Annotated in this window: 61 protein-coding genes, 1 tRNA gene, 1 pseudogene and 2 riboswitches (2 of these 65 only partly in view); of the genes and pseudogenes, 31 read left to right on the forward strand and 32 right to left on the reverse strand. The window is 38.0% G+C overall.

The window, feature by feature from the left end; genetic code table 11:
• The 3 genes in view from AC6HVZ_RS04135 to AC6HVZ_RS04145 are tightly spaced (each overlapping or abutting the next) and all read right to left on the reverse strand, a layout consistent with a single transcriptional unit that may run on beyond the window.
• Positions 1-378, reverse strand: the beginning of a protein-coding gene (locus tag AC6HVZ_RS04135; RefSeq protein ID WP_497556875.1) for an NAD(P)/FAD-dependent oxidoreductase. It extends 828 nt beyond the left edge of the window; the window shows 378 of its 1,206 coding nt (coding positions 1-378); it begins with the start codon at positions 376-378; its stop codon lies beyond the left edge, outside the window.
• A complete protein-coding gene (locus AC6HVZ_RS04140; RefSeq protein WP_497556876.1) occupies positions 371-709 on the reverse strand; it encodes a (2Fe-2S)-binding protein in 339 nt (112 codons plus the stop codon). Before AC6HVZ_RS04140 ends, AC6HVZ_RS04135 begins: the two co-directional genes overlap by 8 nt.
• Positions 706-981 (reverse strand): (2Fe-2S)-binding protein, encoded by a 276-nt coding sequence (locus tag AC6HVZ_RS04145; protein ID WP_497557030.1) that lies wholly within the window; start codon positions 979-981, stop codon positions 706-708. The genes AC6HVZ_RS04140 and AC6HVZ_RS04145 overlap by 4 nt, the downstream gene beginning before the upstream one ends.
• Positions 982-1,679: 698 nt before the next feature.
• Between AC6HVZ_RS04145 and AC6HVZ_RS04150 the strand changes: the two genes are divergently transcribed.
• The 4 genes from AC6HVZ_RS04150 to AC6HVZ_RS04165 all read left to right on the forward strand — a co-directional run bounded on the left by AC6HVZ_RS04150 (position 1,680) and on the right by AC6HVZ_RS04165 (position 2,678).
• Positions 1,680-1,877, forward strand: coding sequence for a hypothetical protein (locus AC6HVZ_RS04150; RefSeq protein ID WP_497556877.1), 198 nt, complete (start codon positions 1,680-1,682; stop codon positions 1,875-1,877).
• A 76-nt stretch (positions 1,878-1,953) separates the two neighbouring features.
• Positions 1,954-2,178 (forward strand): hypothetical protein, encoded by a 225-nt coding sequence (locus tag AC6HVZ_RS04155; RefSeq protein WP_497556878.1) that lies wholly within the window; start codon positions 1,954-1,956, stop codon positions 2,176-2,178.
• Between the two features lie 76 nt (positions 2,179-2,254).
• The gene (locus AC6HVZ_RS04160) at positions 2,255-2,422 is read left to right on the forward strand and encodes a hypothetical protein (protein WP_497556879.1); all 168 of its coding nucleotides are present in this window, start codon (positions 2,255-2,257) and stop codon (positions 2,420-2,422) included.
• A gap of 28 nt (positions 2,423-2,450) precedes the next feature.
• The gene (locus tag AC6HVZ_RS04165) at positions 2,451-2,678 is read left to right on the forward strand and encodes a hypothetical protein (protein WP_497556880.1); all 228 of its coding nucleotides are present in this window, start codon (positions 2,451-2,453) and stop codon (positions 2,676-2,678) included.
• A gap of 64 nt (positions 2,679-2,742) precedes the next feature.
• On the opposite strand, the gene AC6HVZ_RS04170 is transcribed toward AC6HVZ_RS04165, so the two are convergent.
• Complete coding sequence (locus AC6HVZ_RS04170) at positions 2,743-4,458, reverse strand: sigma-54 interaction domain-containing protein (RefSeq protein ID WP_497556881.1); 1,716 nt, start codon at positions 4,456-4,458, stop codon at positions 2,743-2,745.
• Positions 4,459-4,619: 161 nt separating this feature from the next.
• Between AC6HVZ_RS04170 and AC6HVZ_RS04175 the strand changes: the two genes are divergently transcribed.
• The 7 genes from AC6HVZ_RS04175 (at position 4,620) to rpoN (ending at position 13,188) form a co-directional block, all read left to right on the forward strand.
• A complete protein-coding gene (locus tag AC6HVZ_RS04175) occupies positions 4,620-5,801 on the forward strand; it encodes an NAD(P)/FAD-dependent oxidoreductase (protein WP_497556882.1) in 1,182 nt (393 codons plus the stop codon).
• Entirely contained in the window at positions 5,802-6,836 is a 1,035-nt protein-coding gene (locus AC6HVZ_RS04180; protein WP_497556883.1) for a proline racemase family protein, read from the forward strand. It abuts the gene before it with no gap.
• Positions 6,837-7,757, forward strand: a complete 921-nt coding sequence (locus AC6HVZ_RS04185; RefSeq protein WP_497556884.1) for a proline racemase family protein — start codon at positions 6,837-6,839, stop codon at positions 7,755-7,757.
• A gap of 89 nt (positions 7,758-7,846) precedes the next feature.
• Entirely contained in the window at positions 7,847-9,268 is a 1,422-nt protein-coding gene (gene nhaC, locus AC6HVZ_RS04190) for a Na+/H+ antiporter NhaC (RefSeq protein WP_497556885.1), read from the forward strand.
• A gap of 33 nt (positions 9,269-9,301) precedes the next feature.
• The gene (dapA, locus tag AC6HVZ_RS04195; RefSeq protein WP_497556886.1) at positions 9,302-10,195 is read left to right on the forward strand and encodes a 4-hydroxy-tetrahydrodipicolinate synthase; all 894 of its coding nucleotides are present in this window, start codon (positions 9,302-9,304) and stop codon (positions 10,193-10,195) included.
• Between the two features lie 15 nt (positions 10,196-10,210).
• Positions 10,211-11,698: an aldehyde dehydrogenase family protein gene (locus AC6HVZ_RS04200; RefSeq protein ID WP_497556887.1), complete on the forward strand. Its 1,488-nt coding sequence runs from the start codon at positions 10,211-10,213 to the stop codon at positions 11,696-11,698.
• Between the two features lie 200 nt (positions 11,699-11,898).
• The gene (gene rpoN / locus AC6HVZ_RS04205; protein ID WP_497556888.1) at positions 11,899-13,188 is read left to right on the forward strand and encodes an RNA polymerase factor sigma-54; all 1,290 of its coding nucleotides are present in this window, start codon (positions 11,899-11,901) and stop codon (positions 13,186-13,188) included.
• Between the two features lie 338 nt (positions 13,189-13,526).
• Here the strand turns inward: rpoN and eutH are convergent, their stop codons facing one another.
• On the reverse strand, positions 13,527-14,606 hold the full coding sequence (gene eutH, locus AC6HVZ_RS04210) for an ethanolamine utilization protein EutH (protein ID WP_497556889.1): 1,080 nt from the start codon (positions 14,604-14,606) through the stop codon (positions 13,527-13,529).
• Between the two features lie 163 nt (positions 14,607-14,769).
• On the opposite strand from eutH, the gene AC6HVZ_RS04215 reads away from it, so the two are divergent.
• The 5 genes from AC6HVZ_RS04215 to AC6HVZ_RS04235 all read left to right on the forward strand — a co-directional run bounded on the left by AC6HVZ_RS04215 (position 14,770) and on the right by AC6HVZ_RS04235 (position 17,546).
• Complete coding sequence (locus AC6HVZ_RS04215) at positions 14,770-15,063, forward strand: DUF3219 family protein (protein WP_497556890.1); 294 nt, start codon at positions 14,770-14,772, stop codon at positions 15,061-15,063.
• 360 nt (positions 15,064-15,423) lie between these two features.
• On the forward strand, positions 15,424-15,561 hold the full coding sequence (locus tag AC6HVZ_RS04220; protein WP_497556891.1) for a hypothetical protein: 138 nt from the start codon (positions 15,424-15,426) through the stop codon (positions 15,559-15,561).
• Positions 15,558-16,004 carry a hypothetical protein gene (locus tag AC6HVZ_RS04225; protein WP_497556892.1) on the forward strand — a complete coding sequence of 149 codons (447 nt, stop codon included), beginning with the start codon at positions 15,558-15,560 and terminating at the stop codon, positions 16,002-16,004. Before AC6HVZ_RS04220 ends, AC6HVZ_RS04225 begins: the two co-directional genes overlap by 4 nt.
• On the forward strand, positions 16,001-16,258 hold the full coding sequence (locus AC6HVZ_RS04230; RefSeq protein WP_497556893.1) for a hypothetical protein: 258 nt from the start codon (positions 16,001-16,003) through the stop codon (positions 16,256-16,258). Before AC6HVZ_RS04225 ends, AC6HVZ_RS04230 begins: the two co-directional genes overlap by 4 nt.
• 91 nt (positions 16,259-16,349) lie before the next feature.
• Complete coding sequence (locus AC6HVZ_RS04235; RefSeq protein WP_497556894.1) at positions 16,350-17,546, forward strand: class I SAM-dependent rRNA methyltransferase; 1,197 nt, start codon at positions 16,350-16,352, stop codon at positions 17,544-17,546.
• A gap of 61 nt (positions 17,547-17,607) precedes the next feature.
• On the opposite strand, the gene AC6HVZ_RS04240 is transcribed toward AC6HVZ_RS04235, so the two are convergent.
• The 4 genes from AC6HVZ_RS04240 to AC6HVZ_RS04255 form a co-directional block, all read right to left on the reverse strand.
• Positions 17,608-17,979: a hypothetical protein gene (locus AC6HVZ_RS04240; protein WP_497556895.1), complete on the reverse strand. Its 372-nt coding sequence runs from the start codon at positions 17,977-17,979 to the stop codon at positions 17,608-17,610.
• Positions 17,980-18,076: 97 nt separating this feature from the next.
• Positions 18,077-18,991 carry a homoserine kinase gene (gene thrB / locus AC6HVZ_RS04245; RefSeq protein ID WP_497556896.1) on the reverse strand — a complete coding sequence of 305 codons (915 nt, stop codon included), beginning with the start codon at positions 18,989-18,991 and terminating at the stop codon, positions 18,077-18,079.
• Entirely contained in the window at positions 18,988-20,049 is a 1,062-nt protein-coding gene (gene thrC / locus AC6HVZ_RS04250) for a threonine synthase (protein ID WP_497556897.1), read from the reverse strand. Before thrC ends, thrB begins: the two co-directional genes overlap by 4 nt.
• Positions 20,018-21,346 carry a homoserine dehydrogenase gene (locus tag AC6HVZ_RS04255; protein ID WP_497556898.1) on the reverse strand — a complete coding sequence of 443 codons (1,329 nt, stop codon included), beginning with the start codon at positions 21,344-21,346 and terminating at the stop codon, positions 20,018-20,020. Before AC6HVZ_RS04255 ends, thrC begins: the two co-directional genes overlap by 32 nt.
• A gap of 215 nt (positions 21,347-21,561) precedes the next feature.
• On the opposite strand from AC6HVZ_RS04255, the gene AC6HVZ_RS04260 reads away from it, so the two are divergent.
• On the forward strand, positions 21,562-21,711 hold the full coding sequence (locus AC6HVZ_RS04260) for a hypothetical protein (protein WP_497556899.1): 150 nt from the start codon (positions 21,562-21,564) through the stop codon (positions 21,709-21,711).
• A 276-nt stretch (positions 21,712-21,987) separates the two neighbouring features.
• Here the strand turns inward: AC6HVZ_RS04260 and AC6HVZ_RS04265 are convergent, their stop codons facing one another.
• The gene (locus AC6HVZ_RS04265) at positions 21,988-23,214 is read right to left on the reverse strand and encodes a zinc-dependent alcohol dehydrogenase (RefSeq protein ID WP_497556900.1); all 1,227 of its coding nucleotides are present in this window, start codon (positions 23,212-23,214) and stop codon (positions 21,988-21,990) included.
• A complete protein-coding gene (locus AC6HVZ_RS04270) occupies positions 23,211-24,326 on the reverse strand; it encodes an MBL fold metallo-hydrolase (RefSeq protein WP_497556901.1) in 1,116 nt (371 codons plus the stop codon). The genes AC6HVZ_RS04265 and AC6HVZ_RS04270 overlap by 4 nt, the downstream gene beginning before the upstream one ends.
• A 151-nt stretch (positions 24,327-24,477) precedes the next feature.
• On the opposite strand from AC6HVZ_RS04270, the gene AC6HVZ_RS04275 reads away from it, so the two are divergent.
• The 3 genes from AC6HVZ_RS04275 (at position 24,478) to AC6HVZ_RS04285 (ending at position 26,562) form a co-directional block, all read left to right on the forward strand.
• On the forward strand, positions 24,478-25,401 hold the full coding sequence (locus AC6HVZ_RS04275) for a LysR family transcriptional regulator (RefSeq protein WP_497556902.1): 924 nt from the start codon (positions 24,478-24,480) through the stop codon (positions 25,399-25,401).
• A gap of 312 nt (positions 25,402-25,713) precedes the next feature.
• Positions 25,714-26,178 (forward strand): UPF0158 family protein, encoded by a 465-nt coding sequence (locus AC6HVZ_RS04280; protein WP_497556903.1) that lies wholly within the window; start codon positions 25,714-25,716, stop codon positions 26,176-26,178.
• A 15-nt stretch (positions 26,179-26,193) separates the two neighbouring features.
• Positions 26,194-26,562 carry a hypothetical protein gene (locus tag AC6HVZ_RS04285; RefSeq protein WP_497556904.1) on the forward strand — a complete coding sequence of 123 codons (369 nt, stop codon included), beginning with the start codon at positions 26,194-26,196 and terminating at the stop codon, positions 26,560-26,562.
• A gap of 347 nt (positions 26,563-26,909) precedes the next feature.
• On the opposite strand, the gene AC6HVZ_RS04290 is transcribed toward AC6HVZ_RS04285, so the two are convergent.
• Positions 26,910-28,064 (reverse strand): MFS transporter, encoded by a 1,155-nt coding sequence (locus AC6HVZ_RS04290; RefSeq protein ID WP_497556905.1) that lies wholly within the window; start codon positions 28,062-28,064, stop codon positions 26,910-26,912.
• A 356-nt stretch (positions 28,065-28,420) separates the two neighbouring features.
• On the opposite strand from AC6HVZ_RS04290, the gene AC6HVZ_RS04295 reads away from it, so the two are divergent.
• Both AC6HVZ_RS04295 and AC6HVZ_RS04300 read left to right on the forward strand, forming a co-directional pair.
• Complete coding sequence (locus AC6HVZ_RS04295) at positions 28,421-29,242, forward strand: squalene/phytoene synthase family protein (protein WP_497556906.1); 822 nt, start codon at positions 28,421-28,423, stop codon at positions 29,240-29,242.
• A gap of 339 nt (positions 29,243-29,581) precedes the next feature.
• Positions 29,582-31,129 carry a BCCT family transporter gene (locus tag AC6HVZ_RS04300; protein ID WP_497556907.1) on the forward strand — a complete coding sequence of 516 codons (1,548 nt, stop codon included), beginning with the start codon at positions 29,582-29,584 and terminating at the stop codon, positions 31,127-31,129.
• A 288-nt stretch (positions 31,130-31,417) separates the two neighbouring features.
• Here the strand turns inward: AC6HVZ_RS04300 and AC6HVZ_RS04305 are convergent, their stop codons facing one another.
• Together AC6HVZ_RS04305 and AC6HVZ_RS04310 are read right to left on the reverse strand one after the other, a co-directional pair.
• Positions 31,418-31,621, reverse strand: coding sequence for a hypothetical protein (locus AC6HVZ_RS04305; protein ID WP_497556908.1), 204 nt, complete (start codon positions 31,619-31,621; stop codon positions 31,418-31,420).
• 84 nt (positions 31,622-31,705) lie between these two features.
• Positions 31,706-32,176, reverse strand: coding sequence for a hypothetical protein (locus AC6HVZ_RS04310; RefSeq protein WP_497556909.1), 471 nt, complete (start codon positions 32,174-32,176; stop codon positions 31,706-31,708).
• 440 nt (positions 32,177-32,616) lie between these two features.
• Between AC6HVZ_RS04310 and AC6HVZ_RS04315 the strand changes: the two genes are divergently transcribed.
• Together AC6HVZ_RS04315 and AC6HVZ_RS04320 are read left to right on the forward strand one after the other, a co-directional pair.
• Complete coding sequence (locus tag AC6HVZ_RS04315; protein ID WP_497556910.1) at positions 32,617-34,101, forward strand: MDR family MFS transporter; 1,485 nt, start codon at positions 32,617-32,619, stop codon at positions 34,099-34,101.
• Positions 34,102-34,670: 569 nt separating this feature from the next.
• A complete protein-coding gene (locus tag AC6HVZ_RS04320; RefSeq protein ID WP_497556911.1) occupies positions 34,671-35,408 on the forward strand; it encodes a MerR family transcriptional regulator in 738 nt (245 codons plus the stop codon).
• Between the two features lie 114 nt (positions 35,409-35,522).
• On the opposite strand, the gene thiE is transcribed toward AC6HVZ_RS04320, so the two are convergent.
• The 5 genes from thiE to thiW all read right to left on the reverse strand — a co-directional run bounded on the left by thiE (position 35,523) and on the right by thiW (position 39,070).
• Positions 35,523-36,146, reverse strand: coding sequence for a thiamine phosphate synthase (thiE, locus tag AC6HVZ_RS04325; protein WP_497556912.1), 624 nt, complete (start codon positions 36,144-36,146; stop codon positions 35,523-35,525).
• Positions 36,143-36,919 carry a hydroxyethylthiazole kinase gene (thiM, locus tag AC6HVZ_RS04330; RefSeq protein ID WP_497556913.1) on the reverse strand — a complete coding sequence of 259 codons (777 nt, stop codon included), beginning with the start codon at positions 36,917-36,919 and terminating at the stop codon, positions 36,143-36,145. Before thiM ends, thiE begins: the two co-directional genes overlap by 4 nt.
• Entirely contained in the window at positions 36,916-37,722 is an 807-nt protein-coding gene (gene thiD, locus AC6HVZ_RS04335) for a bifunctional hydroxymethylpyrimidine kinase/phosphomethylpyrimidine kinase (protein ID WP_497556914.1), read from the reverse strand. Before thiD ends, thiM begins: the two co-directional genes overlap by 4 nt.
• Positions 37,719-38,405 carry a thiaminase II gene (gene tenA, locus AC6HVZ_RS04340; protein ID WP_497556915.1) on the reverse strand — a complete coding sequence of 229 codons (687 nt, stop codon included), beginning with the start codon at positions 38,403-38,405 and terminating at the stop codon, positions 37,719-37,721. Before tenA ends, thiD begins: the two co-directional genes overlap by 4 nt.
• A 72-nt stretch (positions 38,406-38,477) precedes the next feature.
• A riboswitch (TPP riboswitch) is annotated at positions 38,478-38,582 on the reverse strand.
• A 2-nt stretch (positions 38,583-38,584) separates the two neighbouring features.
• Positions 38,585-39,070 (reverse strand): energy coupling factor transporter S component ThiW, encoded by a 486-nt coding sequence (gene thiW / locus AC6HVZ_RS04345; RefSeq protein WP_497556916.1) that lies wholly within the window; start codon positions 39,068-39,070, stop codon positions 38,585-38,587.
• A gap of 89 nt (positions 39,071-39,159) precedes the next feature.
• Positions 39,160-39,275: riboswitch (TPP riboswitch) on the reverse strand.
• 513 nt (positions 39,276-39,788) lie between these two features.
• On the opposite strand from thiW, the gene AC6HVZ_RS04350 reads away from it, so the two are divergent.
• Genes AC6HVZ_RS04350 through AC6HVZ_RS04360 form a run of 3 tightly spaced genes read left to right on the forward strand, consistent with a single transcriptional unit; the run spans position 39,789 to position 41,517 of the window.
• A complete protein-coding gene (locus AC6HVZ_RS04350; RefSeq protein ID WP_497556917.1) occupies positions 39,789-40,364 on the forward strand; it encodes a hypothetical protein in 576 nt (191 codons plus the stop codon).
• A 25-nt stretch (positions 40,365-40,389) separates the two neighbouring features.
• Positions 40,390-41,319 (forward strand): phosphotransferase family protein, encoded by a 930-nt coding sequence (locus AC6HVZ_RS04355; RefSeq protein WP_497556918.1) that lies wholly within the window; start codon positions 40,390-40,392, stop codon positions 41,317-41,319.
• Between the two features lie 45 nt (positions 41,320-41,364).
• Complete coding sequence (locus AC6HVZ_RS04360) at positions 41,365-41,517, forward strand: hypothetical protein (protein WP_497556919.1); 153 nt, start codon at positions 41,365-41,367, stop codon at positions 41,515-41,517.
• A gap of 347 nt (positions 41,518-41,864) precedes the next feature.
• On the opposite strand, the gene AC6HVZ_RS04365 is transcribed toward AC6HVZ_RS04360, so the two are convergent.
• From AC6HVZ_RS04365 to AC6HVZ_RS04385, 5 genes and pseudogenes are all read right to left on the reverse strand, one after another.
• Positions 41,865-41,937, reverse strand: a tRNA-Ala gene (locus AC6HVZ_RS04365).
• Between the two features lie 322 nt (positions 41,938-42,259).
• Positions 42,260-43,564, reverse strand: a complete 1,305-nt coding sequence (locus AC6HVZ_RS04370) for a M20 family metallo-hydrolase (protein ID WP_497556920.1) — start codon at positions 43,562-43,564, stop codon at positions 42,260-42,262.
• Between the two features lie 40 nt (positions 43,565-43,604).
• Positions 43,605-44,792: a hypothetical protein gene (locus tag AC6HVZ_RS04375; protein WP_497556921.1), complete on the reverse strand. Its 1,188-nt coding sequence runs from the start codon at positions 44,790-44,792 to the stop codon at positions 43,605-43,607.
• A gap of 59 nt (positions 44,793-44,851) precedes the next feature.
• Positions 44,852-45,031, reverse strand: a pseudogene (locus AC6HVZ_RS04380) (hypothetical protein); the annotation flags it as partial.
• Between the two features lie 182 nt (positions 45,032-45,213).
• Positions 45,214-46,983, reverse strand: a complete 1,770-nt coding sequence (locus tag AC6HVZ_RS04385) for a helix-turn-helix domain-containing protein (RefSeq protein ID WP_497556922.1) — start codon at positions 46,981-46,983, stop codon at positions 45,214-45,216.
• A 255-nt stretch (positions 46,984-47,238) separates the two neighbouring features.
• Here AC6HVZ_RS04385 and AC6HVZ_RS04390 point away from each other — a divergent pair, with 255 nt between their 5' ends.
• Positions 47,239-47,472 (forward strand): lamin tail domain-containing protein, encoded by a 234-nt coding sequence (locus tag AC6HVZ_RS04390; protein ID WP_497556923.1) that lies wholly within the window; start codon positions 47,239-47,241, stop codon positions 47,470-47,472.
• 239 nt (positions 47,473-47,711) lie between these two features.
• On the opposite strand, the gene AC6HVZ_RS04395 is transcribed toward AC6HVZ_RS04390, so the two are convergent.
• Positions 47,712-48,800, reverse strand: coding sequence for a TDT family transporter (locus AC6HVZ_RS04395; protein WP_497556924.1), 1,089 nt, complete (start codon positions 48,798-48,800; stop codon positions 47,712-47,714).
• 467 nt (positions 48,801-49,267) lie between these two features.
• On the opposite strand from AC6HVZ_RS04395, the gene AC6HVZ_RS04400 reads away from it, so the two are divergent.
• Both AC6HVZ_RS04400 and panF read left to right on the forward strand, forming a co-directional pair.
• Positions 49,268-49,537 carry a YhdT family protein gene (locus tag AC6HVZ_RS04400; protein ID WP_497556925.1) on the forward strand — a complete coding sequence of 90 codons (270 nt, stop codon included), beginning with the start codon at positions 49,268-49,270 and terminating at the stop codon, positions 49,535-49,537.
• Entirely contained in the window at positions 49,534-50,961 is a 1,428-nt protein-coding gene (panF, locus tag AC6HVZ_RS04405; protein ID WP_497556926.1) for a sodium/pantothenate symporter, read from the forward strand. The genes AC6HVZ_RS04400 and panF overlap by 4 nt, the downstream gene beginning before the upstream one ends.
• A gap of 140 nt (positions 50,962-51,101) precedes the next feature.
• Here the strand turns inward: panF and AC6HVZ_RS04410 are convergent, their stop codons facing one another.
• A complete protein-coding gene (locus tag AC6HVZ_RS04410) occupies positions 51,102-53,093 on the reverse strand; it encodes an acetoacetate--CoA ligase (RefSeq protein ID WP_497556927.1) in 1,992 nt (663 codons plus the stop codon).
• A gap of 131 nt (positions 53,094-53,224) precedes the next feature.
• Here AC6HVZ_RS04410 and AC6HVZ_RS04415 point away from each other — a divergent pair, with 131 nt between their 5' ends.
• Positions 53,225-53,380, forward strand: a complete 156-nt coding sequence (locus tag AC6HVZ_RS04415) for a hypothetical protein (RefSeq protein WP_497556928.1) — start codon at positions 53,225-53,227, stop codon at positions 53,378-53,380.
• Between the two features lie 45 nt (positions 53,381-53,425).
• On the opposite strand, the gene AC6HVZ_RS04420 is transcribed toward AC6HVZ_RS04415, so the two are convergent.
• From AC6HVZ_RS04420 to AC6HVZ_RS04445, 6 genes are all read right to left on the reverse strand, one after another.
• The gene (locus AC6HVZ_RS04420; protein WP_497556929.1) at positions 53,426-53,953 is read right to left on the reverse strand and encodes a type 1 glutamine amidotransferase domain-containing protein; all 528 of its coding nucleotides are present in this window, start codon (positions 53,951-53,953) and stop codon (positions 53,426-53,428) included.
• 300 nt (positions 53,954-54,253) lie between these two features.
• On the reverse strand, positions 54,254-54,664 hold the full coding sequence (locus tag AC6HVZ_RS04425) for a DUF3021 domain-containing protein (RefSeq protein WP_497556930.1): 411 nt from the start codon (positions 54,662-54,664) through the stop codon (positions 54,254-54,256).
• A 1-nt stretch (position 54,665) separates the two neighbouring features.
• Complete coding sequence (locus AC6HVZ_RS04430; protein ID WP_497556931.1) at positions 54,666-55,115, reverse strand: LytTR family DNA-binding domain-containing protein; 450 nt, start codon at positions 55,113-55,115, stop codon at positions 54,666-54,668.
• A 35-nt stretch (positions 55,116-55,150) separates the two neighbouring features.
• Positions 55,151-55,897, reverse strand: a complete 747-nt coding sequence (locus AC6HVZ_RS04435; protein ID WP_497556932.1) for an ABC transporter permease — start codon at positions 55,895-55,897, stop codon at positions 55,151-55,153.
• Positions 55,898-55,917: 20 nt separating this feature from the next.
• Positions 55,918-56,805: an ABC transporter ATP-binding protein gene (locus AC6HVZ_RS04440; RefSeq protein WP_497556933.1), complete on the reverse strand. Its 888-nt coding sequence runs from the start codon at positions 56,803-56,805 to the stop codon at positions 55,918-55,920.
• Positions 56,806-56,984: 179 nt separating this feature from the next.
• Positions 56,985-57,229: the 3' portion of a DNA alkylation repair protein gene (locus tag AC6HVZ_RS04445; protein WP_497556934.1), read on the reverse strand. It continues 4 nt past the right edge of the window; the window shows 245 of its 249 coding nt (coding positions 5-249); its start codon lies off the right edge, out of view; its stop codon occupies positions 56,985-56,987.

Genomic DNA, 57,229 nt, shown 5'->3' on the forward strand with positions numbered 1-57,229 from the left:
TGACATTACTCCTGGTAACGTCCAGCCAGGTACAGGTACAGGGGATTCTGCAGCTCCTGTTGCTAATAGTAGCTTTGCTGCTGTGAATGTTTTCTTTTCGGTGTAGACAAGCCATGATGCGTCTTCTTTTTCTATATTATTTACAGACGTGTTAAGGTAAAAATTTACACCGAGATTAGCTGCTTGGTCATATAATCTGGCTGACTCTTTAATCCCGTTCCACCAAGACCCATCTGGCTGTTCATAAAGCTGCCCCAATAGTCTGCCACCTGCGATCATATATTCATCAATGACAACAACATCCATTCCCTGTTCTGCACAAGTAACTGCAGCGGTTAAACCAGCAGGGCCTGCTCCAATGATAATGACATTATTCATGCTCAGGCTTCCAATCTTTTACAGAGGTAAGTAATTGGCCACCGCTTTCAATATCCATTCCTTCTTTTAATGGGGTAAGGCATGCCCGCTTTCCTTGTTTACCGTCAATGGTTACCCTGCATTCATAACAATGTCCGATATTGCAGTAGATCCCTCTGGGTGAACCGCTTTCTTCATGGTGGCGCAGTGTTCGGATTCCATTAGTTAAAAGTGCCGCAGCCAATGACTCATTTTCTAAGCCTGTGTATTCCTTGTTATTAAAGGTAAACTTAACTTGCCTTTTTTCTTCCAGCTTACCAAGTATAGGGTGATCAAGGATCCGTTCGTTCATTTGCCTTCCCCCCCTAAATCGGCAAAACTGATTGGACGTATTGGTGCTTGATATTTTAAGGAGACATGCGAATGGTTTGCTTCATCCGTTGCAGTCCCAGCTATTTTATCAACCATACTTCTGCATGACCTGCCACCACAATACCCCATGCCAGCTCGTGTGCGGAGTTTCAGTTCTCTTGCTGAACAGTTATAGTTTGTTGCTGTATCGACCAATTCTTTATACGTTATTTCTTCACATCTGCATACAATCATTTCATTTTCTGTCATTATATTCACCCCGGCTTTCATGTATATACCTTCTTACATGCAAGAATCAAGCCAAAAACATATGCATTTAATCGCCTAATATAATAAGTGTAGTAACAAGCCACAATATATTAGAAATAGGAGCTGGTAGAAATGGAAGATATTTTAAAGGAAATAATGAAAAAACTAGATTGAATGGAAACTAAGATAGATATGGAATTTAAGAAAGTAAAGAAAGAACAAGCAAAAACATATGACTTACTTTTAACAGTAAGTGAAAGAGTTGCTTAACCACTTGACAGCATAGAGCAACTTTCAAAACGTGTTTGGGATACAGAAAAGGAGATTTCAAAATTACAAAGAAGAACTGGATTGAAATAATAGGTACTGATTAAATTTCAGTACCTATTATTTACAGTTAAGAAATCATAAAATACTTTTTTACTGCATAAGTGAGGGCTTTGTCTTTCACTTAGTGACTTGGTGAAAACCAGGTTTTTTCGACTTTGCGAAATATTTAATCAAACGTTTGATTAATTTTATATGAGGGTTAGCGCAAGTATCCGAAATATAGCTTGTTTTAATATGATGAATGTCTCCCCAACGTATAGGTATTCTATGATTCCTATGAACAGCCTGTAGAGTGCCAACATTTACTGCTGGTGGAAGGTTATATTAATGAATAATGAGTTTTTGGGTTTTGTGGATCAGATAATAGAAAATTGGCCAGAATAACAGCGCAAAAATACCCGGGTGATCTGGATATATGGTATTTTTATGGAAGTTGTTGTATTGTTAATAAATTAGCCGAAGCGAGCGAGAATATCGCCCGGAGGTTTGGGAATATCGCCCGGAGAACGAGAATATCGCCGGGAGAATGGAAATATCGCCGGGATAATGAAAATATCGCCGGAGAATGAATAAATCGCCGGAAGATCGAGAATATCACCCGGAGACCGAGAATATCGTCCGGAGAATGAAAATATCGTCCGGAGAATGAAAATATCGCCCGGAGAGCGAGGATATCACCCGGAGACCGAGAATATCGCCCGGAGAATGAAAATATCGCCGGAAGATCGGGAATATCGCCCGGAGAGCGAGAATATCGTCCGGAGAATGAAAATATCGCCCGGAGAGCGAGGATATCATCCGGAGACCGAGAATATCGCCTGGAGAGCGCGAGATATCGCCCGGAGAACGGGAATATCGCCCGGAGAATGAAGATATCGCCGGGAGACCGAGAATATCGCCGGGAGACCGAGAATATCGCCCGGAGACCGAGAATATCGTCCGGAGAATGAAAATATCGCCTGGAGAGCGCGAGATATCGCCCGGAGAACGGGAATATCGCCCGGAGAATGGAAATATCGCCGGGAGACCAAGAATATCGCCCGGAGATCAAGATAACAAACACCACGTACCTCATTCAGTCTTTGCTTTTACTTTTTCCATAAGCATGCGATAATGAGGGAAAATCGAGTTAGGATGAAATCATGAATACAGTAATTGAATTAAAAGTGAAACCAAATTATATAAAACAATATAATAAAAATGGATACCCTCTAATCAGCAAAGATGCCATATTGAACCCTGGTGCACTTACCAAGGAGGGGAGTATTATCCACCTGCTTGATAATAATGATCAATTTCTCGCAAAAGGTTACTATGGTAAACAGCAGAATAAAGGATTAGGCTGGGTAATAGCGCAAAACAAGGGATAAAAGGTTGATTATACTTTTCTCATAAACCTTTACAACAATACTAAAATTAATTCTGAGTTTGTCTCTAAATATCCAATCTCAATTTATTTATCCGATTATACAGTGTTGCTCTTGTTATCTGCAGGTTTTTAGCACATGCTAACTTATTGCCATTTTCTTTTTTAAGTTCTTTCAAAATAATTTGCTTCTCCACTTCCTGAAGTCTCTCACTTAATGAACCATCTTCATTCGTACTAAAATAAGGTATATTTGCGTTAGATACCGGTACTAATCCGTCTGTTCCAAATGGCAAATGCTCCGGTTTTATTTCTCCATCTTCTGAAAAAACGACTAACCGCTCCACGACATTTTTTAATTCCCGAATGTTCCCCGGCCAATGGTGCTGGAGTAATGCTTGCATCACCATTTGTGATATTCCATGAATCGGGCGATTATACTTAATGGAAACTTCATATAGAAAATAATGCGTTAGTTCGATAATATCCTCAGGACGTTTGCGAAGTGGAGGTATTTCTAGGCTTACGACATTTAGTCGATAGTAAAGATCCTCTCTGAATTTTCCTTCTTTTACTAGTTCACTTAAATCACGATTAGTAGCTGATACCACTCTGAAATCTACTTCCTTCTCCTTGGTTCCACCAACGGAATAAAATTTCTTATCCTGCAGTAATCTTAAGATTTTAACCTGCATGTCTAGCGGCATTTCGCCAATCTCATCCAAGAACAAAGTGCCTCCTTTAGCTAATTCAACTTTTCCTTTTTTTCCTTTTTGGTCTGCGCCAGAGAACGCCCCTTTTTCATAACCGAAAATCTCACTTTCGAAAAGTGCTGAAGGGATAGCACCACAATTAATTGCTATAAACGGGGCATCTTGTCCTTCACGAATGCTGTGCACCGCTTTGGCAAATAGTTCTTTTCCCACACCACTCTCCCCGTGGATTAATATATTCGTATTTGTTGTTGCGGCCTTTTTTGTCATTTCGATGGTTTGTTTTAATGTAGAGCTGTTTCCTTTTATTGTTGTAAACGGGTCTTCTGTAGGCATTAATTTATTTACTTCTTTTTCTAAATGGAAAAGCTTTTTGGATGTGTTGGACAATTCATTATGAAGTCGAATCTGACTGGTTATATCTCTTTCAGATACAACCGCACCAATGATTTGATCATGCAAATAGACAGGATTTGAATGAATCATGACTACAAGATCTTCTCTAGCATGATGTTGTCTATTCGTAGTAGATTCACCAGTTTTCAAGGTTTTAAGAAGTTCCAATCGATCTGGTTCAAAGAAATCTGTAATTTTTCTGCCGATAATCTCTTCCTGCTTGACGGAGAAGATTCTCTTAGCCCCCTCTGTCCAAATTAATACGTTTTGATCTGAATCAATTACTGTACATGAGGTATCAATGGTTTCGATGATAGTCTCTAAATAAGCCTCTACTTTTTCATAGGAGCTCAATAGTTGTTTTGAAAACTCTAATGCATTGACATAACCAATATTTTTCCCATCCTCTTGAACGATTAAATGATCGTATGTTTCTAAAAGTTCCATCACTTCCGGTAAAAATAATTCTGCTGAGACTTCCTTGCATGGTTGGAAAATGATTTCGTCAGTTTGCTCGAAGAATTGTGCCAGTTTTATCTCGTTGTTTCCTCTTAGAAAAATCTTTTTAGAATGGTTGGATAGTAAAAATTCTTGTTTTTCCTCCCAGCTGCATTCATCGATAATTACAATCTGTTTATTTATGACATTCTTAACTTCCGATAGAAATAATGCCATCTTATTTTTCCTCCTTTGTGTAAAAAAATATTTACAACATTATAAATATCTTTACACATTTTTCAATATAAAACAATGACTTTTTAGAATTATTCCCTTATTCTGTTTTGGCATGTAAATTGCATTAATAAGGATAAGCGGCAAAAGAGAGGGGGAGGAATGTGAAAAATACAATTCATCGAGATGCGGTTGTAATTGGTGGAGGTATTATTGGTGCAGCAATTGCTTATTATAGTTCGAAGGCAGGACTTGATATTACGGTACTTGAAAAGAAGGAGCTGGCAAGTGGAACCTCTTCCAGATGTGACGGGAATATTTTGGCAATTGATAAAGACCCTGGATTTGATAGCCAGATGTCACTGAAAAGTCAGCAACTTGTCCATGAATTAAGCAACGAACTTGAAATTCCATTTGAATATCGTAATCCGGGAAGTATTCTGGTTTGCGAAAATGATGCGGAAATGGAAGCCGCACAAAAATGGGTTAATCAGCAGCAGGAAGCGGGACTTGATTTTAAAATGCTGGACCGTGAAGATCTAAGGAATGAATCCAACTATTTTGCAGATGACTTATTTGGAGGGCTGGAGTGCAAGACGGACTCTACTGTGAACCCTTATATGCTAACATATTCCATGTTTTATAGTGCTGAAAAATTAGGTGCAAAAATACATACAAATACAGAAGTGAAAAATCTGTATAAAAATGAAACTGGTCAATTTGTCATTGAAACAAACCATCAGATATTTACTGCCAATAAAGTTGTGAATGCCTGCGGAGTCTGGTCTCCCTTTATTGGAGAGATGGTTGATGTGGAGATTCCAATCGCCCCTAGAAAGGGACAGTTGATTGTTGCTTCAAGACAACAGCCGGTCGGTCTAAGAAAAGTAATGGAATTCGGTTATCTTATCTCAAAGTTTGGTGGGGAGCGTGTGGTTGATCCCATAACCGAAAAATATGGCGTGGCCCTGGTATTTGAACCAACGGAAAGCCAGAACTTTCTAATTGGCAGCAGCCGTGAGTTTAATGGATTTGATACGAAGGTTAATTATGAGGTGATAAGGTATATTGCAAAACGAGCTGTACGCTTTTATCCGAAAATAGCTGATATGACAGTGATCCGAACATACGCCGGCCTGCGTCCATGGACAAAAGACCATTTGCCAGTCATTTCTCAAGTAGATGAGGTACCCGGGTTTTATGTAGCAGCTGGACATGAAGGCGATGGCATAAGCTTAGCCGCTGTGACAGGTAAAGTGATGGAAGAAATGCTGTCAGAGAAAGAAACATGTATTCCAATTGAACCGCTGCGTTACGATCGATTCAAAGAAAGGGTGATTAGCTAAATGAATTTTCAACGATTATTTTCTACCATTGACACACATACTGGAGGGAATCCGACAAGAACAGTCATAAGTGGTCTCCCTAAACTAGAGGGAAATACTATGTCGGAAAAAATGCTCTATATGCAGAAGCATTATGATTGGATCCGTAATTTTTTAATGAATGAGCCAAGGGGACATGACGTTATGTCTGGTGCATTACTTATGGAACCATGTCATCCTCTGGCTGATGTCGGTGTGATTTTTATTGAAACAGGTGGTTACTTGCCAATGTGTGGGCATGACACAATAGGCTGCTGTACCGCACTTGTTGAAGCAGGGTTAATCGAAGTTTCCGAGCCTTATACAGATGTGAATCTGGATACACCGGCAGGATTAGTAGAGGTAAAAATTAAAGTGGAGAATGGAAAAGCGGAAGAAGTAACATTTGCGAATGTCCCCTCTTTTTTGTTGAAATCAATTGAAATTAATGTCGACCAGATCGGAACAGTCGAATGCGATATTGCGTACGGTGGAAATTTCTATGGAATTATTGATGCACGAAAACTTGGTTTGGATTTGAGTACAGAAAATGCTTCCACTATTATCGATCAGGCAATAACCATTCGCAATGCGATTAATGATAGTGAATCGATTGCACATCCGGAGTATCCATTTATTCAAGGCTTAACCCATATTGAGTTTTTCACAGATCCTGTTCACTCGGATGCTGATGTGAAAAATACGGTAGTCGTCCCCCCTGGTGGAATTGACCGTTCACCATGTGGTACGGGTACCTCTGCAAAGCTGGCAACAATGTACAGCAGAAATGAAATTGGGGAAGATGAGTTATTTGTACATGAGAGTATTGTAGGTTCGCTTTTTAAAGCAAGAATCCTTGAAACATCAAAAATAAAAGCCTATGACGCAGTTATACCAGAGGTTACTGGTTCAGCATGGGTGATGGGGATGCACCGCTTTTTCTATAATGAAAAGGATCCACTTCGAGAAGGTTATTTGCTTATTCCACCGATGACCCAAGCGAAAGAAGGCGTTTAAATGAATTTCGGAAAGATGTTCACCACCATTGATACACATGTGGCCGGGGAGGGATTTAGGATTGTCATCCAATCATCCATTCACTTATATGAAGATGACTTTAAAGCAAATCATCATTTGTTACAGGAATCATTTCAGGATGAAAAAGAATTTTTGTTAAATGAACCAAGAGGCTATCGTGGTATGAACGGCTGTATTGTTATTCCTTCTAAATTAGCAGATTTTGGTTTATTATTTTTTAACCATGATAAGGATGTTGTATTCAAGTACGGTGGTTTAGTCGCATCTGTAACCGCTTTACTTGAAACCGGGAACTTAAATGCAAGGGAAAATAATATTTACAAAATAGAAACAATTTATGGAGTTTACGAAGTCAAAGCTACTTTTCAAAATCAGGAAGTAACGGATGTTTATTTAGAATGCAGTGATTGCAAGGTTATTGAAAATCGAGAAGAATATCGTTTGCTACAAGTGGATGAATCGAGAAATTACTTGATCTTTTTATTGCCGGATTCCATCCCGACCATTGAACTTGAACATTTGTCTTCCATTAATAAATGGGGGAAAAAGACAGTAGAAAAATTTTCTAAGGATAATGTTGTTTTTGATGGAATTATAATAACTGAAATACTGGATTTAACAGCAGGTAAACTCAGGTCTGTAACATTTGAAAAAGATGGAAGTATCGTACGCTCCCCTGGGTTTGATAGTACGTTTGCTATTTTAACTGCATTACGTCTTAAATCAAATGAACATATAAGTCTTATGAATCACAGTATTTTTGGTAGTTCAATAACTGCCCGATTCTTGCCAGGAAGCAACAATCGCCTTTCTGTTAAAATAGAAGGATTTACCACAGGAATCCATCAGTTTATTTATGATCAGTCAGATCCATTAAAAAATGGATTTTTATTAAAATAATTTAAGGGGGTTTTATATGGTTCTGGTTTTGGATTTACGCCATGGAAGGTTCTTCTCACTTGAAATACGATTAAAAAGGAGCGTGAATGATGAGTACAAATAAGCGATTACCAACTTTACCAGAAGTGATATTTGTTCTAGTTTCATTTATTGTAATCATGTTCTTGTTCGTTGCACAATTTGGTTTTCCAATTCAACTAGCGTTATTAACAACTTGGTTTATGATCATACTGGTTGGATTAAAAATTGGTCATAGCTATAAGGATATGCAAAATGGGATTATTAAAGGAATAAATGATGGAATGGAAGCCGTTCTTATCTTAATAGCTGTAGGTGCGCTAATTGGAACATGGATTGCAGGCGGTATTGTTCCAAGTATCATTTATTATGGTTTATCAATCATTAATCCAAGTATCTTTTTATTGGCTGCATTTATTATTTGTGCGATAACATCATTAGCTACAGGTACTTCTTTTGGATCAGCAGGTACTGCAGGTATAGCAATGATGGGAATTGGTGCAAGTTTTGGGTTACCAATTGCTTTAGTTGCAGGTGCGGTGATTTCCGGTTGTTATGTTGGAGATAAACTTTCTCCATTATCTGATACAACAGTAATGACGGCTTCGCTTTCAAAAGTAAATTTAATTGAACACATTAAAGGTATGTTATATGTAAGTGCTCCGGCATTTTTGATAGCGGGAGTTCTGTTTCTGGTTACAGGTTTCTTCTTCATTGATAGTAGTGGGAGCTTAGATCAAGCAAAATCAACAATGGCAGCATTGAGTGAGTATTTTAATATTGGCTGGCATATGTTAATTCCTGCAGCAATTGTAATTATTTTACTTGCAATGAAGATGCCTTCCATTCCAGTAATATTATTCGGAGCATTATTGGGCTCTATTTGGTCTTTTTCGTTTCAGAATATCTCACTGTTTGATTCAATAAATATTTTATATGCTGGTGGATCCATCGAGTCGGGTGTTGCCTTTATTGATGAACTGTTGAATCGTGGCGGGATTGTCTTCATGCTGGATGTAATCGTTTTAATCTTATTTGCTCTAGGTGTTGGAGGTTTAATGGAACAAACAGGTATATTAAGAGTGATTTGTAACAAAATGCTAGCATGGGCAGATAATGCGGGAAAGACTACATTATCTACTATCATCGCAGCATTCTTTGGTAACTTTTTTGGGGGAGCAGCATATGTTTCCATCATTACAGGAAGTAAAATTACAGAAGAGAATTATGATCGCTTAAATATTGATCGCCGTGTACTCTCCAGAAATACCGAAGCAGGTGGAACGGTAACGACTCCAATGGTTCCATGGTCTGATGGTGGTGTGTTTATGGCTGCAACACTCGGTGTTTCTACATTGGCATATTTACCATTTCTATGGTTTAACTTTTTAGTTATTGCAATTACTTTACTCTATGGATTTACAAATAAATTCATCTGGTACACAACATATCAACAAAAGAATGAAAAGAAACTTAATAAACAAGCAAACTAGCAAACTAATAAAAATTTAAAGGAGGATGTTAAAGTGAAACAATTAGAAGGATCATTTCCAGTACTTATTACACCAATGAATGAGGATGCGGAAGTGAATTATGATGGGTTAAAACAAAATATCGAATACTTTATTGATGAAAAAGTTGCAGGCATTGTAGTGAATGGCAGTACAGGCGAATTTGTCAGTCTTACGAAAGAGGAACGTCTGCAGGTTACAGAAGTTGCAGTAAAACAAGTGAACGGACGAATACCTCTTGTAGTAGGTACTGCGGCAGAAACGACAAAAGAAGCCATTTTCTATACGCAACAGGCAGAGGAGTCGGGTGCAGATGCAGCCCTGCTTATTAACTCTTATTACGCTCATCCGAGAGATGAGGAAATCTATGAACATTTTAAAACGGTTGCAGAATCCGTAAATTTACCAATTATGATTTATAATAATCCATTTACATCAGGCGTGGATATTGGTACAGAAACGCTACTAAAGGTCGCCAAAGATGTTGGCAACATTACACACATAAAAGAGTCAAGTGGAGATATTACAAAACTTCGTGATATTACAAGACAGGGAAAAGATTCGATCAAGACATTTTGCGGATCAGATGATTTGGCTCTTGAGTCATTTTTAGTAGGTGCTACCGGTTGGGTTTCCGTAGCGGGTAATATTGCTCCAAGGCTGGTAACAGATCTTTATGAGAATGTGAAAGAAAATAATTTAGAAAAAGCATGGGAGTTATACGATGAAATTTTGCCACTTTGTAATTTTTTAGAAGGATCTGGTAAGTTTGTACAGATTGTAAAACGTGCAATGGATTTGCAAGGTCTGGCAGGAGGCCCTTCACGTAAGCCAAGGCTTCCGCTTACAGATGAAGAGGAAGAAAAATTAAAGGGAATTTTGAATAGCTTGCCAGTTACTAAACATTAAGAGGAGGAGATTCGAATGATTACTTCACAAATTGAACTAAAACCAAAGGTGAAAGCTTTTTTAGAAGGGGAGAAAGAGCTATATATTAATGGAGAGTTTGTTCCAGCGGTTAGTGGTAAAAAATTCGATGTTTATAATCCTGCTACAGAAGAGCTGATTGCCAGTGTAAGTGAGGCACAACCTGAAGATATTGATGTAGCAGTGAATGCAGCAAGGAAAGCTTTTGATGAGGGTGAATGGACGAGGATGGAGACAGCCGAACGATCACGTCTTATTTATAAATTTGCTGACCTTTTGGAGGAAAATAGAGAAGAGCTTGCACAGCTTGAAACGCTTGATAATGGTAAGCCCTATGCAGTTGCATTAGAAGATGATGCGGATGGAACGATCCAGCATTTTAGATACTATGCTGGTTGGGCTACAAAAGTATTGGGAAATACAACACCGGTTTCTAACGATTATTTAACGTATACTGTACATGAACCTGTTGGCGTTGTTGGGCAAATAATCCCATGGAATTTCCCACTTGCGATGGCCTCATGGAAACTTGGGTCAGCTCTAGCTGTGGGTTGTACGGTTGTAATCAAACCAGCCAGTGAGACACCACTATCCCTTCTTTATACAGCAAAGCTGTTTAAAGAAGCAGGATTTCCAGATGGGGTCGTAAATATTGTGCCTGGAGCTGGACGGATAGCGGGAGATGCCATTATCACACATAAGAAGGTTGATAAAGTAGCCTTTACAGGATCCACAGCAGTCGGAAAAGAAGTTATGCGAAAAGCAGCAGACCAGATTAAAGGGGTAACACTGGAACTTGGTGGGAAGTCACCAAGTATTATACTTGAAGATGCAAACCTTGAAGAAGCAATTGAAGGTGCCTTTAACGGAACAATGTACAACCATGGACAGAATTGCAGTGCTTGTACCCGTGTTTATGTTCACCGCAAACATTATGAAACGGTCTTAGAAGGATTTACTGAACGTGCAAATGCATTAAAGGTAGGACCAGGAATGGATCCGGAAACAGATATGGGCCCACTTGTTTCAGCAAAACAGCAAAAAACAGTTCTTGGCTACATTGAACAAGGAAAAAAGGAAGGCGCAAGACTCATTGCTGGGGGAGAAAAGGTATCTGATAAAGGCTATTTCGTTCAGCCGACAATCTTTGCGGATGTAGAGGATGACATGGTAATTGCCCGTGAGGAAATCTTCGGGCCGGTGATGTCTGTATTTGTCTTTGACACTGTAGAAGAAGTTATTAAGCGTGCAAACGATAGTGATTACGGACTCGCCGCTAGTGTATGGACAGAAAACATTAAAACAGGTTATTATATTGCTGGAAAACTACAGGCAGGGACTGTTTGGGTTAATGATTTCGGTCTTGAATGGGAGACCATGCCATTTGGTGGCTATAAACAATCTGGAATCGGTCGTGAAATGGGTGGAGAGTATGGCTTAGCGAACTATACAGAAGTGAAAAGTGTATTTGTAAATATCAAATAATGCCGGATGGCTGTCCTGAAGAGGATAGCCATCTTTTACATGATAGGGAATTAATTGCAAGGCTGGATAAATCAGAAAAGTTTTGTTTTCTAAAAAAAGTTTTCTTAAAATTACATTTACTATCGAACTTTTTCCCAAAATGTATTATAATTACATGTAAACGCATACATTTATTAAATGCATACATGGGGGGGATTGTAATGGAGCTCGTACTTCAACAAAACCAAAAACTCAACTTAGTAATGACCGTTGAACTAAGACAAGCAATAGCTTTATTACAGTATTCAACAATTGATTTATATCATTACATCGTTGAACAAGAAGTGGATAATCCTTTAATCGAGTTGGTTGAAAGAGAAGATAAGTTTTCCAGTAACAGTATAAAAAAATCAGTAAACGACGCAAAAAATCCAATTGATTATATTGCTAGTAAAGAGAGCGGCGAACGTGAGAGACTGATGGAACAAGTAAGTTGGATGGATATAGAAGAAAAAGAGCGATCTATTCTCAAGTATCTGGTTCTAAATTTGGATGAAAATGGCTATCTGCAATTGAAAGAAGAGGAAATTTTGTCCCAGATTGATGCAGATGAGGGTTTGCTAAAACGGGCTATTAATCTATTACAACAGGTAGAACCAATTGGGATTGGTGCAAGGAATCTTTCTGAGTGTTTATTATTACAACTACGAAATTATTTTCCACAGGAGAAAATAACAGAAAGAATTATCGTAGATCACCTGGAAAAATTGGCAAATAAAAAATGGCAAGAAATTGCAAAAATTCTAGATATAAGTTTATTAGATGTGAAGGAAGCATATGATTTAATTCGTTCTCTAAATCCAAGACCATGTAAGCTAAATTCAGAGACAACTGAGTATTTGAATCCGGATGTTATTGTAGAAAAAAATGAGGATAGTTTTGATGTATATTTAAATGATGGCTATTTACCGGAAATTCGTTTTAATAACCAATATACGAACATGCTGAACACAAAAAATGATTATATCCAGGATAAATATAAAAGCTATAAAATGCTTATTAACAGTATAGAGCAGCGTAAGAATACAATTTTAAAGGTTACGCAAGCTATTATAAACAGACAACGTGATTTTTTTACCCTTGGCTTTTCTGGTTTAAAACCGTTAACATTAAAAGAAATTGCCGACGAAATTGAAATGCACGAATCAACAGTAAGCAGGGCAACAACGAATAAAGTTATTCAAACACCAAAGGGAAACTATGATTTTCGTATGTTTTTCACTTCAAAATTAAAAAGCGCAGATGGTAATAGCGAATCACAAGCAAAAGTGAAGCTTTTACTGGAAGAAATAATAAAGAAAGAAAATAAATACAAGCCGCATTCAGACCAGAAAATAGCGGAATATTTTAAAACAAAAGAAGGAATTACCATTTCACGTCGGACGGTTGCCAAGTATAGGGATCAACTAAACATATTATCTTCAAGTAAAAGAAGGGAAATTGAGGTATGATCTTTGGACTTGAGTTGATTAATGAGTAGGTCTAGTCATCCTTTGGTATCAATTAATGTGTGATCGATACCATAGATTTTATAGTTTTATCGCTGAAACAGAATTAATTAATCAAAGGTTGGTTTAATAGAAATGTGGAATAAAGTGGGGCGATAATATGATAGGGGAATTTATACGAGTACCACTGTGTCCTCACCAGCAAGTACTGCTGGTGAGAGGTTGTGTACTTTAATGCTTTTCGTTTTTATTTGCTTCGTACTAAGGTATTATCGTTTTTAACCTCCAGTTAGTTTTCACATTTAAACTATCAAGACTTAGTAGTGACTAAGTCGCTAGAATTATTTTACAGAGTTTTGCATTGTAATTATTGCTAAGATGACTGCACTAATTCCTCCAGCAAGTTTCCCTACAATTAAGGCAAAAACTACTTCTTTATTAATTCCTGCCACAAATCCTAAATGGCTCCCAAATACAAAAGCACCACTTACCGCAAAAGCAACGTTGATAACTTTTCCCCTTGGATCCATATACTTTAGTAGTGTCAGCATCGGAATATTATGTGCAAGTGAGGCAACGAGACCGGCTGTAGAAGTTTCACTAATTCCTAATAGATATCCCACTCTATTTAAAGGTTTATTAAATGCTTTTGAAATAAATAAAGCCAATGGAAATGCGCCGGCAAGAAATATAGCGATCTTTCCAACGATTTGAATACCTTCACTTATCGGTGTTAGATTAGGGATCACTATGAAGCCAGTTATTGTTTCAATAATGATAGCAGTTAGACCAATAATTGCTATTATCTCAATAATTTTTCCGAAAATCGAAAAGCCAATAATCATTTTCTCTGGTTTTTTCCATAATCCGATTGCGATAAGGGTGGAGAACAGGATCGTTGGCAATAGATTTCTAAGTATCATTAATAAATCCAAATTAGCGACCAGCCCACCTATGATACAGCCGATGGGTATTGTGATAATTCCGAGAAGAACCCCTTTGGCAAAATATTCATGGTCTTTTTTTTCGATGATTCCCAGTGCTACAGGAATTGTAAAGACGATAGTTGGCCCCATCATGGTTCCTAAAAATACCCATGAGAATAATTCTGCATCTGGACTTTGTGACATTTCCAGTGCCATAGAATATCCCCCCATATCGATTGCCAGTATTGTATTCGCGAAAGCTGACGGGTCTGCACCTATTATTCCATAAACGGGAGCGATCATTGGGGTTATAATTTCAGCGATAACAGGAGCCAAAGAGATTATTCCTACCATTGCTAATGTCAGTGGTCCCATTGCCATAAATCCCTCTGAGAATCGCTCGCCAAAACCTAATTTATTTCCGAAACATTTATCGATTGCCCCCAAACAAAGGAAACCGACTACGATGAAAACAATTATTTCATTGATCCCCATTACTTTTCTCCATTCTATTAAGCTATGTAAATCCATCTTATTATATCAAGGTACAGCAACAATATGGAAGAAAATGAATAGAAAAACAAATGGTTAGCAGGTTTAGGCTACATACTGCTAAGATAATGATGTAGGTAATAATCTAAAAGAAGGTGCTGTTAATATGGATCAGAAAATTTTTATAAATGACAAGGTTTTCAATGTGATAAATTATGATGAAGAAATAGTTGTTGTAGATGGAAAAGAACTAATTAAAATAAGCTTTGATTTTAAGGTAAAAAGTGAAGATTATCATGAAGTTACCACCTTACTCTACTTGAATGATTTTATGATTAAGATTCCTGAGACGGAACTCGAATTTCCAGCAATAATTTATAATTATTCAACATCGGTTACGAATTTATATAAGGAGAATGAGGTAGGGGATTTTAGGCTGGAGCTGATCGAAAAGTTGTAGTTTACTTTTACTTTTGATTTAACCTGTGGCTAGTACTTTTGGTATCATAGGTTTTCTTAAGAAGTCAGATTGGAAGAAATTGTTTTTTTCGCTGGTTTCTTCCAATCTGACTTCTAGAAAGACGCTTTAGCGTTTTTCTTTGCTTTGCGAAATATTTAATCACACGTTTGATTAATTTTATATGAGGGTTAGCGCAAGTATCCGAAATATAGCTTGTTTTAATATGATGAATGTCTCCCCAACGTATAGGTATTCTATGATTCCTATGAACAGCCTGTAGAGTGCCAACATTTACTGCTGGTGGAAGGTTATATTAATGAATAATGAGTTTTTGGGTTTTGTGGATCAGATAATAGAAAATTGGCCAGAATAACAGCGCAAAAATACCCGGGTGATCTGGATATATGGTATTTTTATGGAAGTTGTTGTATTGTTAATAAATTAGCCGAAGCGAGCGAGATTATCGCCCGGAAAGCGAGAATATCGCCCGGAGAATGAATAAATCGCCTGGAGAGCGAGAATATCGCCCGGAGAATGAATATATCGCCCGGAGAAGCGGAAATATCGCCCGGAGAATGAATAAATCGCCAGGAGAGCGAGAATATCGCCCGGAGAACAGGAATATCGCCCGGAGAATGAAAATATCGCCCGGAGAGCGAGAATATCGCCCGGAGAAGCGGAAATATCGCCCGGAGAGCGAAAATATCGCCGGGAGAACGGGAATATCACCCGGAGAACGGGAATATCGCCCGGAGAATGAAAATATCGCCCGGAGAGCGAGAATATCGCCAGGAGAGCGAGAATATCGCCCGGAGAATGAAAATATCGCCGGGAGAACGGGAATATCACCCGGAGAACGAGAATATCGCCCGGAGAAGCGGAAATATCGCCCGGAGAGCGAGAATATCGCCCGGAGAACGGGAATATCGCCCGGAGAATGAATATATCACCCGGAGAACGGGAATATCGCCCGGAGAATGAATATATCGCCAGGAGAGCGAGAATATCGCCCGGAGAATGGAAATATCGCCCGGAGAATGAAAATATCGCCCGGAGAAGCGGAAATATCGCCCGGAGAGCGAGAATATCGCCCGGAGAACGTGAATATCACCCGGAGAAAGAATATATCGCCCGGAGATCAAAAATATCACCCGGAGAAAGAATATATCGCCCGGAGATCAAAAATATCACCTAAGATAACAAACACCACGTACTTCATTCAGTCTTTGCTTTTACTTTTTCCATAAGCATGCGATAATGAGGGAAAATTGAGTTAGGATGAAATCATGAATACAGTAATTGAATTAAAAGTGAAACCAAATTATATAAAGCAATATAAAAATGGATACCCTCTGATCAGCAAAGATGCCCTATTGAACCCTGATGCACTTACCAAGGAGGGGAGTATTATCCACTTGCTCGATAATAACGATCAATTTCTTGCAAAAGGTTACTATGGTAAACAGAATAAAGGATTAGGCTGGGTAATAGCGCAAAACAAAGGAGAAAAGGTTGATTATACTTTTTTTAAAAACATGATCTTAAAAGCTATGAATAAAAGGCAAGCTTATTATGCTGATGAAAATACAAATGCATTTCGTATCTTTAATGGGGAAGGTGACGGAATTGGTGGCTTTACTATTGATTATTTTGATGGATTTTATTTAATTAATTGGTACAGTGAAGGAATTTATACCTTTAAGGAAAAGGTTATTCGTGTACTGGATGAGCTTGGGGATTATCAGGCAATTTATGAGAAGAAGCGTTTTGATACAAAGGGTAAATATATTGCTGATGACGATTTTGTAAAAGGTGTGCGCGGAGAATTTCCGATTATCGTGAAGGAAAGTGGAATGAACTTTGCTGTCTATTTAAATGATGGAGCAATGGTTGGTGTTTTTCTCGATCAGCGTGATGTTCGAAAAGCAATTCGTGATCGGTATGCAAAGGATAAAAATGTGCTAAATACATTTTCTTATACGGGTGCTTTCTCCGTAGCAGCCGCTCTAGGAGGAGCTCTGAAAACAACAAGTGTAGATTTGGCAAAACGTAGTAAAAGTAAGTCAATTGAGCAGTTCAGTGTAAATGGAATTGATTTTGATAAGCAGGATATTATCGTTATGGATGTCTTTGATTATTTCAAATATGCGAAACGAAAGAACTTGAAGTTTGATCTGGTTATCCTAGATCCACCAAGTTTTGCTCGGTCAAAAAAACGCACATTCAGTACAGCAAAGGATTATCCATCACTTATCATGGATACAATCGAAATTACGGAGAGAAATGGTGTTATTGTAGCTTCCACGAACAATGCAACATTTGGAATGAAGAAGTTTAAAGCATTTGTTGATAAGGCATTTACTGAAATGAATGTAAAATATAAAATTCTAGAGGAATTCTTTCTGCCAGCGGACTTTCAGGTGAATCGTAATTTTCCCAAGGGTAATTACTTGAAAGTACTGGTTGTGAAGAAACTAGGGTGAAAAATTCGAGTCTGTTTTGATCCTTTAAAGCAGATTTTTTTATAAACTAGAAGCATATAATTCATATTAGCCCTAAGTGTTTTCCTGTGATTAAATATTTTGCTTCTTCCTGAATATCTGCCCATTCTTTTTGAGATATACTACTCTTAGGGGCATATTTCCATCTAACGAGAGTATATTTATCACGCATTAACGGGCTGTAATACCCCCGCCTCCAAGCGTGAGAAATCCCAAACTTGAAGGTGGGGGAGGGCCTTGTGTCATACCCTTGTGGTATAAACAGCCCGTAAATTTCCTGATTCTGTTCAAGGGCCTTTAGGTCATACCATGAGGTACTAACATTCAGTGGGGAGGAAGGGAACCCCTCACTGAATGAAGTTTCACTTTCCGGAAGCAGTATATGTATTTCTTTCAGACTGCTTGTTTCTCTCAACTGTTTCAGCTATTTATAAAAACCTCTTTACTTTTCATTTACTTTGTCATAGGGAAAAGATTTTCTCAGTTCCGTCGCAATATAAGAGAACTGCAGACTATTCTGCAGCTCTCTTAACTGTTTTTATAACTTGAACACCGTCATGATCAATTTCTAATAGCTTAACCTGATAATCCGTAAACAATGTTTCCATATGTTCCGCAGTAGCTTGTCCCTCTCCTTTAGGGAAGAAGGAAATCATTGTCGGCCCTGCTCCGCTAATAACTGTTCCATATGCACCAGCTAGTTTCGCTTCTTTTTTAATGACCTGGTAATTTGGAATAAGATTTGCCCTGTATGGTTCGTGAAATACATCCTTCTCCATCATTTTTCCGGCCAAATCATAATCACCGCTTAAGAGAGAAGCAATTAGAACATTACTGATACTGCTAGCGGCTGTAGCTTGTTCCCTAGAGTAATAGGCTGGAAGTGCATTTCTTGCTTCTTCGGTTTTAAGTTCCATATTAGGAATGTATGCAACAACATCCAGATGTAACTCAGCTAATTGAATCCAATCAATATCATTATCAGGTGTCTTCACTGAAATGACCATTCCGCCCAACAATGCGGGGGCTATATTGTCAGGATGTCCTTCGATTTCGGTGCCAACGTTTAATTTTTCCTCGGGAGTTAGGGATAACTTACATAACTGATTTGCTAATTCGATGCCAGCAATGACTGCAGAAGCGCTGCTGCCAAGACCGCGTGCTAGTGGAATGTCACTAGTTACAATTACGTTACATGCTGGAAGCTGTTTATCGTGGCGTTCTGCTGTTTGTTTAGCAATTTGATAAATAAAATTTTCCTCGTAATGTGTATTAGCAGGTAGTAAAGGGGAGCGCTGTTCAAACTCCCAATGAACTGATTCTGAAATATCTAATGTTAAATAAAGATTTAAAGCAGCACCTGCTGAATCAAAGCAGGGACCTATGTTTGCAGTGCTTGCTGGAACCTTAATCGTAAAGCTACTCATATCCTGACCATGGATTCGATATAATCCATAACTGCTTTTTCATCATTTGGTAATGATACAGGACTGACATTCAGCTGATCGATGGCAGTTTGTGGATCCTTTAATCCATTACCAGTAAGAACAGCTACTACTTTACTGCCTTTTTCGATCGTCCCTTTTTCACACTGCTGAATAAGACCTGCAATCGAAGCACAGGAACCAGGCTCAGCGAAAATACCTTCCTTGCTTGCCAACAGTTTAAAGGCATTTGCTATTTCGTCATCGGTAACAGCATTAATCGCTCCATTGGATTCGTCTCTAGCAGTTGTTGCGAGATTCCAACTTGCAGGATTTCCAATACGGATGGCAGTAGCAATTGTTTCTGGCTGTTCAATTACCTTATTTTGAACAATTGCAGCAGCACCTTCTGCTTCAAAACCAAACAATTTTGGCAGACCAGTTTGCTTTAATTCATGATATTCTTTAAACCCTTTCCAGTAGGCACTAATATTACCGGCATTGCCAACAGGGATTGCAAGGATATCAGGTGCGGCTCCGAGCTGATCACAGACCTCAAATGCGGCTGTTTTTTGTCCTTCTAAACGATATGGATTCACTGAATTTACCAAAGTTACTGGTGTTTTTTCACTCAGCTTTCTTACCATTGTTAAAGCTTCATCAAAGTTTCCATCAATCTCCACAATTTCAGCACCATACATAATCGCCTGTGCAAGCTTGCCCATTGCAACCTTGCCTTTTGGAATTACAATGATTGCCCTTATACCAGCTTTGGCTGCATAGGCTGCTGCTGAAGCGGATGTATTGCCAGTTGAGGCACATATTACAGAATTACTTCCATCTTCAATTGCCTTTGCAACCGCAAATACCATTCCCCGGTCCTTAAATGAACCGGTCGGATTCGCTCCTTCCACTTTACCGTACAACTCTATGCCCAATTCCTTAGAGAGAGTTGGAAAATAGATAAGTGGTGTATTTCCTTCCTGAAGTGTGAGTTCAGGTGTTTTGTCTGTTATGGGTAAATAAGATTTATAGTGTTTCAGCAGTCCTGGCCAATTCATTTTCAGCATCTCCTTCGACTTTATAATAGCGTTTTATATCCAGCACTACATTTAGATTACGAAGTTCCTCCAATGTTCTGCGAAGGTTCTCCAATGATATTTGATGTGTTATTAAAATTATTTCTGCTAATTCATTCTTTTTTAATGGTGTTTGTAATATATTTTTAAAGCTTATATCAAATTTATTGAAAATCGATGATATCGTTGAAAAGACACCAACTTCATCCTTTACATGTAAACGTAAATAATATTGTCCAAACCGCTGGGCAGGTGTTTTTAATTCTTTTTTAAAATGTGGCTCCACAAATTGGTTCCCAGTTACACCGAGCAGGAGATTCTTTATTAAAGATACAACATCTGAAACAATAGCTGTAGCGGTTGGCAGACTTCCGGCGCCAGGACCATAGAACATTGTTTCTCCAACTGCAGCTCCATATACATAAACAGCATTAAACTCATTTTTTACATCAGATAAAGGATGTTCCTTGGAAAGAAGAGTTGGTTGCACATTTACCTCTAATTGCTGATTATCAAAATTTGCATAACCGATCAATTTCATGGTGTAGCCAAGCTTATTACCATATTCCAAGTCTTCTAATGGGATATCTTTAATTCCTGATACTTCCACGTCCTCCAGATTAATATCTGTTGAGAAGGCAAGTCGTCCTAAGATAGCCATCTTTCTGGCAGCATCCAAGCCTTCCACATCTGCAGTTGGATCAGCTTCTGCAAAACCAAGCTCCTGTGCTTCTTTCAGCGCATCTTCATAGCTCATTCCTTCATTATTCATCTTCGTTAAAATATAATTGGTTGTACCATTGATAATTCCCATTACTTGTTGAATATGATCAGATGAAAGCCCCTCCGTAATTCCTCTTAAAATAGGGATTCCACCAGCAACACTTGCTTCATAATAAAAATCACACTTATTACGACTGGCGGCTTTTTGCAGCTCAGGTCCATATAAGGCGACCAAATCTTTATTTGCAGTTACAACATGTTTTTTTGCTGTAAATGCTTGTAAAATATATTGCTTCGCGTCATCAATACCTCCCATTACCTCTACAATGACATCAATTTCCGGATCATTTAAAACATCATCAGGATTCGTTGTAAGAAACGTTCGATCTATGTTAACGTCACGTGTTTTTTCCAAATCACGTACTAGTACACTTTTTACTGTTACATTGCAACCAAGTTGATGGACAAGCTTTTGTTGATGATTTTCAATGAGTTTAATTACCCCAGAACCAACTACTCCTAAACCTAATAGACCGATTGATACATTGTTTCCCACAATATCACCTCATAATGTTTTTGATAAAAAATTATTTTTGTTTAATAGTCATTTAAACATGAATAACAAAGTATAGCAATAGCGAATTTTTAGATTCTTTGATAAAAGCGCTTTCAATCATCTAATTGTTTCGGAAAATAATTGCTGCAGACGATTAACCAAAAATCGTTTTATCTAATAAACTAGTTAGTATACAAAACAATGGGGTGTTCGGAATGGAGTATGCAGGTGCAGGTCTTACATTTGTTGTATGTTTGTTTCTTGGAGCAGGAGTTGGATTATTATTAGATCGTTTAGAAATGGGCGGTGCGATTGGCTTCGGTGCTGGAATGGTAGCCATTGCTCTGTTTCGAAAAAAAAGATGAAACTCTGTGTCCATGTATAATAGTGCTAGTTAATGCGGTGATCATGCTGGACAGAGGCTTTATGCTGAATGAACCGAGAGTCGTGCTGAACAAAAGCGATTTTTATGCTGAATAAACTGCAGAAACCCGCTCACAGGAAGTGCTGGTGCGGGTGTAGTACATTTGCCATTGCAGGAGGCAATAATGGGGGATAATTCCATTCGCCAAATTCAGTCGTTAAATTATTGGTTAAAATGCTTGAACCATATAAAAGCAGATCATATGATTATTATCGGTCTAAATATGAAATAGCGTTTTAATGGATTGATATGTCTCACGATCCAAATTAGCCGTAATTGCCGATTGATACTGATCGAGTGTAAATTCATGTGTAACTAACTGTTCGAGTAAATAATTCCGATGTTGTTCGATTAGTTCCAATAGTAATTCTTGTGTAGTTCTTTCTTTTCCCTGCCAAAATTCCTTTTTCGAATAAGCATGAGTTCCTAATACGGATAATTCGTTTGCCCAAACAGCAGTCCAATCCAGCTTTTTTATTTCTCCTGCACAACCTGCCAGCGTCACCCTTCCGCGTTCTCGAGCCATATTTAGTGCATCATCAAGACTCGTTTTACTGCCAATGCAATCATAAACACTATCAAATCCACCAACGAAAATATCTGTGCCAATAGCAGGTTTATGCCTTGATGTTTCAGGTATGTTTAGGACGGCATCTTCCAGTTGCTTATGATTTGTTAATCCTTTATCAGCCCCTAGTTTCAGCCCCATCGCCTTTTGGTATTCCATAAGACTTAGTTGTGTAATGTGACAATCAATTTCAAGTAGGCGGATTGCTGCAATGACTGCATAAGCAATCATCCCGCCGCCGATCACAAGAACTTGATCCCTCTTTTTGGGGGGCTGGCGGAGGATTGCGTGCAATCCAACACTTAACGGTTCAGTCATGGCTGCAACCTTATCTGATATCTTATCCGAAAGTGGGATGGCCATGGATTCATGAATAACCAGTGATTCGCTCCATCCGCCAGGTAAATCTTTGCAGAATCCAAGAATCATCCCTGGGCCGAATGTATCGATTCCGCCTTTATATCGGCATAAGCTGTGCAGCCCTTTTTCACATGCAGGACAAAGGCCTTTTCGTCCGCGGACTTCACAGGTGATATACGGGTCGAGTGTGATTCGCTGTCCCACCTCGACCTTGCTTACATTATCGCCAACCTCTGTCACAATACCAACCACTTCATGCCCTAAGACAGATGGAAATGAGTTAAATGGGGTAAGTGATGGAGAAGTTTTATAAAAAATCGCTCCCATATCTGATCCACATACGCCGGAATAGACTGGTTTTACTTTCAGCCAGTTTCCATTAATGAGCTTTGGTTCTTCCACGTCGCTGAGTGACAATGCAGACGGTCTTCCATAATAGAGCGAGGGAAAATGTTTGCCAAACGCCTTTGCTGCCAAATATTTTGGTACGGTAAAATCGTAAACAACTGCTTTCATGCTTTATCTCCTTCGCTTTCGGGACGTTGAATCGAGCCGAATGCTACTTTTTTATGCATAAACGATGGTCTGGTTCCGATTGAATAAAGACTGGGAGTCAATTCAGAACTCGGGAAAAATTGTGGAATCTTAGGGTTTTTCCTGCTTGGGTCTGCCATCATCTTTTCCTGCACCAGTGAATTGTATTGTCGTGACGTATTTTCAAGCGTATTACCATTAATAACGACATCAAATCCGGTGTGTTTTGCGTATTGCTTCAGTCCGAAAATCCCGCTTTCTTCAGGCACAAGACATTCGGCCGCAATCGCATTTTCACTACTGACCCATATTCCAGTATCCGTATTGACAACTAGGGAGTGGTTGCCTTGTGTATGCCCCGGCGTATACATGAGCGCCACACCGGGTCCCAAGAGCACATCGTCGTTGGTAAATAATATACGATCTTTCGGAATGTCCTCATAGGTTTCCGGCTGATACCATATTTTTTGCAACGGATGCAGACATGGAAGTATATCCCATTCCTTTTGCTGGACAATTAGTTTTGCATTCGGAAAATAAGCCTCAAGCGGTTTATCAGGACTTAAATCTGCTTGTGGTTTGGTGGTACCCAACCACCGCCGGACATCCTGGGTGTGCAGATGATCATATGTGATGAAGTCCACATCTTCCGGCTTGAGTCCAACTTCATTCAAATAACTCTCAACTGTTCCATATCGTTTAGTTAAAACACTTTTACTTAGAAAATCGCCGTATTTTTCAATTAAAGCGGAATAGTATGGCGTGCCTTCATCCAATTCCGTTTCAGATGGCTCATTTAATAATGTCCAGGTCCGCCCTTTTGCCTTCCATTGGACAATAAGCATACGATTGGTAAACCATATATACGGCACCGGACTTCTTCCAGCACGCCACAACCCATATTTTTTAGGATATGGAATTTTAATTAAGTCAAACGAATAAAACGCCGAAGCCTTTCCCGTTGCTTTAAACCATTCTTTAAATGCTGGAACAGTCTCTTTGATTCTTTGCAACTGCCTGCCCGGATTTTGGTCTTGATGGATTTCTTCAAAATGCGGTATCTGTTGAAATGGATTTGGTTTTATCGTCCTCATATAGTGCACCCTCCAGTTTATAAATCTATCTTCTGTATAAGTTTATTTATTCTGAAACTTCTAATCTTATTATACAAACGCTTTCATATAATGTATAGTTAATAATAATAATATATAGTTAAGCATTACTTATAGATAAGAAGGTGTCTACATGAACATTGAACAATTGACTTATATCGTTGAAGTAGAAAAATCGGGATCGCTCTCGCATGCGTCGGAGAGATTGCATATTTCACAGTCAGCTATAAGTCAAGCAATCACAAATCTGGAAACGGAATTAGGCGTGAAAATATTTACCCGTTCGCGACTAGGATCTGTCCCTACAGATATAGGAAAGAATATTATCAGGAGAGCATTGGAAACATTAGGAAAACTGGAAGAATTGAAAATGGAAACCGATATGAATCTTAATTCGGTGAGTGGAAAACTAAGATTAGGAACAATTCCAAGTCCTTTAATGTACTTACCAAAAACCCTCGCATCATTTAGAAATGATTATCCAAATATACAAGTTGAAATCAGAGAGAAGGGCTCACAAGAAATTATAGATGACATTACACAAGAGAATCTCGATATGGGTCTTATTGGGTTGAGTAGGGACGGAAAGGAAATGAGTGAGGAAAGTATCGAATGTGACATTATACTCCGCGGCAAAATGATTGTTGCTGTTAGCAAGCAGTCCCCCTTAGCTTTTGCGAAATCAGTTACCCCCAAGGAAATCCGTAAGCACATGCTGGTAATTTATAAAGATGACCGGATGTGGGAATTTATAAATGATTTCCAGGCACGATTTGGTCGAGTAGATATTTTGTTTTCAACCAATAACCTGGATGCAATTCGTAACGCCGTCATGGAAAATCTGGCAATTACAATCGCACCTGATTACACGATTAAAAATGATCCCTGTGTTATAAGCAGACAAGTAGTTCCAGTGGAAATTTCCAACCTTGAACAAGATTATCCAGGTATGGCATTGGCTTGGTCCAAGACTAGCCCTCGTATGGCTATACTTGAGCGGTTCATTTCAAGACTGACGTCAGATATGAACGATTTAAAGCGCCATTCTGAATTGTGATTTATGACTACTATCCTAATTCCAATTTCTGTAGCGTGTAACTTCCCTCTTGCTGTCTTATCGGGAACAAGAGTACTATATTACTTAAGAAATACAGTTATCATCCTAATCAGTTGAAGATGGCTGTTCAGACGGTTGTAAAGACGCAGAGTTGATGGCTGGGAAGGAGAGTTTGAGAAGTTGGCTTCCGTTTGGCTGCACATTTTATCGTAAAGTGATAAAATAGGGGTATAAGCGCAATTGAAAAAGGTGATATTTTAGTTTTTCGTAGGGTGAAAGAATTCTCTGAAAGGGCAAGGAGGTCCGATAAGCTTGGGAACAAAAGTAAAACTTGATGATATTATAGATGGAATGGAATTTCAGTCCTTTGACAATATTCGGTTACTCAATATTAAAAATGGTGAAGTCGTTCATTTGTTAAGGGAATTTTTGATGGATGCAGAAGATGGTAAATCTATCGATGGCTTGCCCAACTGGCACCAAGAACAATTAGAGCTTGCATACGATATTATCGAGCATGAGGATAATTACATAGGTTTGCCAACGGAATTTGATATACATGAATACAGTATAATAGAAGATTTCTGTTTTACTGTTGAAAATCGAATAGTTCAAGATACCCTGCTTCATGCAATCCGGGGTAAAGGTGCTTTTAGAAGATTTAAAGACAAAATATTTGATTTAGATTTAGAGCAGGATTGGTTTGCCTATCGAGATCAACGCTACAGGCAAATTGCGATTGAATTTTGTAAAAAGCATAACCTGAAATACGAATAGAAAGAAGAATGTTTTATGAGCAAGGAGAAAATTGAGCAAAGCGTATATCGACATGCAACAGAGTTAATGAAGGAAAAAGGGTACATCAGCCCAGTTGATCTTCTGGTTAAAATGGAGCGGCTAACGTCTAAACAAGTGGAAGACTGGCGCTTCAAGCGGATATCTTATTTGGAACGTGTCACTGTAGGGAATTTAGCAAAACTGAATCACACACTAAAAACATTGAAAAAATTTGCGAAAGAACAAAATTTAAAACCATCCATTACAGTGTATAAATCATGGGGGAAAGGGCTGAAAAAGCCTCTTCGGTTTTCGAAAACAGGTAATCCTTATATGGAAGAAGTATATTCCACACATTATGTAAGAACTAAAAGCAATAGGTGATAAAACTAAAAATTCCAGAGTTGATAAGGTATTTAAAGAAATATGACTAAAAAGAGCTGATTAAATACAGCAATTACCCCGTAATAGTAGAAAAAATATCCACTTTACTTCTTTTTATCACGCATTAATGGGCTGTAATACCCCCACCTCCAAGCGTGAGAAATTCCAAACGAGAGGTGGAGGAGGACCTTGTGTCATACCCTTGCGGTATAAACAGCCCGTAAATTTCCTGATTCTGTTCAAGGGCCTTTAGGTCATACCATGAGGTACTAACATTCAGTGGGGGAGGAAGGGAAATCCCCATTGAATGAAGTTTCACTTTATCAGTAAAGTGGAAGAAAGGTGGATCAAATATAGGCTCTTTTATGTTCTTTTGCCAGCGAAATCAATGCTGCACCAAGTGCGATAATAACAAAAACCCCGCCAACGGTTGCATTCTGTATAACTGATGTCTGTTCAATGACAATTCCGCCTATTAATGAACCAAAAGCAATTCCGAAATGAAGTGCTGAGTTATTCAAGCTTTGTTGAATATCAGATGTTTCCGGAGAAGTTTCAATCAGATGAGTCTGCAGTGCTGGTGTTATTGCCCAGCTCATCATACCCCAAAATATCATAACGATCAGGAATAATGGTAATAGGAAAGTAGTGTAGGGAAGCGCAAATAATGCTATTCCAAAAATAACTATCGTGGTTAATGTTGTCATTTTAGATCCAAAGCGATCAGCCAATGTACCACCAATTCCTCCGCCACTAACTGCAGCAATTCCAAAAACCAAGTAAATTATACTTATCCATGTGCCATCAAGTCCCATCGTTGTTTTAACGAAAGGAGTTAAATAGGTATAGAGAATTGCATGTCCTGCCAAAAATAAAAATGTTGTCAGATGAGCGAATAAGATTTTGCGATCCTTCAGTGTTGCAAGCTGTCTTCTGAGCGATAGTTGTGGCTTTGGAGCAACTTTTTCCATGAAGAAATATACACCTGCCATTGAAAAAAACGTCAAAATAGCAATTAATACAAAAGGTGCCCGCCAGCCAAACATATTGCCAAGTATTAAACCAAATGGAATACCCAGAACAAGAGAGCCACTTACCCCCATAGAAACTAATCCAATCGAGCGACCACGGTATTTGGGATCACCAATGTTTGCAGCAATTGTTAAACATAGTATGATCAACAATGATGCACTGGCTGCAGAAATAATCCGGCTGATAAATAGAACTGTATATGAAGTGCTGAAAACAGCGACTAAATTTCCAAGTAAAAATATAAATAAAGAAATTAATGTTAATCCTTTTCGTTCTATCTTTGCGGTAGCAATGAGCAATATCGGTGCACCAATTGCGAATATAATGGAAAAAATAGTAATCAAAAGTCCAGCCTGCCCTAAGCTGACATTTAGATCAGCTGCGATTAAATCGAGAAGCCCACCTATAATTAATTCGACCATCCCGACAACGAACGCGATAATCGTTAATAAATAAACACGTTTATCCATTACATAACGCCTTTCTTCTTAAAGAAATTGTTCAAAAAGTCCTATTTTTATAGATGACGATGTCAGAGAAGACTAGGGGATTTTGAACGCACACTTAAAGTACCTTTATAATAGTACCCCCATTTCATGACCAATTCAAGAGGTTATTATGCCAATTTGACGACAGTCCTATTTTTCCTTGTGAAAATTAGCATTGTATATACGTTTTCGATTAAATATTTCAATAAAGACTTCACAGCTCATAAAGATTAAATTTCCATACACAACCACAGACTTCATCACGTGATTATAGAAGAATTTTTCTACTGTATTTGGTATACTTAACGTACCTCACGTTTTTAAAGGAGGAAAATTCGTTGAGCAATCAATCTAAAATACAAAAAGAAGCAATGCATGTACTTAAATTGACGAGCCGGACATTTTATATTCCAATAAAGTTATTAAATCCTACATTAAGGTTGTCAGTAGGGTCAGCGTATTTATGCATGCGAGCAATTGACGAAATAGAAGATCATGAAGAACTCGACTCAGAATCAAAACAGCAATTACTTCGTTCTACGAGCGAGTTGCTTATCCTACCACAATTTAATGAAACTGCCTATCAAAAACTGATAAAGCCATATGTGTCCTGCCTGCCGGAAGTAACGATCAGACTGGGTGATTGGATTTCCGTATGCCCGAAGGAAATTGTAAAAAAGGTAAAGGATTCGACAGCAGTGATGGCAAATGGAATGGCTGATTGGATTGAAAAGGACTGGGATGTAAAAACAGAAGAAGAATTGGATGATTATACATATTATGTTGCAGGACTGGTTGGCGTTATGCTTTCGGATATATGGGAATGGTATGATGGTACAAAAACGGATCGGGATTTGGCGATTGGATATGGCAGAGGTCTGCAAGCTGTTAACATGCTGAGAAACCAGAAAGAGGATGCTGACAGAGGGGTCAATTTTATTCCTAACGATTGGAATAGAAATGATTTATTTATCTATGCAGAAAAAAACCTAAAAAAAGCAGATGAATACATCGAAACGATTCATACCAGAAACATCCTTTTATTTTGCAGGATTCCATTGGCATTGGCGAAACGTACATTAAATGCAATGAGAAGTGGCAAAGAAAAAATGTCTCGAACTGAAGTGGAAGAAACAGTTGATGGGATTATAAATGAGTAAAAGAATAGACTTGTTTATAAGGAATTACACGGTTGAGTGATCTAATCGTGTATTTTTTTTCGCTTAGGAACCTATAAAATTCAAATGAACATATAGAATCAAGCAAACGACAAATAAAAGCTGTACAGTCTTTATAAACAATCGAATTTTTGACTATCAATTAAATTACACCTATAATAAATAAATGTGTTAAAAATCAGAGCAAGCTGATGGTTTTTCGTCAGGGTTATTATGAAGGAAATACAATGTGATAATCAACTTCCATCCAACGGTCTTAAAATGACAAAGTGATAGATAATATTTTAGACACTTGTTCCTAACAAAATTAGGAGGAAAAGCGTGGGTTTTAATAAAGTCAAGAGGTTAGATTGGCCGGTATTTATCGTAAGTGGTGGCTTTTTAATTTTATTTATTGTATTATCATTCATTAACAGTGATGTAGTTGGTAGTACAATTACTACATTATTTGATTACGCTGCAAATTTATTTGGTGCCTACTGGCAAGTACTGTTGCTGGGGAATTTTTTTGTTGGGCTCGGTTTGGCGTTTTCAAAATACGGAAAAGTTCGTTTAGGAAAACAGGATAAACCAAAATATAGTTATTTCCGCTGGGTCGCCATGATTTTGGTTACATTATTGGCGAGTGGCGGGGTTTTTTGGGCAGCATCTGAACCGATGTATCATTACATGAGCACACCTCCACTTTTTGGTGGTGGTGAGTTTAATAATCTAAATGCTGCATTTGCTCAGAGCTTCTTGCATTGGGGCTTCACAGCATGGGCGATTCTAGGAACACTTGCTGTAATTGTTATGATGTATGTACATTATAGTAAGGGCTTGCCTTTACGCCCGAGAGGTTTGCTATATCCGATTTTTGGTGAAAAAATTTACCATAAAAGTGTACTCGGTTCATCAGCAGATATAGTTTCAATTATAGCAACTGTTGCTGGAACATTAGGTCCGCTTGGGTTCCTAGGATTACAGATTTCATATGGGCTCCATCATTTATTTGATGTTCCCAATACATTAACAGTAAGTATTATTGTCGTACTGGTGCTTGCAGGGGTAGCTGCGATTTCAGCTGCAACAGGAGTAGACCGGGGGATCCTCACGCTGAGTCGTTATAATGTAGGATTTACCATCTTCTTAGCAGTTTTGACGCTAGTTATCGGTCCTACGATGTTTATAATCGATGCATTTGTAGGGGGTACAGGCTTCCACTTGCAAAACTTTCTCACGATGAGTCTGTTTCGCGGGGATAATGCATGGCTTGGTGGATGGACTATCTTCTTCTGGGGCTGGTTCATCGGCTATGCTCCAATGCTGATTGTATTTATTAGCCGGATTTCCCGTGGCAGAACCATCAGAGAGCTGGTTGTTGCCGTATCAATTGTTGCTCCACTAGTAAATAACTTCTGGTTTTCGGTGGTGGGTGGAACGGGTGTGTTTTATGAAAGAGAAAATCCGGGATCGATCTCGAATGCTCTAAATGAAGGTGGAATGCCCGCAGCAGTTATGGCAATCACAGATCAATTACCTTTAGGCTTATGGGTGGGATTAGGATTTTTGCTTGTCTCCATCATATTTGTTGCAACAACAGTTGACACAATGTCTTATACAGTTGCGGCAACATTAACCGGAAACGATAATCCAAAACGATGGCTGCGAGTATTCTGGGCAATGATATTTGGACTTACAACTGCCATGATACTTTCGATTGGTGAAGACAGCATTGCTTCTATTCAGAACTCAATCGTAATCACAGCAGTTCCCGTGTCACTGCTATTATTGCCTCCGTTATGGAATGCGCCTAGAATAGCGAGGAAAATGGCGCTGGAACAAGGTCTTATTTGGGAAAGAGAAATGAGAAAAAAAGTAAATAAGTAATCACGAGGGGAACCTTCACTTGAAGTGAGTTCCCTTCCTGTTAATTTTTACCTTTTGTATATGTTAATGAAACTTTCAGATTGGCATTCTTTTCACGAATACGATCAATCAGAGTGTTTATGGTAAGGAAATATAGTACTTAATAATTATTTAATAAACTGTATTTGTATTGTTTTTACCAATATATCGGACACTTAGTTCAACGTAGAGTCTTCGTATATTCCCTATGTGTGTTACCGGTATTATAAAGAAAGAGACCGTTCAATGTAACGGTCTCTTTCATTTTGGTTAACTCCATTCCTTTCTTAAAAGTGCTCTGACTGCCAGATACAGAAGAGCTGCAGCAAAGACAATTACTGCAATTGCTCCCACAGCTATTAATAAATTTGCTATGGCGGTTGAAGTGATGAAACCCGCTGCAAGTCCTGGTATAATGATTAACGCAAAGCCTGCAAGAATGGCTGTGAGAAAAAGTATGGCCAATTGATTCATCATAATCCCTCCTTCGCTATACCTTATGAAGGAGGTGAAAATTATGCTTGTATTGACGTCTATCAATTAATGGATTGTAGATATCTAATAACACTGGAAAGCTTCAATACGATCCAAATCAATTCCAAAGTATGTCCATCTGAACCCAGTCCATCTGAAGCCGGCGATGGAATTTCTGCCTACAAAAGTTGGGAAAAACCAAAAGGAATCCCTTCTCAGCCATATATAGGTGAATAGGAACAAGCAGCCACGTATTCCTCCGGGATCTACTGCGAAGGTTTGGAATTGCGGTTGTTCTGGTGTGAAACCGGGTGGTGGCGTAGTTGGTGGACCATCTGTTTGCCCACCACCTGGACCACTTGGAAACGAGCCACTTGGGCTACCTGGCCCGCCAGGAAAACCTCCACCAGGAAAACCTCCACCAGGAAATCCGCCTTCCGGAAAGTTCCCTCCAGTGGATCCTCCTCCTGGGAATTGCTGTCCTCCCGGTCCAAAAAATTGGTCTAATAAGTAGCCAGGTAAATTGAATTGCCTTTCATCATGATAATTATTCACTTATTATTTCCTCCCTCGTATAAAATCCTGCTCCTTTCACTATATGGGTAACAAGTCTAGTTTGGGAATGATTTAAACGAGAATGGGCACAAACTCACGATCCAAAAAGCTCTTGCTAATCAGCTGAAGAAGTGGTAATATAAGTCTCTACAATTGACTCTGGAGGGTTTTATAAAAATGGCATTCTATAAATTTCGCAATCCAATAACATTGCATGGCTAATTGAATAGCATCGGGACTCTGCCTGTTTAATGTATTCGAAATTGGTCTGCCTTTTAAGAAAAACTTATAAAAGATAGGAGGAGAGGGGGAACTCTCTCTTTTTGTTTTCACTAAATTACAAAGCATTATCATTCTTTTTTCTAGAGGTATAATATTTTTTTAAAGCTACACCATGGAGTCTTAGTGCAAATGGATCGTGAAGAGAGGGAGATTTGTATATGACAGATAAAAGCAATCAACCAAAGAAATATGAATACTTGGCAGATAACCCTAATGTAAAAGTTATGCCGATTATGCTGTCACTAATAATTGGTGCATTTTTTGCAATATTGAACGAAACGTTGTTAAATATTGCTTTAACGACACTGATGCATGAATTTGAAATTACATTGCCAACTGTTCAATGGATGGCAACTGGATTTATGCTGATCATGGGGATTGTTATTCCAGTATCAGCCTTATTGCTACAATGGTTTACTACAAGACAGTTATTTTTAAGTACTATGATTATATTTACGATTGGTACTTCAATAAGTGCAATGGCACCAACCTTTTCCGTATTGTTAATGGGACGGTTAATTCAGGCGGTAGGAACAGGTTTGTTAATGCCCATTATTTTTAACGTGTTTCTATTAGTTTTCCCACCACACAGACGTGGGAAAGTAATGGGACTAATCGGTCTGGTTATTATGTTTGCTCCTGCTATCGGACCAACTCTGTCAGGAATAATTGTGGAATATTTAGGGTGGCGTTATTTATTCATCACCGTTATTCCATTCGCTATATTCTCTATCGCATTTGCCTATAAGTACTTAATAAATGTTTCAGAAGTTACAAAACCAAAAATTGATATAATATCACTTCTATTTTCAACTATTGGTTTTGGCTCAATTGTATATGGATTTAGTGCTGTAGGGGAGAGTGAAGCGGGCTTCTTCAGTCCAAATGTTTATCTAGCGATTATTGCAGGTGTTCTTGGAGTACTTTCATTTTCATTAAGACAACGAAAGCTTGAAGACCCAGTAATGGATTTAAGGGTTTTTAAATATCCGATGTACACACATGCAGTTATTATGTTTTTAATTATTATCATGGCCATGTTTGCTTCAGAGATTATTTTGCCAATCTATATGCAGGGACCATTAGCATTAACTGCAGCAACAGCTGGATTGGTTCTGCTGCCAGGAGCTATTTTAAATGGTATCATGTCACCATTTATGGGACATCTTTTTGATAAATTTGGTCCTCGTGTATTGATGGTTCCAGCAACAATTGTGTTAAGCGGAACCATGTTTATGATGAGCAGATTAACTGTCGATACTCCCCTGTGGGTTGTAATCGTTGGATATATCTTATTAATGTTAACTGTCTCAGCAATCATGATGCCTGCAGAGACGAACGGATTAAATCAGTTGCCTAAACGATTGTATCCGCATGGAACGGCAGTCATGACCACATTACAGCCTGTTGCAGGAGCAATTGGTGTTTCGGTGTTTATCAGTATTATGAATGCAAGACAGCTTCATTTTCTGCAAAATGCAGGTACCCCGGATGATCCGGCAACGATTAATAATGCGATGGTAGCAGGGGTTGAACTTGTTTATTTCATTGCTTTTGCTATGTCTGTTGTTGCTGTTATCATGGCTTTTATTGTTTATCGTGCAGTGCCAGAGAAAGAAACTATTCTTTCTGAAGAGCAATAATGGAGAACCCACTTTAAGTTTTATACTTTAAAGTGGTTTTTTTGTCGTCTAGGAAATTATAAAATTTGTGGGCTGTGGATAACTTAGTTCTCGAAATAGCTACGCCTTTTTCCAACGCTATGTCCAAGAGAAGAGCTCTCATGGACAAATTGAGCATGAAATCGTGTGATTATGTCCAAAAGAAGAGCTCTCATGGACAAATTGAGCATGAAATCGTGTGATTATGTCCAAGAGAAGAGCTCTCATGGACAAATTGAGCATGAAATCGTGTAGTTATGTCCAAAAGAAGAGCTCTCATGGACAAATTGAGCATGAAATCGTGTGATTATGTCCAAGAGAAGAGCTCTCATGGACAAATTGAGCATGAAATCGTGTAGTTATGTCCAAGAGAAGAGCTCTCATGGACAAATTGAGCATGAAATCGTGTGATTATGTCCATGTGGATATGCTTTTGGTCGCATTGCAGTAACAAATAATACGAAAGCAATCTTTTGTAAAAGAAATAATTTTCCTATTGACTTTAACGTTACGTTATACTTTAAAGTAATCGGTGAAGGGAGGTTCACACTATGAAGGTAAAAGAAGTTGCTGATTTAGTTGGTGTTAGTGTGCGCACACTGCATCATTATGATGGAATTGGGTTATTAATCCCGGAAGAAACAACGGAATCTGGTTATCGGATTTATTCGGAAAACGATCTTGAGACATTACAGCAAATTTTATTTTTTAAAGAGCTTGGCTTCCCTTTGAAAAAAATAAAAGAAATTATCAGTAGTCCATCCTATGATCGAACAGAAGCATTGGAACTTCATCGAAAATTGCTCTTCGAAAAAAGAAGCAGGCTAAATAAGATGATCCGGACGATTGATAAGACCATTCAACACATGAAAGGAGAAATTGAAATGAGTAATCAAGAAAAATTTGCAGGCTTTGATTTCAGCAGCAACCCATACGAACAAGAAGCACGTGACCGTTGGGGAAATGAAGCCGTTAATGAATCAAATGCCAAAATAAACAGCATGTCCGAAAGTGAGAAAGAAGCATGGGGTGATGAGTTCCATTCGATCTACAAGGAATTAGCTAAGATTCGTCATGAAGCACCGAACTCGACAGCTGCTCAGGAAGGCATTAAAGAATGGTATGATTTCTTAAACAGAATGGGTAACTATTCTCTCGATGCATTTATGGGGCTTGGTCAAATGTATGTGGATGATGACCGTTTTACTAAAAATATTGATCAGTTTGGTGAAGGCCTTGCCGTATTCATGCGTAATGCTATGGCTGTTTTTGCAGATAGAAATAAGTAATGGTTGTAGAACGTCTTTTTTACTACTACAATTGAAAATAATTTAGATTTAGGGGCAAAAACACTAAACATTTTTGCCCCTCTCTTTGAGTGTACAGTAAAGTTAATCGTCAGTTTACAGATTTCCTACAACTTTTTTAATATTTTCTGCATGGGCAATAGCCGATATAACGGAAACACCATCTGCGCCAGCTTTAATTACAGAGGCAGCGTTGTCTGTCGTGATTCCGCCTATTCCTATAATAGGTAGATCGGGAAACTGTTTTCTCAATGAAGTTATCCATGCCAAGCCAACTGGCGTTTTAGCATCATTCTTCGTACTTGTGGCAAAAATAGGACCTGCACCGATATAATCAACTGAGGATATGGGGCTATGCACAACTTCACTGGCATTTGAAACGGAAAGTCCAATAGTTTTATCAGGAAAATGCTTACGCAACTCTTCTGGGGATCGATCATCTTGTCCAACGTGAATTCCATCAGCGTCTAAAAGATCTACTAAGTAAATATCGTCATTTACGATGAATGGTATCTCATATTGATGACAAACAGCACGTAACTTTTTCCCTAATTCTATTTTAGCATTCCCAGTTAGTGATCCAACGCCCTTTTCGCGAAACTGAAAGGCTGTAATTCCAGCCTTAGCAGCTTTTTTAAGAATTTCTACAGGATCATGATCACAATTTTGACTTCCCATGATAAAATATTTGCGAAGACTTTCTGATAATGAAAGGATCATTCTAGCACCCTCCCTAATTCAGAGATATCAAGTGAAAGTGCATCAATGAAGGAGGGGATAAAGGTTCCTGAGCCATTTACCGCACGTTGAGAGGCTGCATATTCCGCTGCCAATCCATAAAATCCAACCGCTGTTAATGCTTGTTCTTCCACTGTTTCATTTGTTGTTAAACACGCTGTTAAAATAGAACCAAGCAAACACCCAGCACCAGTAACCTTCGCTAAAATGGGATGTCCGGTTTGATTATGTACAGTAGTGTCTCCGGTACAAATTATATCTTTTCTTCCTGTTACTATAGCAGTAGTTTGATAGTTTCTTGCAACCTTTCTGGCAATTTCCTCAGTGCTGCCATTATCAATTGATTCAACTCCTTTAGTCACCCATGGGATTTGTACAAGCTGGGCAAGCTCTCCTGCATTCCCTTTAATGGCAGTCACTTTAACTTCCGCTAAAATTTGCTTTACAGCTGAAAAACGAAATGTAGTAGCTGCAACCCCGACTGGATCAAGTACTACCGGAACTCCCTTTTGATTGGCTGTTTTTCCTGCAAGGATCATTGCAGGAAGCTCATCGGAAGTTAGCGTACCTATGTTGATAAGTACACCATCAGCAATGGAAGCTACCTCACTTGCCTCTTCTTCCGCTTTTGCCATAATTGGCGTACCCCCAAAAGATAGCAATCCGTTAGCTGTAAAATTCATAACTACCTGATTTGTTAAATGGTGAATTAATGGACTGTTATTCCGAACGTCATTAATAATGTTGGAATTCAACGTTTTACACCTTCCTCTCGTATTGCCCAATGATTCGTTGGACCACTCCCAGCTCCGAGCGGGAAGGAATGCTGAATCGCTGCTGTTACAAAGTCTTTCCCGCTCTTTATGGCATTATATAAAGATGCACCCTGACTTAAATAGGCAGTAATAGCTGCAGAATACGTACATCCAGTGCCGTGTGTGTTTTTTGTATTAATCCGTTTTGTAGAAAAAGTGTACAGATTTGAACCATCATAAAGGTAATCAACTGCTTTCCCCTTCATATGTCCGCCTTTAACAAGTGCAGCACCTGCGCCAAAAACCTCTACAATCATTACAGCAGCATCTTTCATTGCTTCAACTGTATCAATCGTTTTTCCGGTAAGGAATTCTGCTTCAGGAATATTTGGTGTTACTAGAGATGTTAACGGCAAAAGGTTCTGTCGTAAAAAATAGCGTGCATTTTTTGCGATAAGAGGGTCCCCACTGGTAGCAACCATTACGGGATCCATAACATAGGGTACACCCAGTCCTGATATTTGTTCAGCGATGACTTTCATCATTTCCTCATTAGCGATCATTCCTGTTTTGAATGCATGAATTGGCAGATCAGAAAAAACGGATTTCAGCTGCTGATTAATAAAATTAACCGGTAAATGATAAACTTCCTGTACACCTGTTGTATTTTGGGCAACAACGGATGTAATAACAGACATTCCGTAGCTTTTTAATTCCTGAAAAGTCTTTAAATCTGCCTGAATACCAGCACCACCACTTGGGTCGGTGCCAGCAATCGTAAGGGCACATGGAACTCGTTTCATCGAATAATTACCTCCTCAGACGGCCATTCCTCACAAGTAAATGCCATTTCCCAGAATTTTAATTCAAGCTGACAGCTTTTACGAAAGGCATCTTTCATACGGGTTTGCTCTTTTAGTGAAGCATTGGCTGCAAGGTTATCCAAACGTTTCCGCAAATCCTTCGTAGTATTTTCGCAACTCTCACCTGCATAGAAACTGATCCAATCATAAAAGGGATGATTTTCTGTTGGTTTATACTGTATCATTAATTCCCTACCAATTTCATAATAGGTCCAGGGACAAGGCAATAACGCAGCCAATACTTCACCTGAAGTCCCCATTTGAGCATGATACATCATATGTTTTATATAATGATCAGCAGTAGGCGGAAGTGGATGCCCTTGTAATTCTTCATAGCTGGATCCTATGTATTCACAAAAATTATGATGTGGGTGTATCTCATCATGTAGAATAAATTGAATCTTTTCATGAAAGTAACTAATATCATCCCGCTTCGAAGATTTTGAAAGTGCAATTCCATAGATCTGCATAAATGCATTTAAATATTCAAAATCTGCCTTAATATAATGAGCAATTGCTTCTCTTGGAACGTCGCCTTTTCCAATCCCGACAACAAATGGATGGTCAACTATCATTTGAAAAATATCTTCATTTTCTTTTCGTAAATCATCTGTGAATGTCATTTAAAAGCCTCCTAATTTTTGTGTTGGAAGCTACTAAGGGGATATCAGTAGGTTAATAGAATATTATCTAAGAATTACCCTCGACTACTTCCCTCCGCTGGTATTAACCAGATCAGGTTCCAAGGGACTAAGGAATATTCCTTTTCTCAGCCTTAGATAGCGCCCCTAGTAGTTTCCTGTTAAACTCGTATTAAATTTTTCTGCTTAACTCTTGAAACAATAAACCAGCCAATGAAAGCACCAGTGATGCTACTTACTAGAAAAGATGGTAAAAAGGCAAATGCGCCAACAGAACTTCCCATAAGAAATTGAGCAAATGGAACTGCGAAAAGTGATCCAACTATCCCAGTGCCTAGTGATTCACCAACTACAGCCCATCCTTTTCTTCCAAATTTCACGTAAAGGTAGCCAGCTAGAAATGCACCGATCATGCCACCAGGAAATGCTAATAATGTACCAAGTCCTAGTAAATTGCGGAGTAAACCGATCATAAAGGCGATCACTACGGCAGGACCTGGACCAAGCATAATTCCTGCCATTACATTGACGGCATGTTGCACAGGGTAAGCTCTAGCGATTCCTGCAGGGAACCAGAGAATTTGTGCTCCTAGTGTTCCAATAGCTACAAAAACAGCCATGGTAGTTAGTAAACGTGTTCGATTCATTTGTAACCTCCCTTCATATTGGGGAATATCAAAAAAAGCCAGATCCGAAAAACTAGGATTTGGCTCGAGTAAGCTGAAATAGGAAAGACGTTTTTGTCCGACTACTTCCCTCCGCTGGCATTAACCAGATCAGGTCCATAAGAGTCGGAAAGCTCATGTAGTGCTTTCCTCTCAGCCCGTCAATTGGGCACCCCTAGTAGTTTTATTCATATATGCAATTCATTACAAGCATATCAAAATAAAGTAGATTTGTATAGTTGCACCTAGATTACTTTTTCGTTTTGTAATGATTTGGAAATAAACCTTTAAATCGGTTTGTATCAAGTTAATCAAACGTTTGATTAATAATTTTTAATGACACAGCTGGAAGAATAATGAAATAAAGAATTATCTTATACGCATACAAGATGTGGTCGATATGGACGGAGATTTGCCTTTTATGTAGTATTTTTAAGGAAGAAATTGTATTCAGGCTCCTTGTGCTTTAAAATAAATTATAGTGAATGAACAGGGAAGGAGGTCAGAAGTAATGGGTAAATGAAACAACAGAAAGCTCCTTTATTATTTTTATACAAAGTTTATCGGTGCGGGTTTTTCTATTTCAGTGTTTGTTTTTTGCATACTTTTTCTAATTTCCTTTGATATGTTTGAGCTATCTGAAATACTATCGAATCATTTATTTTGGGCTGCGTTTTATGTGTATGCTATTCCTTGTTCTATGATTATTGATGGGATCATCAGGGGGTGGACAAAACTTAAACGTTGGATTGTTTTACTTTATATTTTTGCTGGTAGTATTATTTTTGCTTTTCCAATGGAGCATATCGCTTTCTTCCTTATCGCTGGGTCGATTGGGGCAATTGCCGCTGTGTTGTTTTATTTTGGCATCGTTTTATTTAAAAAGCGATTTCCGATATCACTGATTTTCGCAATTGTTCTACCAGTAATATTTACACTTATTTCCACCGTAGATTTCACAGATAAGGAGAATTGGGTGGAAAAAAGGAATTCATCCGGATTTGCATCAACATTTGACTATTTCCATGGGGAGCATAAAATACCAATTGAGCTCTCAAAAGGGGAAGTAATTACATTTCAAGTAAATATATATGATGAAAATGGTGGTTGGGGCTATCATTTTGAAAATACAAAAGGTGATCATTTGCCGATGAAGGAAAAAGGCGAAGAAGCGTTGGAATATAAAGCTTTAAATGATGGGGAATATTATATTGTTCTCCACGGAGATAAAGTGAATGGTAGATTTGTAGTCGATTGGGAAATTTCCTGGGAATAAATATAAATTTGATGGAGTGGATTTAATGGAATATCTATCAGAAAGTGTACAGAAATGGGTAGTAAATTCAGTTGACACAAATGCAGCTATTCTTTCAATAGAACGGTTAAAAGGCAGTACATCTTCTATTTTACATAAACTAATCCTTAAAATAAATGATGAGATTAAAGAAGTAATACTTCGGCAATTGGATAACCGAGAGTGGCTGAAGGAGGAGCCGGATCTAGCCCTACATGAAGCGGAAAGCTTGCGTTTGGCAAAAGCTAAAGGGTTGACTGCACCAGAAATAATTGCATATGAAGAAAATATAGAGGTATGTGGTGATCCGCTTGTATTAATGTCAAGGCTACCTGGTTCAGTTGTATTAAAACCAGAAGACAGGATGGAGTGGCTTAGTGGTTTAGCAGAGGAGTTAGTAAAAATACACGCAGTTGATGGTAGTGACTTTACGTGGAAGTATTTTCGATATAATGATGTGAATAAGATAGAAATGCCGAGCTGGTCAAGTGTTCCTGACATATGGAAAAAGGTATTTGAAGTTGTAAAAGGCTCACCGCCAAATGCAAAGGAATGTTTTATTCACCGAGATTTTCATCCTGCTAATGTACTCTGGGAGAGTGGTACTGTAAGTGGCGTAGTTGATTGGGGAAATGCTTGCATAGGTCCTGCTGGAATTGATGTTGGTCATTGCAGGTGGAATCTAGCGATGCTATATGATGTTGTAACAGCTGATGAATTTCTAGAAGCCTATCAGCGGTATGCGGGAACAGAATTTTTATATGATCCATACTGGGATTTAGTTTCGCTGATTGATGTGCTTTATGGACCGCCGGTAGTGTATCCGGGATGGAAGGCATTTGGGGTAACAGACCTTACGAATAAGCAGATGGAAAAGCGGATGGATAAGTATGTAGTTAGTTTAGTGAAAAATGCAGAAAGAAAGCGAATGACTTGATGAAATATTAAGAAAATAATGAAATAATATAGGAAATGAAAGGAGGTGCAGCGTGAAGTGGAGGAAAAAATAAATATTATTATAGACCATTTGCAAGAATTAAAACAAGGTCAACGTTTACTCGCTTCAAATCAGGAGAAATTAGAATCAAATCAAAGACGACTTGAATTAAGTCATGATCAACTATCTTCTAAATAGGACGGGTTTGCTTCAAATCTGGAACAGTTATCTTCTAAACAGGATGAGTTTGCTTCAAGCTTAGAGCTTCTTGCATTAAACCAAGCAAACTTTTCTATAAAGATGGATAGAATGGATGAGAAACTTGATAATTTCATGACCGAAACCAGAAGTAATTTTAAGCATGTGCAGTCTCAATTAGATAATCATACAGATATGTTTTAATTGGTGCAATTGAAACGTTAAACTGGTGCAGCCTCAAGTGATGACTTCTTTGTTATACCTCAAAAGATATTTCTAAAACTACCAGTAAATCCACACAAAAAAACACTGCATTTCCTATATAATCAGGTTGCAGTGTTATTGGATGGAGCATAGCGGGCTCGAACCGCTGACCTCTTCGCTGCCAGCGAAGCGCTCTCCCAGCTGAGCTAATGCCCCGTACAAATATACATTATATATGTTAATTCATTACTTTTCAATCATATATTGCTAAATAGAAAAATCGTTTAATAATCACAAGAATATACTATCTTATATAGGATAAGTACATGTTCATAGCCCCCATGTCCTGACAGACACCGCAATATATGGAAATCCCATTTTCGTATAAAAAATAACCCCTCACGTATCTGCTAAAGGACTTGAGGGATTACTTTTTATAATTTTTATCAAAGGCGTTAAACACTATCTTAACTTTGGATCGAAAGTTAGTAAATGCCTATATTTATAATAAGCCTAAAGCGCTCTGATGGATTCAATATTAGGCATCCATCAAGGATTCGATGTAATCTTTTAATACATGTATTGTACTTACAATATCATCAAGTGCAGACCATTCTTTCGGATTATGACTAATTCCGTCTTTACTTTTGACAAACAACATTGCGACGGGAATATGTCTTCCTAAAATCATTGCATCATGGCCTGCTCCACTTGGTATGTACAATGGTTTGATATTATTTTTCACTACAGCATTGGCTAATTTATCCTGCAGCCCTTTTTTTATCGGGATGGGCTTTATTTTTGTTGTTTGATTTATCTTGCAATTAATCCCTCTCTTGTCTGCAATCGATTCAGCTTCCTGAACAATCATTTCCAATAATTCATTGCGTGTGTGCTCATGTATATCACGGATGTCGACACTTAGTTCCACTTTTTGCGGTATTACGTTTATCCCATTTGGGTAAACGTTTACTTTACCAACTGTTGCTACGGAGGTATCACTTACTTTAAGCGGGAAACTTTCAACGCTTTGAATAAACGCAGCAGCAGCTACCATTGGATCCTTGCGACCAATCATTGGTGTGTTTCCGGCATGTCCTGCTTCTCCAATAAAAGTCACCTGCAACCATGCTGGTCCAGCAATACCACTAACTATACCTACCGAAATATTTTCTTTTTCAAGTTTTTTCCCTTGCTCAATATGAACTTCTATAAACGTTTCTAATTCCTTTAAATCTCTTTTTGCTTCTTGGAATTTTTGAGGATTGCTGCCATATACCCGAAGTACATTTTCAAATGAATCACCGTTATAATCAATCAAGTCTTTATTTTTCGTGAAATCAGCTTCACCTGTCATTGCCATACTTCCGGTTAATCCACTATTAAACCTTGAACCTTCTTCATCTGAGAAAACAATTACCTCATATGGTTTCTTCGCTAAATAATTGGTTTCCTTCCAGGCAGCAGCAACCTCAAGTGAAGCCAGAACCCCAACAGGTCCGTCGAAACGCCCCCCGTTTGGCACACTGTCCACATGGGAACCAGATGCAATTGCAGGAACACCGTTGTTAATCCCATTTAGTCGACCTATAACATTACCTGCTCCATCCTCTGACACTTCCAATCCAGCTTCCTTCATCCAGTTTTTCACCAATTGTTTGGCTTCTATTTCTTCTGCCGAAAAGCCAGACCTCATTATTCCACCATCGGATGTAGCGCCAATTTGCGATAATTCATGAAGACGTTTGGCAATCCTTTCTCCATTGATACCAGCATAATCAAGTTTATGGTTGTATTCTTGCATTAAAGCTTTAAAAACATCTAATTCATGATTCTGTAACATAAAATCCTCCTCTTAAAATGAATAATCTAATAACAGCAAATTACAAAAATCCAACAAAGGTGCCGGCTAGAATTACAGAGACGATTGTTACGGTAATAAACCCGCCAACCAGCATTGGGGCCAACATATGACTAAGCAAAATGCTTTTTTCCTTTTCATCCTGTGTTAGCCCATTAACAACTTCATTCGTTATAATGTAATCTGCTGGAAAACCGTAAAAAGCGGTTAAAGAGACGGCAAAGGCCATTTCTTTACTAACTTGTAAAACTTTTCCCATAATAAACGAAAATATATACATGCCAATAACTCCAAGTACGATACAACCGATTAAAGGGAATAACAAGTCCACCATCATGCTTGGCGTGGCATTTTTCAAACCGTCAAAAATAAACAGTAAAAGTGCCATGATTGCAAAACCGAAACCGTTGGCTTTTTGAAGAGTGTGTCTTTCTAAAAAACCTACACTGCGTCCGATAACACCGAACAGCAAACAAAGCACATAAGGGCTAATCTCAACTATTGGCCCCAGTAATGTTGAAACAATATACGCTAGAAAACCGACAAAAGCCAGTCTTAAAAATTTAAAATAATCCGTGTTATATTTAGCAGGCATTTTTTGAAAAAGCTTGGGTTCATTATGCTCGGGAGCAGTTGACTGTTTAACTAGATTTTGTGCTTCCAGTTCACCATTTCTATATTTTTTTAATAACCTGATACCTTCCTTTTTTAACATAATTGATGTTAATGGATAACCGGCGAAGCCTTGCAATACATAAATAACAATTGCAAATACCGCCAAACTGGTAAGCCCTGCAGCTGATGCTCCTTCTGCCATGATTAAAGAAGAAACTAATCCGCCGACCAATGGAGGAATAGCAACGACTACTGTATTAAAATCAAACAGTAAGATTCCCAGTCCAAATAAAATCGCAATAACGCCCAAGATTCCTGCTACGGCAATTAAAACTGTTTTCCATTGTTCCTTTAGTTCCTGAACAGATAGTAATGTCCCCATATTTGTAATCAGCAAATAGATCATCATTACTGCTACAGCAGATGGAATACCGGCTAGTTCAATAATGTCTGTCGGGAAAAATGTCCAATAGCCGATTAAAAAAAGAACGGCGCTGATAAATACTGATGGAATCCAAGCCTTCGTTTTAATGGCAATAATTTCACCAATAAACAAACATAGAATAATTATGACCAACGCAAGCATCTGTGACATGAACATCTCATCCTTTCTGAAAGTTAGATTGTCTTGATGATAATTAAAATATTAATCTACTAAATTAACCCTTGCATCTGCAGTACTAATTCCGCAATTAGTGCTGATCCAAGAAAAGTACCCAATAATACCAGACTGGCAACTATAATTGTCTTCCATCCCAGTTGCATAAAATCTGTCCATGATCGACCGATTGCAATACCGGCATAGGCTAGTATTGGTGTAGCAAGTGCAAGAAGAATCATTGAAAAATCCCCCCTCCTCCTTATTGCTCAGCCATCTGATTAAATGGATGTGTGCACATTAAAATATTAGGATTATTAAAATCATTTCCTTTTATTTATTTATACGGAATATTATATAGGGTTCTGATAATAATTGATATGTCTTAAATACATAAAGTAAACAGGTATGATTTGTCTTACTTCAACAAATCATACCTGTTTAAAAATGTAATCATTTTTATCGCCAAATTAATTTCAAAAGTCAGATCCCCATCCATTTCTTTAATTCCCATCAATTGTTTGATCTTATTGATTCGGTATTTGATTGTATTTTCATGAACATACATCTCCTCACTGGTTTTTCTGATACTTTTGTTAAAATGCAAATACAATTTCAGTGTCTTCACAAGTTCTGAATTGTTTTCCAAATCATAATCAATGATTTGTTGGAGTCTGATTCTAATGAAACTATCCATCTCATCAGTATCCAAATTAAGAAAAAGCCGGTATCCGCCTAACTCTATATAAGTAATCATTTCTTTGTTGTAATCCGTCACTTTTAAAAATTCTATACACTTTTCAGCATCATTTAATGAATAGTTTAAATCCTTTAGTTCCCGAAAACTCCTACCGACACCAGCATAAATTGCATAATCGAACTTCTTTATAATATTTGACACAAAGTCATGTAGTCGTTTATTCATTTCTTCTTCATTAATACGTTCGTCCCTGATAAATAAGATGGAATATTGCATTGAATCTTCCTTCATCAGAAACCGATGTAGAAACGAATTTAAATGGCGATGAAGTAATCTTGAAAAACTCTGTTTTACCCTATGTGTTTTTTTGCTATCCATCATTTCGTGTGCGATCTCAATAGTCAATACGATATAGTGATTACTTTTGTTATAAAGATTTTTTAACTGTAGATACCTGTTTCCCTGTTCAGGGTTTTTTAATATTTTTTTCACTAAATGACCTTCATATTGAAATTGGCTGGATACATAGTGATTATGTGACTGCATTTCCAACGCAAAAACAGCAGTTGCCTGTTCAATAGCAAATATATCAAGGGAATCAAGAAAATTATTCTCCTCTGTAATCGCCACTAACACGCCTGTGATTTCAGATTCAATTATTATTGCAAACAAATGGAGGTCATAAGGTTGCCCGTTATAAACAGCTTGTTGGTGGGCAACATTTTCCACGGAAAAAATTTCTTTCACTGATAATGGCTCCTCTTCCATTTTGTTGATCAGTAGGTCTTTAGTAGATGGGGAAGTATATGATAAAACATCGAGAAATTCGTTACAAACACAAAATTCTTTATCGGTAAGCCTTGAAAGTGTGTTTGTGATTTCAGAAAGCCCCCGGTGTGACATATATACCTTGGTTAATTCCTTGTGAATGTGATTGGAACGATTATTTTGCGAAATAAGAGTGGCATTTTCAATTGCAATCATAGCCTGGTTGGCAAATGTTTGCAGTAGTTTTAAATTATCCAAGGTAAACTTGACTTCTTCTGAATAACTGTCTATTGTCAGTACACCATAACATTCGTTTTTGCTCATTAATGGTGCGGAAATGGTACTTGTGGGAACTTTATCTTCCCCTAACGCTTTTTGGTACCAGTTTAGGTTTTCGCTTGAGATATTGGCCATTCCTTTGCCGGTTTCTGTTTTAGAAGTATATAATTGGGCTTCTCTTAATAGAAAGGTTTTCCCTGACATAGCCTCATCTGGTTTCAGGGTTGCTTCTTTCAAATAGTTTATATCGAAGCCAATGGATGATTTTGCTCTTAAGTACCCTTTTTGGGAATCATATAAAAAGAGCACAATAGCATCTGCCCAATTAAAAACACTTAAGGCCTCTTTAATTATTAAATGTAATACCTCGTCCAAATTTCTAGTGGATGTCAATACCTTTGTAGCGTTTATTAAGCTTAATAGTTGTTTTTCAATAGTCATTATTAGCCACCCTGTTATTTAATGTCTACCTATATTATAACATTTTTATGAGCTAATTAGATTCCCTTAATGTTTTACAAACTAAAAACAGCTTTAGGTCAAAATAACTGTTTTTATTAAAAAGCCTAAAAATTAGTCTGAATCTACTATAACTTTACAAAAACTTAATTGTTTGAGGGTTCATAATATGCCATATAAATAGTGTGTCCTATAATTTTGCCAGGATATAATACGGTAAAAAAATGGAAGGTACTAATGAGAGATTCTACTGTAAAAAAGGTCATTAATCTTTTCCTTATTTTCATGCTTGTTTTTATGAATTTTTCTAACGTTTTTGCTATCGCGGCTTCAGCCCAGAGTGGTGATGTAGCAGTTGCAGAGGATTTATTTATTTCAGAGTACATGGAAGGCAGCTTCTTCAACAAAGCGATTGAAATTTACAACGGTACAGGAAGTGCAGTAGATTTATCTAGCTATCAGGTAGAGTAGTAATGGTGCTACTGAAGCTAGCCAATCTGTCACATTATCAGGGGTATTAGAGCATGGTGATGTATTTGTTCTTGTCTAGGAAATTATAAAATTTATGGTGGATAACAAAACAACCGAATCAGCCACGTCCAGCTCCAACACTAAAGCCATAGCAGACTCTTTTTGGTGAGACGAGCATAGTGCAGTAACAGAGTGCCCCAGTTTGTAAGTTGTTAAACAGACGCCTTGCATTTTTGTGCTTAAGAGATAGTTGACGTAACTGCGGTATCTTTAATGCGCTGTGAGGAAAACATATTATTGAATAATAAACTGATTTCAATGATCAGTAGTATTGCGATAATCCATTTTCCGTTGTTTAGGATAGCCTGCTGACTGAAGGCTATCCAGTCAAGTTGAACTATATTCGTAGTATTCATTTTTAATGTGAATGTATAAAACATACAGAATGTAAATATCCGAGACCACTGTGAATGATCATAAACGAAAAGTCCCTTAATCAATCCATATTCCTTTACTCTGATAACACCCCGGACTAATTCAATCACCTCATGGGCAATGAAAATAAAAAGAACGATGAACCAGAATGCCAGAGTAAATGCAGGAGTGAAAATGTCGGAGATAACCATAGATGAACCAATAATCGACAGCGCTCCATGAAACATACAGTTTGGTGCTCGCCAGTCATCTATTAGGGACCAGCTGTAATTTGTGTAACGTTTGAAAATCATATAAATACTTAACAGATAAAACAGAAAACCAGCGATAATCAAAAATTCATTGATATAAAGATTAAAATCATCCCAGATATTGTTATACATCAGAACTAATGACTGCGTACTAACGGTCGTTAAAAATAAAATACCATTTAAATTCTTGCCCAGCTTTTCCATGAAAATAGTGAGCATACTTTTAATGGATATAACAAAAAAGAACAGCCACAATAAAGAATTAATCACTACAAGCGGCAAAACCATTCGCTCGAATATAGGAAAATATCTGCTTATAATAATAACTGTAACGGAAGTACTTGCCACCCATGTGCCAATTCTAAATCGACCGACTAAATGGTTGTAATGAAGTGTGGTGAATTTTCCTATAATTAATGAAGTAATGTAGGAGACCATAAAGAATGCCCAAATTGATATAGCAATTAAAGCAATCATTTTAACCCAGACAGTATCAATATTAAAACTAGGTCCTACATTCAAACTGAATACACCTACAGCCATTACAATTGCGGCTGAAGCGGTTTCAACCAAAATAACCTTCTTATTCAGGAGATAATATAGAAGGAAAAATAAAGTAATAGATCCAATAATAAATAACAAACGAATTCACCTCTAAGAGAATGAAATTTAAATAGAGTAACCTATATATTATACATGGATTGGTAAATAATTGAAAGGAAACGGATTGAAAAATGCTGCTTCATGCTGGTTATCTTAGGAAACCTCAGTAAGTATAAATTGTTTTCAAACTCTTCTGTTTACATCTGCTAGCGTTGTAGGATATATTATTTATAAGTATTTTAAAGGGGTGCCATAGGAAGCTTTTGATTGATATACTAATAGGTGTGTTGCTTTTAATTGGTATAGGTTATTCATAACAGACAGCTATTGGGCGGGATTAACAGCTGCTCTAACAAGATTTATACTGATAGTTGTAGCATATCGAAGAGGTTTAGTGAATAAGGGAAAGCAAACATAGTAGAATAGAAGAGCCCTTATAAGTCATAGAGTTTTGTAGGTTTTTCCAATACCTGCATGTATCTAAATGAAATAGGAGGAGGTCTAAGATGAAAAAAGGTGATTATCGTTTGAAGATTGCAAATCGGGAAGCATTGATCGGTGTTGGGTTGGTTATTTTCAATTTCATCTGGTGGTATGTGTTCGCATATGGTTTGGGTAGCAGGGATCCTTCTGAATATACGTATGTTTTCGGGTTACCTGCATGGTTTTTTTATAGTTGTGTCATTGGTTTTATTGTGATGGCTGTATTAGTAACGGTTCTAGTTAAAAAGTTTTTTGTAGCTATTCCATTTGATGAAGAAGGAGAAACCAAATGAATGTACAGGCAATTATACCTTTATTTATTTTTCTGTTGATTATTTTTGCAGTTGGAATTTGGGCTGGCAGAAACCTTAAATCATCCAATAAATTTTTGGATGATTACTTTTTAGGCGGCCGAACTATGGGTGGGTTTGTTTTGGCCATGACGATGACTGCTACGTACGGAAGTGCAAGCAGCTTTATAGGTGGCCCAGGGACTGCATATAATGAGGGCTTGGGATGGGTTTTATTGGCCATGACTCAGGTTGCAACCGGTTATTTCGTTTTGATGGTTTTGGGGAAAAAGTTTGCAATCGTAACAAGAAAATATAATGCACTTACAATGGTGGATTTTTTAAAGGAAAGGTATCGATCAAAATGGGTAGTTCTATTTTCAGCAATTAGTATTATTATCTTTTTATTTTCGGCAATGGCAGCCCAATGGATTGGCGGGGCAAGGCTAATTGAATCCCTGACAGGTCTATCGTACCTATCGGCATTATTTATTTTTGCTGTATCCGTATTAGTTTATGTAGTAATTGGCGGGTTCCGAGCTGTTGCGCTGACAGATGCAATTCAGGGTAGCATCATGTTTTTGGGTACCTTAGTTTTGCTAATTGCTGTGATTATTGCCGGAGGAGGAATGCCACAGATAATTTCTGATCTCAGCGCAGAAAACCCCAATCTAATAACTCCGTTTGGATCAGATGGTAGTTTAACCCCAACATATGTATCATCCTTTTGGATCCTGGTAGGTGTAGGAGTTGTTGCCCTGCCGCAAATAGCTGTTCGTGCAATGTCTTATAAAAACTCCAGATCCATGCATCGTGCATTAATTATCGGAACAATCGTTGTTGGTTTTATTATGCTGAATATGCATTTGATTGGTGTGTTTGCTCGTCCCATATTGCCAGGAATTGAGGTTGGCGATAAGGTTATGCCTCTAATAGCGCTGGAGGTTATGCCAGCATGGCTTGCAGGTATTGTATTGGCTGCACCAATGGCGGCGATCATGTCGACAGTAGATTCATTATTGTTATTAGTGAGTTCCACTGTTGTGAAGGATGTATATTTAAATTATGTTGAGTCAAAAGCATCGCATAAACGTGTTAAGCGAATAAGTATTGGAGTAACAGCGATATTAGGGATTATTGTTTTTGTAATGTCTCTAAATCCACCAGATTTGATCATTTGGTTGAACTTATTTGCATTTGGTGGACTGGAAGCGGCATTTATTTGGCCAATAATTATGGGTCTTTATTGGAGCAACGGAAATAAGTATGGTGCACTTGCTTCCATGGTTGTTGGTGTTGGCTTATATATATTATCAGATACATTTTTCCCACAGCCTTTAGGATTACACTCAGTGGTTCTTCCTGTGGCAGTTTCGTTTGTGGCGTATGTGGTGGTTAGTATGGGGACACAGAAGAGATTGGTATAAAAAATAAAAAAGTGTTCTCATGAGCGAGAACACTTTTCCTATTATTCTATTAGTTTCTCGTCTTTTCAAGAGCTAAGAAAATATAAACGAAAGCGGCACTTTCGCCGATTTCTTCAAATTTGACTTCTGATCTCTAACCTTTAGAAAGACGCTTTAGCGTGTTTCTCAGCAAATTCAATAAAAAACTCTAAGGCATCTTCATTACCAAGTGATCCTTTATTTACTACTTTATCAACCGGTTGACCCATTAAAATTTTCTTAACAGGGATCTCCAATTTTTTCCCATTTAATGTTTTTGGCAGAGCTGAAACCTCGTGAAATCCTGTTGGTACATGTCGTGGGGAACATTGTGTACGGATCTGTTTTTTAATTGCCTGTTTAATTTTTTCCGATAATGTATAGCCTTCCCTCATTACGATAAATAACGGGGTAAAGGATTCGCCATTATCTATTGGAATATCGACAATCAAGCTATCGGAAACTTCCTTTATCTGATCGACTGCACGATAAATTTCACTTGTGCCAATTCGGATTCCACCTCGGTTAATGGTAGCGTCTGATCGGCCATAAATAACGCATGTATGCCGATCGGTAATCTTTAAGTAATCTCCATGACACCAGATCCCAGGGAAAACGTCGAAATAGCTTTCGTGCAAGCGACTGCCATCCGCATCATTCCAAAAATAGATTGGCATGGAAGGGAAGGGCTCCGTCAGTACTAATTCGCCAATTTCCTCTATTTTTGGTTGACCATTATCCTGGAAGCTTTCAATTCTTGCCCCAAGTCCACGGCATTGTAATTCACCTGCATAAACTGGCAAAATTGGTGCTCCTAGAATGAATGCCGTACACACATCCGTTCCTCCACTGACAGATGCAATCCATAAATCTCGTTTCACATTTTCATAGCACCAGTTGAAACCTTCCGGCGGTAGTGGCGAACCTGTTGAGCTGATACTGTTTAAATGTGTAAGGTCAAATTCACCCAAAGGCTTAACCCCATCCTTCATGCATGCTGTCAGATAGCTTGCACTTGTTCCGAAGAGTGTCATTTTCGTTTCCTCTGCAAATTTCCAGAGCATCTTTTTATCTGGATAGGCTGGATTTCCATCATAAAGAACAATCGTACTGCCTGTAAGCAGACCACCAACAAGAAAGTTCCACATCATCCATCCTGTTGTTGTATACCAGAAGAATCGGTCATCTTCTCCTAAATCTGCATGAAACGTTAGCGCTTTTAAATGTTCAAGTAAAATTCCACCCTGGCTCTGTACGATTGGCTTTGGCTTTCCGGTCGTTCCTGAGGAATATAATACCCAAAGCGGATCATTGAATTCGACATATTCATAAGTGAGCGAGCGTTGCTTATTTAGGTGAATGGCATCATTCCAGAGAATAACATTTTTCAAATTGCTGAAATTTGGACTTTCATGAAGATAAGGAATAGCTATGGTAGCTTTTAATGTTGGAAGTTCTGATTGGATTTTTTCGACAACTTCTGTACGATCAAAGCTTTTTCCGCCATAGCTATAACCATCAACTGTTACCATTACTTTTGGCTCGATTTGTTGAAATCGATCAATAACACTTTGCGTTCCGAAATCAGGCGAAGCACTGGACCAAATTGCCCCAAGACTTGCTGTAGCTAAAAAAGCAATGATAGATTCATAGATATTAGCCACATATGCAACAACACGATCACCTTTTTGTACTCCAAGATTTTTTAAGGTCTGCTGTAGTGCCGCTGTATTCTCATATAGCTGCTGCCATGTTACTTCAGATATATCACGTAATTCTGATTTATGGATAATAGCCGCTGTATCCATTTGTCTATTTCTAAAAATATGCTCCGTATAATTGAGGCTTGCCCCAGGGAACCATTTAGCTCCAGGCATTTGATGTGATGTTAAAACTGTTTCATATGAATGATTTGCTTGAATATCAAAATATTCCCACTGCGATTCCCAAAATGATTCAATATCATTAACCGACCACTCCCACAGGGAATGATAATCTTCAAATTTCTTGCCTTTATGTATTTTTAACCAGTTCATATAGTCATAAATATTTGATTGCTGTTTCCAGTTTTCGTTAGGCTCCCATAATAAAGTGCCTTCTTTAATTTGACTCATTGTACCCCTCCTATAAAATCATGATGTTACTTCTATTATATGAAACCGCTTAACAAGTGTAAAGTTAAGTATTTATCGAATTATTTTTTCTGAAAAGGACAACCTAACTTTTAATGAAGGAGGCCAGAATCATGTCCCATCAAAATAAAAATCGCAATAAAGATAAAGGGAAACAAAATAATAAGAATAAACATGATAAGCAAAGAGGAGATGTTGAGTTTTCGAGGGAAAGTGAATTTATTAATTTAGATAACAAGAAAAACAAGAGAGATCGAGATAATGGATAATAATGTGGAGGTTGTATCAAAGATGTACTTTGATACAACCTTTTCTTATGCGCCAGCTGCCAGTTTATCCGCAAATGCCTTCACATATGGTGGAAGATCTGGTGGTCGGCGGCTTGATATAAGATGTCCGTCAACTACTACAGCTTCGTCACTCCACGTTGCACCGGCATTAGTCATGTCATCTTTAATTCCAGGTGTACTCGTCACTTTTTTCCCTTCTAAAATATCTGCTGAAATAAGCACCCAGCCTGCGTGACAGATTTGTCCGATCGGTTTTTTTGCATCATTCATTTTCTGGATAAATTCCAGCACCTCAGGATAGCGTCTTAATTTGTCCGGAGCCCATCCACCCGGAACAAGAATAGCATCGTAATCATCTATATTAATATCTGTAAATGCATATGCCGATTCTGCGGGTACGCCGTATTTTCCAATATATTTTTTGTTTGCTTCCTTGCCAACTAGATCTACCTGTGCACCTTCTTCCTGCAGACGCAAGACAGGATACCAAAGCTCAAGGTCTTCAAAATCTTGTTCAACAAGTGCAATAACTTTCTTATCTTTTAATCGCATGAAAATTCCTCCTTGGGTCAAGTGTAACAAAGGTATTAACTTTTTTCGATACCTTACGCTTTTATCAGGCAGGCAAGGATTTACTTGAAGTTGAGAGCTATTTGCTCTGAGTTGAGAGACAATATTGTAAAGTTGAGAGAACCACGTCCAAAGCTGAGACATAAGGCTGAAAAACAGGGTTATCTTTCAACTTTACTTAAGTTTCTCTCAACTAAATACATTTATCTCTCAACTTTTCGGGTTATCTTTCAACTTAAAGCTAGTTTCTCTCAACTTTGCAAATCTACATAAACCCTCACGCTATTTCTTATTCTGCAAATGTTCATTTAACGAAGCTTCCACTTTTTTATAATATAAATAATATCCAGTCCAATTCAACATGTACATGAATATGAATATTAGGGTGCTAATCATAATGGATCCAATTGTAAATGGTATCCAGCCCACACTTAAAGCAATAATATACCAAACTGTAAGAGAAGCAATTAAATGAATAACTGTCTTTTTTAGCATATTGCTATCATCATTTCCAAAAATAAGTGAAGAGATGCCAAAGTAGATGCCAATTAAAAAACTTGCTCCCATATGCATCCAAATTTCGGAGACTGTTGACTCAAAACCATTGATTTTCATTATGGTAAGGGCAATAAATGTAAATATACCGCCAAAAGCTATTCCCATCATGCTGCGTTTTATTATTTCAAGTACCATGTTATTGCCCTCCCTTGATCAGTTTATCTTTTATTGGTGCAACATATTTCCTCGTAATATATTCTTTATTTCCTGATTGAAAGTAAACACAAAGGTTCCCGTTAAATGATAATTCGAAGCGATCAATGCGATTAAGATTGCCAATAACCGATTTTGAAAAACGCATAAATCCATGATGAATTAGGAAATCTTCTACTTCATAAAGCTTCATTTTTATTTCAAAATGGGGATCTTTTAAAGCTGCAAATATTTTTCGTTTTTCGGCATAAACAAAATCGATTTCCCCAGGATCAAGCAGGACTGTTTGATCAGCATCAATACCAAATAAACGCTGCTGCTTTCTTTTTTTAATTACTTTGACAATCTCTTCAAGCTCCTCGGTCCATTCCTTGGCTTGTATCGTTATCGAAGTTTCTTCATATTTATCATCAATATCAATGTTTACTTTCATGAACTTCCCCCTAAAGTTTTCGGCAAGTGTTCCCACTAGTTTACGGAACGTTTTAAAAAATGTGGATAACGAAGAATTGCTATAACAAAACCAGCCACACCAATACCAGATAATATAAGCAGTGTCTGCAGGAGCTCAGTGAATACAGTATTACCTGCCATAGCGTCCTGAAAAGCTTGATGTGCCCAGTACTGTGGCAGAAAACGACTGATCGTTTGCATGAAATCAGGCATCATTTCCAGTGGTACCCATAGTCCGCTTAACATTGCACCACCTAGTGCGACGATTTGTGTTATGGCTAATCCCATGTTTTCTGTTCTTACAATCACAGCCATTGCCAGACCAATTCCAGTAACTGTAAATGTTAGACAGATGGAAAGAATCAGCAGAATGAACGGTTGACCTAATGGAACATCATAAACAAGCCTCCCAAATAAAAATAACACAATTATCTGAATTAGGACAATAAACATGAACGGAATCCATTTTCCAAGCAGATAAAAATAGGGGGGGATTGGTGTGCTTGCAATTCTGGAAGTCATTCCTTTATCTCTGTCCTTAATAAATACAGAAACCATGGAAATCATAATGAAAAATACAAACATAACTACATATCCCGGAACGATAGACAGGATGACCTGTTGGCTTGTTGCATCATCCGTATTTGCGGTAAACATGGCAATAAATAAAACAGTGAAAATAATCGGTAAAATCAACATCCAAAAGAGTAGACCTCTGTCCTGTATATGTTTTTTTAATTCAATGATCATGATAGCACCCATTATATTCCTCCTCGTTATAACTAGTCTCTAAGCTTACTGCCGGTCAATGTAAAAAAAACATTTTCCAGTCGTGGCTGCACGAGCTCCAAGCGCTCCAATTCGAGTTCATTTTCAAGACAATATAAAATGATGTCTTCCATTACTTGTAAGGGTTCTTTTGTTTGCAGTAAATATCCGCCCTTTTTCGTTGAAGCCGTTCCCATTTTTTCAAACAATTCTGGGGTAATACCGACCCCTTTGATAAAAATGGAAGGAATGGAATACTTCTGCAGCAGCTCGTATACAGAGCCATTTTCTATAATTTCCCCTTTATCAATGAATGCGACATGATCACATAATTCCTCAACCTCTTCCATATAATGACTGGCATAAATAATGGTGCATCCAGCATTTTTCAGATCTTCAATCATCATGAAAATGTACCTTCGTGATTGTGGATCAATCCCTACGGTTGGTTCATCCATAATGATAAGCTCAGGATGATGCATCAGGGCACAGCCAATATTTAGTCGACGCTTCATTCCCCCGGAGAATGTTGATACTTTATTTTTTCCGCGATCGGTGAGGCCGACAAGCTCCAACACTTCTTGTGTGCGTTGCTGCAATTCTCTTCCCTTTAGCCCGTACAGTTTCCCAAAAAAGTTCAAATTGCCAATTGCTGAAATGTCCTTCTCTAAACATATATCCTGTGGAATATACCCAATTTTCTCTTTTAATTCTTGATTAAGGATACGATCTTCAATGCGTGCCTCCCCTTTATAATCATGAATAATGGAAGCGAGTATTTTTATTAATGTTGATTTACCGGCCCCGTTTGGACCAACCAGACCAAAGCAGCTTCCACTTGGAATGGTAATAGAGACTTCCTTTAATGCTTCAATCGCTCCATAATCTTTTTTCACATTCATTATTGTCAGCAATACATACACCTACCTTTCATTTTCTTTTATGATAGCAAACAAAGCCTGTCACTTGCGTAAAAACGGAATAACATACAACATTTTATGTTTGAAATGATAAAAATCATGTATAAAAAAACATCACTCCATTTGAGTGATGTTCTAGTAGAATTGTTGTGGCTTCATAATTACTTTCGCTTGTATTCTGCAAATTTTACAAAGGACTGTTCATTTTCAATTAGACCACAAACTCCGCATTGAATGTTGTACTGAGGGCCATTATAAGAAATGTGAAATGCTTCTGGATTTGCATTTGTATAGTCTTCCATTACTTCACCCGTCTCAGCGTCTAATTTAACGGGTTTTGCTACTTGTTCAATCATGTTAAATCGTGAACGGTTTGTTTTGCAATTAGGACATCTGTATGGTTGAT

Source organism: Oceanobacillus sp. NCCP-135 (genome assembly GCF_059698015.1).

What these genes read in the sequence shown, in the direction of transcription:
- AC6HVZ_RS04140 (WP_497556876.1), bottom strand. Translation starts at nt 709, where the DNA reads ATGAACGAACGGATCCTTGATCACCCTATACTTGGTAAGCTGGAAGAA.
- AC6HVZ_RS04155 (WP_497556878.1), top strand. Translation starts at nt 1,954, where the DNA reads ATGAAAATATCGCCCGGAGAGCGAGGATATCACCCGGAGACCGAGAAT.
- AC6HVZ_RS04160 (WP_497556879.1), top strand. Translation starts at nt 2,255, where the DNA reads ATGAAAATATCGCCTGGAGAGCGCGAGATATCGCCCGGAGAACGGGAA.
- AC6HVZ_RS04165 (WP_497556880.1), top strand. Translation starts at nt 2,451, where the DNA reads ATGAATACAGTAATTGAATTAAAAGTGAAACCAAATTATATAAAACAA.
- AC6HVZ_RS04170 (WP_497556881.1), bottom strand. Translation starts at nt 4,458, where the DNA reads ATGGCATTATTTCTATCGGAAGTTAAGAATGTCATAAATAAACAGATT.
- AC6HVZ_RS04180 (WP_497556883.1), top strand. Translation starts at nt 5,802, where the DNA reads ATGAATTTTCAACGATTATTTTCTACCATTGACACACATACTGGAGGG.
- AC6HVZ_RS04185 (WP_497556884.1), top strand. Translation starts at nt 6,837, where the DNA reads ATGAATTTCGGAAAGATGTTCACCACCATTGATACACATGTGGCCGGG.
- nhaC (WP_497556885.1), top strand. Translation starts at nt 7,847, where the DNA reads ATGAGTACAAATAAGCGATTACCAACTTTACCAGAAGTGATATTTGTT.
- AC6HVZ_RS04200 (WP_497556887.1), top strand. Translation starts at nt 10,211, where the DNA reads ATGATTACTTCACAAATTGAACTAAAACCAAAGGTGAAAGCTTTTTTA.
- rpoN (WP_497556888.1), top strand. Translation starts at nt 11,899, where the DNA reads ATGGAGCTCGTACTTCAACAAAACCAAAAACTCAACTTAGTAATGACC.
- eutH (WP_497556889.1), bottom strand. Translation starts at nt 14,606, where the DNA reads ATGGGGATCAATGAAATAATTGTTTTCATCGTAGTCGGTTTCCTTTGT.
- AC6HVZ_RS04215 (WP_497556890.1), top strand. Translation starts at nt 14,770, where the DNA reads ATGGATCAGAAAATTTTTATAAATGACAAGGTTTTCAATGTGATAAAT.
- AC6HVZ_RS04225 (WP_497556892.1), top strand. Translation starts at nt 15,558, where the DNA reads ATGAATAAATCGCCTGGAGAGCGAGAATATCGCCCGGAGAATGAATAT.
- AC6HVZ_RS04230 (WP_497556893.1), top strand. Translation starts at nt 16,001, where the DNA reads ATGAATATATCACCCGGAGAACGGGAATATCGCCCGGAGAATGAATAT.
- AC6HVZ_RS04235 (WP_497556894.1), top strand. Translation starts at nt 16,350, where the DNA reads ATGAATACAGTAATTGAATTAAAAGTGAAACCAAATTATATAAAGCAA.
- thrB (WP_497556896.1), bottom strand. Translation starts at nt 18,991, where the DNA reads ATGAGTAGCTTTACGATTAAGGTTCCAGCAAGCACTGCAAACATAGGT.
- thrC (WP_497556897.1), bottom strand. Translation starts at nt 20,049, where the DNA reads ATGAATTGGCCAGGACTGCTGAAACACTATAAATCTTATTTACCCATA.
- AC6HVZ_RS04260 (WP_497556899.1), top strand. Translation starts at nt 21,562, where the DNA reads ATGGAGTATGCAGGTGCAGGTCTTACATTTGTTGTATGTTTGTTTCTT.
- AC6HVZ_RS04265 (WP_497556900.1), bottom strand. Translation starts at nt 23,214, where the DNA reads ATGAAAGCAGTTGTTTACGATTTTACCGTACCAAAATATTTGGCAGCA.
- AC6HVZ_RS04270 (WP_497556901.1), bottom strand. Translation starts at nt 24,326, where the DNA reads ATGAGGACGATAAAACCAAATCCATTTCAACAGATACCGCATTTTGAA.
- AC6HVZ_RS04275 (WP_497556902.1), top strand. Translation starts at nt 24,478, where the DNA reads ATGAACATTGAACAATTGACTTATATCGTTGAAGTAGAAAAATCGGGA.
- AC6HVZ_RS04285 (WP_497556904.1), top strand. Translation starts at nt 26,194, where the DNA reads ATGAGCAAGGAGAAAATTGAGCAAAGCGTATATCGACATGCAACAGAG.
- AC6HVZ_RS04290 (WP_497556905.1), bottom strand. Translation starts at nt 28,064, where the DNA reads ATGGATAAACGTGTTTATTTATTAACGATTATCGCGTTCGTTGTCGGG.
- AC6HVZ_RS04305 (WP_497556908.1), bottom strand. Translation starts at nt 31,621, where the DNA reads ATGAATCAATTGGCCATACTTTTTCTCACAGCCATTCTTGCAGGCTTT.
- AC6HVZ_RS04315 (WP_497556910.1), top strand. Translation starts at nt 32,617, where the DNA reads ATGACAGATAAAAGCAATCAACCAAAGAAATATGAATACTTGGCAGAT.
- AC6HVZ_RS04320 (WP_497556911.1), top strand. Translation starts at nt 34,671, where the DNA reads ATGAAGGTAAAAGAAGTTGCTGATTTAGTTGGTGTTAGTGTGCGCACA.
- thiE (WP_497556912.1), bottom strand. Translation starts at nt 36,146, where the DNA reads ATGATCCTTTCATTATCAGAAAGTCTTCGCAAATATTTTATCATGGGA.
- thiD (WP_497556914.1), bottom strand. Translation starts at nt 37,722, where the DNA reads ATGAAACGAGTTCCATGTGCCCTTACGATTGCTGGCACCGACCCAAGT.
- tenA (WP_497556915.1), bottom strand. Translation starts at nt 38,405, where the DNA reads ATGACATTCACAGATGATTTACGAAAAGAAAATGAAGATATTTTTCAA.
- thiW (WP_497556916.1), bottom strand. Translation starts at nt 39,070, where the DNA reads ATGAATCGAACACGTTTACTAACTACCATGGCTGTTTTTGTAGCTATT.
- AC6HVZ_RS04350 (WP_497556917.1), top strand. Translation starts at nt 39,789, where the DNA reads ATGATTATTGATGGGATCATCAGGGGGTGGACAAAACTTAAACGTTGG.
- AC6HVZ_RS04355 (WP_497556918.1), top strand. Translation starts at nt 40,390, where the DNA reads ATGGAATATCTATCAGAAAGTGTACAGAAATGGGTAGTAAATTCAGTT.
- AC6HVZ_RS04370 (WP_497556920.1), bottom strand. Translation starts at nt 43,564, where the DNA reads ATGTTACAGAATCATGAATTAGATGTTTTTAAAGCTTTAATGCAAGAA.
- AC6HVZ_RS04375 (WP_497556921.1), bottom strand. Translation starts at nt 44,792, where the DNA reads ATGTCACAGATGCTTGCGTTGGTCATAATTATTCTATGTTTGTTTATT.
- AC6HVZ_RS04385 (WP_497556922.1), bottom strand. Translation starts at nt 46,983, where the DNA reads ATGACTATTGAAAAACAACTATTAAGCTTAATAAACGCTACAAAGGTA.
- AC6HVZ_RS04390 (WP_497556923.1), top strand. Translation starts at nt 47,239, where the DNA reads ATGAGAGATTCTACTGTAAAAAAGGTCATTAATCTTTTCCTTATTTTC.
- AC6HVZ_RS04400 (WP_497556925.1), top strand. Translation starts at nt 49,268, where the DNA reads ATGAAAAAAGGTGATTATCGTTTGAAGATTGCAAATCGGGAAGCATTG.
- panF (WP_497556926.1), top strand. Translation starts at nt 49,534, where the DNA reads ATGAATGTACAGGCAATTATACCTTTATTTATTTTTCTGTTGATTATT.
- AC6HVZ_RS04410 (WP_497556927.1), bottom strand. Translation starts at nt 53,093, where the DNA reads ATGAGTCAAATTAAAGAAGGCACTTTATTATGGGAGCCTAACGAAAAC.
- AC6HVZ_RS04415 (WP_497556928.1), top strand. Translation starts at nt 53,225, where the DNA reads ATGTCCCATCAAAATAAAAATCGCAATAAAGATAAAGGGAAACAAAAT.
- AC6HVZ_RS04420 (WP_497556929.1), bottom strand. Translation starts at nt 53,953, where the DNA reads ATGCGATTAAAAGATAAGAAAGTTATTGCACTTGTTGAACAAGATTTT.
- AC6HVZ_RS04425 (WP_497556930.1), bottom strand. Translation starts at nt 54,664, where the DNA reads ATGGTACTTGAAATAATAAAACGCAGCATGATGGGAATAGCTTTTGGC.
- AC6HVZ_RS04430 (WP_497556931.1), bottom strand. Translation starts at nt 55,115, where the DNA reads ATGAAAGTAAACATTGATATTGATGATAAATATGAAGAAACTTCGATA.
- AC6HVZ_RS04435 (WP_497556932.1), bottom strand. Translation starts at nt 55,897, where the DNA reads ATGGGTGCTATCATGATCATTGAATTAAAAAAACATATACAGGACAGA.
- AC6HVZ_RS04440 (WP_497556933.1), bottom strand. Translation starts at nt 56,805, where the DNA reads ATGAATGTGAAAAAAGATTATGGAGCGATTGAAGCATTAAAGGAAGTC.